Origin of the sequence: Rothia sp. P5764 (genome assembly GCF_048512965.1) — a bacterium.
Lineage (GTDB): Bacteria > Actinomycetota > Actinomycetes > Actinomycetales > Micrococcaceae > Rothia.
The window spans coordinates 115,344-172,292 of record NZ_JBLXXQ010000003.1 but is presented as its reverse complement, the minus strand read 5'-3'; the positions used below and the strand labels follow the sequence as shown (position 1 = coordinate 172,292).

Annotated in this window: 52 protein-coding genes, 3 tRNA genes and 1 pseudogene (2 of these 56 running past the window's edge); 17 read left to right on the top strand and 39 right to left on the bottom strand. The window is 56.1% G+C overall.

Annotated elements, in window-relative coordinates:
- From metG to ACN08Y_RS06160, 6 genes are all read right to left on the bottom strand, one after another.
- Positions 1-439: the start of a methionine--tRNA ligase gene (gene metG, locus ACN08Y_RS06185; RefSeq protein WP_419112188.1), read on the bottom strand. The gene continues 1,103 nt to the left of window position 1, outside the view; the window shows 439 of its 1,542 coding nt (coding positions 1-439); its start codon is at positions 437-439; its stop codon lies off the left edge, out of view.
- Positions 440-642: 203 nt separating this feature from the next.
- Positions 643-1,740 carry a hypothetical protein gene (locus tag ACN08Y_RS06180; RefSeq protein WP_419112132.1) on the bottom strand — a complete coding sequence of 366 codons (1,098 nt, stop codon included), beginning with the start codon at positions 1,738-1,740 and terminating at the stop codon, positions 643-645.
- 313 nt (positions 1,741-2,053) lie between these two features.
- Positions 2,054-3,649 (bottom strand): phosphoglycerate dehydrogenase, encoded by a 1,596-nt coding sequence (serA, locus tag ACN08Y_RS06175; protein ID WP_419112131.1) that lies wholly within the window; start codon positions 3,647-3,649, stop codon positions 2,054-2,056.
- A 286-nt stretch (positions 3,650-3,935) separates the two neighbouring features.
- Positions 3,936-4,964: a ketol-acid reductoisomerase gene (gene ilvC, locus ACN08Y_RS06170; protein ID WP_419100595.1), complete on the bottom strand. Its 1,029-nt coding sequence runs from the start codon at positions 4,962-4,964 to the stop codon at positions 3,936-3,938.
- A gap of 142 nt (positions 4,965-5,106) precedes the next feature.
- Positions 5,107-5,616 (bottom strand): acetolactate synthase small subunit, encoded by a 510-nt coding sequence (gene ilvN / locus ACN08Y_RS06165; RefSeq protein ID WP_419100596.1) that lies wholly within the window; start codon positions 5,614-5,616, stop codon positions 5,107-5,109.
- A complete protein-coding gene (locus ACN08Y_RS06160; protein ID WP_419112130.1) occupies positions 5,613-7,451 on the bottom strand; it encodes an acetolactate synthase large subunit in 1,839 nt (612 codons plus the stop codon). The genes ilvN and ACN08Y_RS06160 overlap by 4 nt, the downstream gene beginning before the upstream one ends.
- Positions 7,452-7,925: 474 nt before the next feature.
- Between ACN08Y_RS06160 and ACN08Y_RS06155 the strand changes: the two genes are divergently transcribed.
- Positions 7,926-8,381 carry a hypothetical protein gene (locus tag ACN08Y_RS06155; protein ID WP_419100598.1) on the top strand — a complete coding sequence of 152 codons (456 nt, stop codon included), beginning with the start codon at positions 7,926-7,928 and terminating at the stop codon, positions 8,379-8,381.
- A gap of 70 nt (positions 8,382-8,451) precedes the next feature.
- Here ACN08Y_RS06155 and ACN08Y_RS06150 read toward each other — a convergent pair.
- From ACN08Y_RS06150 to ACN08Y_RS06140, 3 genes are all read right to left on the bottom strand, one after another.
- Positions 8,452-8,524 (bottom strand) — tRNA-Lys (locus ACN08Y_RS06150).
- Between the two features lie 175 nt (positions 8,525-8,699).
- Positions 8,700-8,772 (bottom strand) — tRNA-Lys (locus ACN08Y_RS06145).
- A gap of 156 nt (positions 8,773-8,928) precedes the next feature.
- Positions 8,929-9,543, bottom strand: coding sequence for a MarR family winged helix-turn-helix transcriptional regulator (locus ACN08Y_RS06140; protein WP_419105462.1), 615 nt, complete (start codon positions 9,541-9,543; stop codon positions 8,929-8,931).
- Positions 9,544-9,756: 213 nt separating this feature from the next.
- Here ACN08Y_RS06140 and bcp point away from each other — a divergent pair, with 213 nt between their 5' ends.
- The 8 genes from bcp (at position 9,757) to ACN08Y_RS06100 (ending at position 17,860) form a co-directional block, all read left to right on the top strand.
- Positions 9,757-10,227 carry a thioredoxin-dependent thiol peroxidase gene (gene bcp / locus ACN08Y_RS06135; protein ID WP_419100600.1) on the top strand — a complete coding sequence of 157 codons (471 nt, stop codon included), beginning with the start codon at positions 9,757-9,759 and terminating at the stop codon, positions 10,225-10,227.
- 74 nt (positions 10,228-10,301) lie between these two features.
- A tRNA-Leu gene (locus ACN08Y_RS06130) sits at positions 10,302-10,383 on the top strand.
- A 155-nt stretch (positions 10,384-10,538) separates the two neighbouring features.
- A complete protein-coding gene (locus ACN08Y_RS06125) occupies positions 10,539-12,266 on the top strand; it encodes an ABC transporter substrate-binding protein (RefSeq protein WP_419112129.1) in 1,728 nt (575 codons plus the stop codon).
- Positions 12,267-12,391: 125 nt separating this feature from the next.
- On the top strand, positions 12,392-13,897 hold the full coding sequence (locus tag ACN08Y_RS06120; protein WP_419105463.1) for a malate:quinone oxidoreductase: 1,506 nt from the start codon (positions 12,392-12,394) through the stop codon (positions 13,895-13,897).
- A 144-nt stretch (positions 13,898-14,041) separates the two neighbouring features.
- Positions 14,042-15,139, top strand: a complete 1,098-nt coding sequence (locus ACN08Y_RS06115) for a YihY/virulence factor BrkB family protein (protein ID WP_419105459.1) — start codon at positions 14,042-14,044, stop codon at positions 15,137-15,139.
- A gap of 81 nt (positions 15,140-15,220) precedes the next feature.
- Entirely contained in the window at positions 15,221-16,021 is an 801-nt protein-coding gene (locus ACN08Y_RS06110; protein ID WP_419112128.1) for an alpha/beta fold hydrolase, read from the top strand.
- A gap of 88 nt (positions 16,022-16,109) precedes the next feature.
- Positions 16,110-17,201 carry an S-(hydroxymethyl)mycothiol dehydrogenase gene (locus tag ACN08Y_RS06105; RefSeq protein WP_419112127.1) on the top strand — a complete coding sequence of 364 codons (1,092 nt, stop codon included), beginning with the start codon at positions 16,110-16,112 and terminating at the stop codon, positions 17,199-17,201.
- Between the two features lie 11 nt (positions 17,202-17,212).
- On the top strand, positions 17,213-17,860 hold the full coding sequence (locus ACN08Y_RS06100) for an MBL fold metallo-hydrolase (protein WP_419105457.1): 648 nt from the start codon (positions 17,213-17,215) through the stop codon (positions 17,858-17,860).
- 82 nt (positions 17,861-17,942) lie between these two features.
- Here ACN08Y_RS06100 and ACN08Y_RS06095 read toward each other — a convergent pair whose 3' ends face one another.
- From ACN08Y_RS06095 to ACN08Y_RS06085, 3 genes are read right to left on the bottom strand one after another with little or no spacing between them, the layout of a single operon-like run.
- Entirely contained in the window at positions 17,943-19,340 is a 1,398-nt protein-coding gene (locus ACN08Y_RS06095) for an MFS transporter (RefSeq protein WP_419100606.1), read from the bottom strand.
- Entirely contained in the window at positions 19,337-22,474 is a 3,138-nt protein-coding gene (locus tag ACN08Y_RS06090) for an AAA family ATPase (RefSeq protein WP_419112126.1), read from the bottom strand. Before ACN08Y_RS06090 ends, ACN08Y_RS06095 begins: the two co-directional genes overlap by 4 nt.
- Entirely contained in the window at positions 22,471-23,616 is a 1,146-nt protein-coding gene (locus ACN08Y_RS06085; RefSeq protein ID WP_419105455.1) for an exonuclease SbcCD subunit D, read from the bottom strand. Before ACN08Y_RS06085 ends, ACN08Y_RS06090 begins: the two co-directional genes overlap by 4 nt.
- A gap of 50 nt (positions 23,617-23,666) precedes the next feature.
- On the opposite strand from ACN08Y_RS06085, the gene ACN08Y_RS06080 reads away from it, so the two are divergent.
- Entirely contained in the window at positions 23,667-24,800 is a 1,134-nt protein-coding gene (locus tag ACN08Y_RS06080; RefSeq protein ID WP_419112125.1) for an ADP-ribosylglycohydrolase family protein, read from the top strand.
- 11 nt (positions 24,801-24,811) lie between these two features.
- Here the strand turns inward: ACN08Y_RS06080 and ACN08Y_RS06075 are convergent, their stop codons facing one another.
- From ACN08Y_RS06075 to clpS, 7 genes are all read right to left on the bottom strand, one after another.
- Entirely contained in the window at positions 24,812-25,693 is an 882-nt protein-coding gene (locus tag ACN08Y_RS06075) for a phosphotransferase (RefSeq protein ID WP_419100610.1), read from the bottom strand.
- A gap of 23 nt (positions 25,694-25,716) precedes the next feature.
- Positions 25,717-26,349 (bottom strand): RdgB/HAM1 family non-canonical purine NTP pyrophosphatase, encoded by a 633-nt coding sequence (rdgB, locus tag ACN08Y_RS06070; RefSeq protein ID WP_419112124.1) that lies wholly within the window; start codon positions 26,347-26,349, stop codon positions 25,717-25,719.
- Positions 26,349-27,098: a ribonuclease PH gene (rph, locus tag ACN08Y_RS06065; RefSeq protein WP_419100612.1), complete on the bottom strand. Its 750-nt coding sequence runs from the start codon at positions 27,096-27,098 to the stop codon at positions 26,349-26,351. Before rph ends, rdgB begins: the two co-directional genes overlap by 1 nt.
- 52 nt (positions 27,099-27,150) lie before the next feature.
- A complete protein-coding gene (locus tag ACN08Y_RS06060; RefSeq protein ID WP_419100613.1) occupies positions 27,151-28,053 on the bottom strand; it encodes an MBL fold metallo-hydrolase in 903 nt (300 codons plus the stop codon).
- A 13-nt stretch (positions 28,054-28,066) separates the two neighbouring features.
- Positions 28,067-29,032, bottom strand: a complete 966-nt coding sequence (murI, locus tag ACN08Y_RS06055) for a glutamate racemase (RefSeq protein WP_419100614.1) — start codon at positions 29,030-29,032, stop codon at positions 28,067-28,069.
- Between the two features lie 132 nt (positions 29,033-29,164).
- The gene (locus ACN08Y_RS06050; protein WP_419100615.1) at positions 29,165-29,725 is read right to left on the bottom strand and encodes a DUF2017 domain-containing protein; all 561 of its coding nucleotides are present in this window, start codon (positions 29,723-29,725) and stop codon (positions 29,165-29,167) included.
- A 1-nt stretch (position 29,726) separates the two neighbouring features.
- On the bottom strand, positions 29,727-30,059 hold the full coding sequence (clpS, locus tag ACN08Y_RS06045) for an ATP-dependent Clp protease adapter ClpS (RefSeq protein WP_419100616.1): 333 nt from the start codon (positions 30,057-30,059) through the stop codon (positions 29,727-29,729).
- A gap of 216 nt (positions 30,060-30,275) precedes the next feature.
- Between clpS and ACN08Y_RS06040 the strand changes: the two genes are divergently transcribed.
- From ACN08Y_RS06040 to ACN08Y_RS06030, 3 genes are all read left to right on the top strand, one after another.
- On the top strand, positions 30,276-31,586 hold the full coding sequence (locus tag ACN08Y_RS06040; RefSeq protein WP_419100617.1) for a nicotinate phosphoribosyltransferase: 1,311 nt from the start codon (positions 30,276-30,278) through the stop codon (positions 31,584-31,586).
- A gap of 16 nt (positions 31,587-31,602) precedes the next feature.
- Positions 31,603-32,229, top strand: coding sequence for an isochorismatase family protein (locus tag ACN08Y_RS06035; RefSeq protein ID WP_419112123.1), 627 nt, complete (start codon positions 31,603-31,605; stop codon positions 32,227-32,229).
- 178 nt (positions 32,230-32,407) lie between these two features.
- Positions 32,408-32,818, top strand: coding sequence for a GNAT family N-acetyltransferase (locus ACN08Y_RS06030; RefSeq protein WP_419112122.1), 411 nt, complete (start codon positions 32,408-32,410; stop codon positions 32,816-32,818).
- Between the two features lie 560 nt (positions 32,819-33,378).
- On the opposite strand, the gene ACN08Y_RS06025 is transcribed toward ACN08Y_RS06030, so the two are convergent.
- Both ACN08Y_RS06025 and ACN08Y_RS06020 read right to left on the bottom strand, forming a co-directional pair.
- Positions 33,379-35,001, bottom strand: coding sequence for a restriction endonuclease subunit S (locus ACN08Y_RS06025; RefSeq protein WP_419112121.1), 1,623 nt, complete (start codon positions 34,999-35,001; stop codon positions 33,379-33,381).
- On the bottom strand, positions 34,995-36,914 hold the full coding sequence (locus tag ACN08Y_RS06020) for an HsdM family class I SAM-dependent methyltransferase (protein ID WP_419112120.1): 1,920 nt from the start codon (positions 36,912-36,914) through the stop codon (positions 34,995-34,997). The genes ACN08Y_RS06025 and ACN08Y_RS06020 overlap by 7 nt, the downstream gene beginning before the upstream one ends.
- Positions 36,915-37,484: 570 nt before the next feature.
- Here ACN08Y_RS06020 and ACN08Y_RS06015 point away from each other — a divergent pair.
- Both ACN08Y_RS06015 and ACN08Y_RS06010 read left to right on the top strand, forming a co-directional pair.
- Positions 37,485-37,568 (top strand): annotated as a pseudogene (locus ACN08Y_RS06015) (hypothetical protein); the annotation flags it as partial.
- A 520-nt stretch (positions 37,569-38,088) separates the two neighbouring features.
- Positions 38,089-38,298: a DUF6900 domain-containing protein gene (locus tag ACN08Y_RS06010; RefSeq protein ID WP_419112119.1), complete on the top strand. Its 210-nt coding sequence runs from the start codon at positions 38,089-38,091 to the stop codon at positions 38,296-38,298.
- Between the two features lie 458 nt (positions 38,299-38,756).
- On the opposite strand, the gene ACN08Y_RS06005 is transcribed toward ACN08Y_RS06010, so the two are convergent.
- The 5 genes from ACN08Y_RS06005 to ACN08Y_RS05985 form a co-directional block, all read right to left on the bottom strand.
- Positions 38,757-40,541, bottom strand: coding sequence for a DEAD/DEAH box helicase (locus ACN08Y_RS06005; protein ID WP_419112118.1), 1,785 nt, complete (start codon positions 40,539-40,541; stop codon positions 38,757-38,759).
- A gap of 185 nt (positions 40,542-40,726) precedes the next feature.
- Entirely contained in the window at positions 40,727-41,014 is a 288-nt protein-coding gene (locus ACN08Y_RS06000) for a DUF3039 domain-containing protein (protein WP_419100620.1), read from the bottom strand.
- 84 nt (positions 41,015-41,098) lie between these two features.
- On the bottom strand, positions 41,099-42,712 hold the full coding sequence (locus tag ACN08Y_RS05995; RefSeq protein WP_419112117.1) for a hypothetical protein: 1,614 nt from the start codon (positions 42,710-42,712) through the stop codon (positions 41,099-41,101).
- Complete coding sequence (locus ACN08Y_RS05990) at positions 42,688-43,581, bottom strand: ABC transporter ATP-binding protein (protein WP_419112116.1); 894 nt, start codon at positions 43,579-43,581, stop codon at positions 42,688-42,690. Before ACN08Y_RS05990 ends, ACN08Y_RS05995 begins: the two co-directional genes overlap by 25 nt.
- 139 nt (positions 43,582-43,720) lie before the next feature.
- On the bottom strand, positions 43,721-44,650 hold the full coding sequence (locus ACN08Y_RS05985) for a tetratricopeptide repeat protein (protein WP_419112115.1): 930 nt from the start codon (positions 44,648-44,650) through the stop codon (positions 43,721-43,723).
- 156 nt (positions 44,651-44,806) lie between these two features.
- On the opposite strand from ACN08Y_RS05985, the gene ACN08Y_RS05980 reads away from it, so the two are divergent.
- Positions 44,807-46,114 (top strand): AI-2E family transporter, encoded by a 1,308-nt coding sequence (locus ACN08Y_RS05980; RefSeq protein WP_419112114.1) that lies wholly within the window; start codon positions 44,807-44,809, stop codon positions 46,112-46,114.
- An 80-nt stretch (positions 46,115-46,194) separates the two neighbouring features.
- Here the strand turns inward: ACN08Y_RS05980 and ACN08Y_RS05975 are convergent, their stop codons facing one another.
- Positions 46,195-46,536 carry an ATP/GTP-binding protein gene (locus tag ACN08Y_RS05975; protein ID WP_419112113.1) on the bottom strand — a complete coding sequence of 114 codons (342 nt, stop codon included), beginning with the start codon at positions 46,534-46,536 and terminating at the stop codon, positions 46,195-46,197.
- 67 nt (positions 46,537-46,603) lie between these two features.
- On the opposite strand from ACN08Y_RS05975, the gene nucS reads away from it, so the two are divergent.
- Complete coding sequence (nucS, locus tag ACN08Y_RS05970; protein WP_419112112.1) at positions 46,604-47,320, top strand: endonuclease NucS; 717 nt, start codon at positions 46,604-46,606, stop codon at positions 47,318-47,320.
- Positions 47,321-47,465: 145 nt separating this feature from the next.
- Here the strand turns inward: nucS and ACN08Y_RS05965 are convergent, their stop codons facing one another.
- The 12 genes from ACN08Y_RS05965 to ACN08Y_RS05910 form a co-directional block, all read right to left on the bottom strand.
- Complete coding sequence (locus tag ACN08Y_RS05965) at positions 47,466-47,723, bottom strand: F0F1 ATP synthase subunit epsilon (protein WP_419100627.1); 258 nt, start codon at positions 47,721-47,723, stop codon at positions 47,466-47,468.
- Between the two features lie 2 nt (positions 47,724-47,725).
- Positions 47,726-49,189, bottom strand: a complete 1,464-nt coding sequence (atpD, locus tag ACN08Y_RS05960) for a F0F1 ATP synthase subunit beta (RefSeq protein WP_419100628.1) — start codon at positions 49,187-49,189, stop codon at positions 47,726-47,728.
- Positions 49,190-49,234: 45 nt separating this feature from the next.
- Positions 49,235-50,155, bottom strand: coding sequence for a F0F1 ATP synthase subunit gamma (locus ACN08Y_RS05955; protein WP_419100629.1), 921 nt, complete (start codon positions 50,153-50,155; stop codon positions 49,235-49,237).
- A 77-nt stretch (positions 50,156-50,232) separates the two neighbouring features.
- Complete coding sequence (gene atpA, locus ACN08Y_RS05950; RefSeq protein WP_419104567.1) at positions 50,233-51,858, bottom strand: F0F1 ATP synthase subunit alpha; 1,626 nt, start codon at positions 51,856-51,858, stop codon at positions 50,233-50,235.
- A gap of 158 nt (positions 51,859-52,016) precedes the next feature.
- On the bottom strand, positions 52,017-52,829 hold the full coding sequence (locus ACN08Y_RS05945) for a F0F1 ATP synthase subunit delta (protein ID WP_419104568.1): 813 nt from the start codon (positions 52,827-52,829) through the stop codon (positions 52,017-52,019).
- A complete protein-coding gene (locus ACN08Y_RS05940; protein ID WP_419104569.1) occupies positions 52,829-53,374 on the bottom strand; it encodes a F0F1 ATP synthase subunit B in 546 nt (181 codons plus the stop codon). The genes ACN08Y_RS05945 and ACN08Y_RS05940 overlap by 1 nt, the downstream gene beginning before the upstream one ends.
- 51 nt (positions 53,375-53,425) lie before the next feature.
- Positions 53,426-53,635, bottom strand: coding sequence for an ATP synthase F0 subunit C (gene atpE / locus ACN08Y_RS05935; protein ID WP_419104570.1), 210 nt, complete (start codon positions 53,633-53,635; stop codon positions 53,426-53,428).
- A 135-nt stretch (positions 53,636-53,770) separates the two neighbouring features.
- Positions 53,771-54,574, bottom strand: coding sequence for a F0F1 ATP synthase subunit A (atpB, locus tag ACN08Y_RS05930; RefSeq protein ID WP_419112111.1), 804 nt, complete (start codon positions 54,572-54,574; stop codon positions 53,771-53,773).
- A gap of 100 nt (positions 54,575-54,674) precedes the next feature.
- A complete protein-coding gene (locus ACN08Y_RS05925) occupies positions 54,675-54,929 on the bottom strand; it encodes a hypothetical protein (RefSeq protein ID WP_419100634.1) in 255 nt (84 codons plus the stop codon).
- 24 nt (positions 54,930-54,953) lie between these two features.
- Complete coding sequence (locus ACN08Y_RS05920) at positions 54,954-55,319, bottom strand: hypothetical protein (protein WP_419112110.1); 366 nt, start codon at positions 55,317-55,319, stop codon at positions 54,954-54,956.
- 46 nt (positions 55,320-55,365) lie between these two features.
- Positions 55,366-56,394, bottom strand: a complete 1,029-nt coding sequence (locus tag ACN08Y_RS05915; protein ID WP_419112109.1) for an MraY family glycosyltransferase — start codon at positions 56,392-56,394, stop codon at positions 55,366-55,368.
- On the bottom strand, positions 56,395-56,949 hold the final stretch of the coding sequence (locus tag ACN08Y_RS05910; protein WP_419112108.1) for a polysaccharide biosynthesis protein. 1,308 nt of this gene lie beyond the right edge of the window; only the last 555 of its 1,863 coding nucleotides appear in the window; the start codon falls outside the window, past its right edge — the gene reads right to left on this strand; it ends in the stop codon at positions 56,395-56,397. It lies immediately after the preceding gene.

Genomic DNA, 56,949 nt, shown 5'->3' with positions numbered 1-56,949 from the left:
GCACACCGTCACGCAGTTCGGTTTCTTCTTCGGTGTAGTAGGCCTCATCGCGGACCGAGTACCAGCCTGCATACTTATCCAGGTAAATATCGCCCTTCTCTTCCATCTTCTTCCAGATGGCTTGAGATGCGGCGTAGTGGTCGGGGTCGGTGGTGCGAATAAAACGGTCAAAGTCGGCTCCCACGAGCTCAGCCATTGCGCGGAATCGGGCTGAGTTTTCGTCGGCTAGTTCCTGGGGGCTCTTCCCCTGCTTCTGTGCAGTGGTTTGCATCTTTTGGCCGTGTTCGTCGGTACCGGTCATGAAGCGCACATCAAAACCGTCTAGTTTCTTGAAACGGGCCATGGCATCAGCGGCAATGACCTCATAGGCATGGCCGATATGAGGGGCGCCGTTGGGGTAAGAAATTGCGGTGGTGATGTAGTAGGGGGTAGCAGTCATAGTCATGATTTTACAGGGTGGGGAACAAACCGGCGACCTGCCCACTCCACTTCTTCGTCGTAAGAACTGTCTGTTCGGCACTAGATAGGGCATGAGCCCTGCCCACCAACTGGCTGATGCGGGGTTCAGAGCTGGTAGGCAGGGGGTAGCTAAGCTACTTCTGTAGCCGAACCCGGGAGGTGTTCACCCCCAGTGCCATGGGTCTAAAGCCCGCCGCGCCAGTCCTTGGGAGCGAACTGGAGGTGTTGGAAGGGGAAATCATGCAGGTTTTCGGGTGCCTGGCCGTACTTTTTCTGCACCTGGGTGTACCAGCGTGAATTGCCCTGGTTTGCTTGGGGCTGGCTGGTGTCGTACTCGTAGTTGGCCGCCATGCACCAAATGTTACGGTCACTGCCATAGCCGCCGTATTTCTGCACGGCTTGAGCGATCATGAGGGTTAGTGGGCGCAACCCCAGGGTATTGAGGTTAACTGCGGGGTTGATGCGGAACCACTGCCCCTCATAGGGTGCCAGAGCATGGGTCAGGTTACCGTCCCCCTGGCGTGCAGGCCAGGAGAAACCGCTACGCGCATTAGGCAGGGTGAAAGAGACTGCGTGGTTGATAGAGCCGGCAAGAACCTCGTCAATACCGATCTGGGTGAGTTCGCTGGCCATCCCGACCACCGAACTTGTGCCTCCGGTCAGTTGCAGGCTGTGCTTAGAACCGGGGAGCTTGTGAGCATCTTTAATATAGCCGCCGGAGCTGTAATGCCACTGACCGGCATGGCTCCCACTGGTTGTTTTCTTGACCTGGTAGAGGGAGCGCCAGATACCGGTTCCCCGATCGTAAATAGCGATAGAGCGGTCCCCACCACCGGGAATCTGGAAGTTCTTAGGGACGGGCAGGCGTACAGCCCTTTCAGCCCCCATCAGCCTCTTATACTCATCACTCTGGTATCTAACCCGGTTATCGAGGCTGTAGAACCATTCGTAGTGCTGGGCGGGGTCTTTGCTATTGACCGTATGAATGGGGATATTGTAGGCGAAGACATTACCGCTCAGAGGTAGCTTGCCTCTAAACCGGTCACTCACATACCTGCTGTGCAGATTCTTGAGGTAGTTGGCCATCTGTGCAGAGTTGGAGAGCACCGGCATCTGCGAGACATTCCGCTGGGCAACCGTTCCTCGCGCCAGGTAGGAGGCGGGGCTAAGTGGTGAGGTTACGGCTGCTGATGCCTGTTCCACGGGTAGGGCCATAGCCGCTATACTTCCAAGGAACAGGGGTGCCAGAGCCCGGCGGCTAATGGGGTGTGCAGAAGACATTGAACATCCTTTATCTCGGGGGTCTGTGGGGGGCTAGAACCGCTGGGAACTGCCAGGATATTTACCCCGCAGTGCGCCCCTTATTTCAGAGGCTGTAAGCCCCAGCGGTTGCTAGCGACCGGCTTTAACCTACCAGTATTGCGCATCACTTTCACCCTCTTAATATTATTCTGATATGGAAAAACATTTATCTTAAGCCCACAAGAACCGCTCATGAGCCCACTGGTCATTCCCCCATCAGCCCACAAAAAAGGTGCCTCCCCTCCCCCAATCGGGAGATAGAAGGCACCCCATGCCGAGGCTAACTCAGAGCTTAGTCAGCCAAGTTGATAATTGCGGCGCGTGAAGCATTCACGACCCGCTTGATGGATTCCAAGACCTCATAGGTCAGTGCTGAGTCAAGGGCCAGAACACATAGGGCCTGCGCGTCCTTCTCGTGGCGAGAAACCTGCATACCGGCGATATTGATGGAGGCTGTACCCAGCAAAGTACCGATAGCGGCAATGACGCCGGGGCGGTCCTCATACTCCAGAACCAGCATGTGGTCAGTAATGGCGATTTCTACATCGTAGCCGTTGACGTTGGTCAGCTTCTCAATGAGCTTGGGGCCGGTCACGGTACCTGCCACCGATACAACCTCACCGTTTGCCAGGGCGCCGGTCAGAATGGTTTCGTTGCGGAAGTAATCGGTTTCGGTGGTGGTCACCAGCTCCACCGCAAGGCCGCGTTGCTCAGCCAGAATCGGGGCGTTAACGTAGGACACCTTATCGGAGACAACATCGGTGAAGACCCCCTTGAGGGCTGAGAGCTTGAGTGAGGTGACGTCCTTAGTGGCGATTTCACCTGCGATTTTGACTTCAACGCGGGTCAAGGCTTCGTCGCCGCCAATGGCGGTCAAAATCCGGCCAACCTTTTCGGCCAGGGGCACGCCGGGGCGCACGTCCTTGTCGATGGCCCCACCGGCAACGTTCACCGCATCGGGCACCAGATCCCCTTCAAGGGCCAGTCGTACCGACTTAGCCACCGAGATACCTGCTTTCTCCTGGGCTTCAAAGGTTGAGGCACCTAGGTGAGGGGTTGCCACAACATTCGACAAACCAACAAAGGGAACCTTCTTAGCCGGCTCCTTGACGAACACATCAATGGCGGCGCCGGCAATCTCACCGCTGCGCAGTGCGGCATCGAGATCAGCTTCGTCAATCAGCCCGCCGCGGGCCACGTTAATGACGTAAGCGCTCTTCTTCATCCTCTTGAAGCTCTTGGCATTAATCATGCCCAGGGTCTCTGGGGTACGGGGCATATGGATAGTGATGAAGTCTGCCCGCTCAATCAGTTCATCCAGCTCCACCAGCTCAACGCCAAGTGACGCGGCACGCGCGGTCGTAACAAAGGGGTCGTAGGCAATAAGCTCGGTGCCAAAGGCACGCAGACGCTCAGCCACCAGGCCACCGATGCGGCCCAGACCAATGATGCCTACGGTCTTTTCGTAGAGCTCGACCCCGGAGAACTGGGAGCGTTTCCACTCCCCTGCCTTCATCGAAGAGTCGGCGGCCGCAATGTTGCGGGCTAGCCCCAGAATATGACCTAGGGTCAGTTCGGCAGCAGAAATAACATTGGATGTAGGTGCGTTGACAACCATAACACCGGCCTTGGTGGCGGCCTTGATATCGACGTTATCTAGGCCTATACCGGCTCGAGCAATCACCTTGAGCTTCTTGGCAGCTCCAATAGCTTCGGCATTGACATGGGTGGCAGAGCGGACGAGAATAGCGTCCACATCGGTGATAGCCTTCAGGAGCTGTTGGCGGTCTGCCCCGTCGCAGGTGCGGATCTCAAAATCGGGGCCCAAGGCTTCGACAGTGGCAGGTGATAGTTCTTCGGCAATCAGTACAACTGGTTTTGCAGTCACGGTTTTCCTTGGTTCAGGTAATGAGGGTGTTCTCTCGTATGGGCAGAGGCGCTTCGGACCCTAAGGACGCCTCATCAAAGATTGGGGGTTGCCCCCCGGTGCAGGGCTCTGAGAGGGGCCGGAGTAGGTGCATCCTGTAGTTCACCTTAAGGGCTACAGGGGGCACTCCGTCTGACCGCTGTAAGGGTCATAGAACAACCAAAGCCGACCACCTAACGGTTTGGCAGGTAGTCGGCTTCAGCTCAGAGAGTGTCGGCGCTCAAGCAGTGAACGGTCTTCATGCGCCTTAGCGAGCTACAGAACCATCAACGTAGTCGGCATCCACGCTGTTGGTCCATGCAAAGAGCTTACGCAGTTCGCGGCCGGTGGTTTCGATGGGGTGCGCTTCGCCCTTAGCTCGAAGTTCCTTGAACTCGGGGCCGCCTGCGGCCTGGTCTTCCATGAAGCGCTTGGCGAAAGCACCACTTTGGATATCGGCCAGAACAGCTTTCATGTTTTCCTTGACCTCGGGGGTGATAACGCGAGGGCCGGAAACGTAGTCGCCGTACTCAGCGGTGTCAGAGATGGACCAGCGCTGCTTAGCAATGCCACCTTCAATCATCAGGTCAACAATCAGCTTGAGCTCGTGCAGAACCTCAAAGTATGCAATTTCAGGCTGGTAGCCAGCCTCGGTCAGGGTCTCAAAGCCGTACTGGATGAGCTGTGAAGCGCCACCGCAGAGAACAGCCTGCTCACCAAAGAGGTCTGACTCGGCTTCTTCCTTAAAGGTAGTCTCAATGACACCGGCGCGGGTTGCGCCCAGGCCCTTGGCGTAAGCCAGAGCCAGGTCCAGTGCCTTACCTGAGGCATCCTTTTCAACGGCTACCAGGGCAGGAACCGCGCGGCCAGCTTCAAATTCGCGGCGAACGGTGTGGCCAGGACCCTTGGGGGCGACCATGGCAACATCTACGCCGGCGGGAGCTTCGATGTAGCCAAAGACAATGTTGAAGCCGTGGGCGAAGAAGAGAGCGTCACCTTCGTTGAGGTTGGGAGCGATATCCTTCTTGAACACTTCTGCCTGGACCTGGTCCGGGGTCAGAATCATGATGACATCTGCTTCGGCTGCTGCTTCTGCAACGGTAAGTACGCGCAGGCCTTCTGCTTCGGCCTTGGCACGGGATTTTGAGCCTTCTGCAAGACCAACGCGGACGTCTACGCCTGAGTCGCGCAGGTTCAGGGCGTGAGCGTGGCCCTGTGAGCCGTAGCCGATGATCGCTACGGAGCGCTCTGCGATATTGGCCAGGTCTGCATCGTCGTTGTAATAGATCTTTGCCATGTGTTTCGATCTCCTTGATCGGTAGAGGGGTAGCTGGCGCTACCCGATCTGTGGGGTTTGAAAACCTCTAACCTACATAGCGGCGCTTGCCGTGGGTAGACAGGGGCTTTACATTGTGAAAGTAAGTGAGCTAGATCCGGTTCTAGCTTCGGAGGGCTTTTTCGTTCATGGAACGAGAGCCACGGGAGAGGCCGATGGTTCCTGCGCGAACAATTTCCCGCACACCAAAGGGTTCAAGCACTTCAAGAAGAGCGTTGATTTTGTTGGCTGATCCGGTTGCCTCAATGACCACCGATTCGGGGGAGACATCGACGATGCTAGCCCGGAAGAGGTCAGCGGCCTGGGTCACCTGAATACGGGCTGCAACATCGGCGCGCACCTTAATGAGGATGTGGTCACGTTGAGCTGAGTTGTCAGCAGGAAGTTCAACAACCTTAAGGACATGGATGAGCTTATTGAGCTGTTTGGTGACCTGTTCTAGGAGCAAATCGCTTGCGTCCACTACAACCGTTATCCTTGAGATTCCAGGGACCTCGGTAGGGCCCACAGCCAGGGAATCGATATTAAACATACGACGCGCGAAGAGGCCAGATACGCGGGCCAGCACACCGGGCTTATCTTCTACGAGAACAGAGAGGGTGTGGCGACTCATAGCATCTCCTCATCATCCCAGGTCGGTGAGATGTCTTTAGCAACTTGGATTAAATCGTTGGATACACCGGCTGGAACCATTGGCCAGACCAGGGCATCGGGGCTGACGTTAAAGTCCACCACAACGGGCCGGTCGTTGATAGCCAGGGCCTGGGCGATGGTCGCCTCAACGTCTTCATCACGTTCACAGCGCAAACCGGCACAACCGTAGGCTTCCGCGAGTTTGACAAAGTCCGGGACCCGTTCGGTACCGATGCCGGTCTTAAGGTGGGTATTGGAGTAGCGGCCATCGTAGAAGAGGTTCTGCCACTGGCGCACCATGCCCAAGGACGAGTTATTGATAATTGCGACCTTGATGGGGATCTTGTTTTGGACGCAGGTTGCCAGCTCTTGGTTGGTCATCTGAAAGCAGCCATCGCCGTCAATGGCCCAGACAATCGACTCGGGGAAGGCGACCTTGACACCCATAGCGGCGGGTACGGAGAAGCCCATGGTACCCAGGCCCGCTGAGTTGATAAAGTGGCGGGGCTTTTCGTTGGTGATGAACTGAGCTGACCACATCTGGTGCTGGCCAACCCCGGTGACGTAGTAGGCATCGGGGCCGGTCATTTCGCTAATCTTCTGGATAACGTACTGGGGTGCGCCCAAGCCGTCATTGGTCTTGGTGTAGCCCAGGGGGTAAGTTTGCTTGAAATTATTAACCAGTGTCCACCAGTCCGTGAGGTCTGGCAGGGCGCTGGAGAACTCACCGGCCAGAATCTCATTGAGTTCGGGAAGGACCTGGCGCAAATCACCCACGATGGGCACATCTGCAACCCTGATCTTGGAGATTTCAGCCGGATCAACATCAACGTGGATGACCTTAGCTTCCGGGGCGAACTCCGAGACAACACCGGTAACACGGTCGTCGAAACGAGCACCGAGGGTAATCAGCAGGTCGGACTTTTGCATGGCTGTTACCGCTGGTACGGTTCCGTGCATACCGGGCATACCCAGGTTCTGGGGGTCGGAGTCAGGGTAGGCACCACGAGCAGTCAGCGTGGTGACAACTGGTGCCCCGGTCAGCTTGGCCAGCTTCATGAGTTCTTCCGATGCACCGGCGCGTACAACACCGCCTCCCACATATAGGACCGGACGCTGGGATTCGGTGATGAGCTTGGCTGCTTCACGGATCTGCTTGGAGTGGCCGCGGGTAACGATGCTGTAGCCGCGTGCCTCATGGGTAACAGGAGGCCAGGAAAAGTCCATCATACCCTGTTGGGCGTCCTTGGTAATATCGATCAGGACGGGGCCGGGGCGACCGGTGGAGGCAATGTGGAAAGCTGTTGCGATGCACCGCGGAATTTCCTGAGGGTCCCGCACCATAAAGGAGTGCTTGGTAATCGGCATGGTCATGCCCACGATGTCTGCTTCTTGGAAGGCATCGGTACCGATAACGGCCGAAGATACCTGACCGGTAATGCAAACAAGCGGTACAGAGTCCATATTGGCATCGGCAATAGCGGTCAGCAGGTTGGTTGCACCGGGGCCGGACGTAGCGATTGCCACACCGACCTTGCCGCTTGCAATAGCGTAGCCTTCCGCTGCATGCCCAGCCCCCTGCTCATGACGCACCAGAATATGATTGAGCTGCTCGGAGTCGTAGAGGGGGTCATAGGTGGGAAGGATGGCTCCACCGGGCAGGCCGAAGATATCGGTGACGCCCAGCGCTTCGAGCGAACGGACGATAGCCTGGGAGCCTGTCATACGTTCAAGGGGTGAGGGTTCTGAGGGTGCGGATGCAGCCCTCAGATTCTTTGCGAGATCTGCCGGGTTGATGGGTTGTCCCGTCGTCATGGGTGATCCTAGTGGTGGTCCGAAGATAGTCTTGTGTGCGAGCGGTGGGGTACGCCCTGTGGGCCAGGTGCTACCGGGTCACGGTTTTACCTAGAAAAAAACCCTCCGCTTGGTTGAGCGAAGGGTGCGCACGCCATCAGACACAGAGCATCTTATGCTGCGCACTCCGCTAGGAGTCGCACCACAAGAATAATCTGTGATTGCTGGTGTGATGTCATACTCTTTATTCTTGGCTTTTCCCGGCCAGCAGGTCAAACCGGTCTTAGAATATGACACTATATTTCGTTACTGGGTTCACTGCGCGTAAAAAATCTCGGCTGGTCACAGGTCTATGGTGAGCAGCGCAAGCCTGCCCTCGTCAGCGGGCGAACACCCATTGGGTCCCCCTGCGGATGCCGCTGTCATCTTGTGTCATTTAATATCCCCACAGGCTTAACTGCCCCGAGCCACAGCCCTGCACCGTAGACTGGGGGCATGACTGCCTCACATCAGCTCACCAGCAATGAGATCGCCAAGGCCCTTCACACGGTCTTCGATAGCCAGATCATCAATTACGGTGCCTATAACCTTGTGTTTGCAACAGGTTCAGCTATTTACCGTAACTCCGATGTGGCTTCACTCCAGGAGGACGAGCAGCGTTACTTCCTGGTCGGTTACCGGGACACCCCCAGGGAGGCGATTATCGCTCCCCTCGACCTACCTCAGATTCGTAGCTTGGGCACCCCCACCTCGATTGATAACACAAATGCGGCTCGCACCTTTGCCGTCACAGACCTCAATTTTGGGCTAGAGGCAACCAACGGAACCTCTTTTTCTCTTACCTTTGACCCCAAGCACTTTGTTGAAACGAGTCAGGGATCGGGGGTCTTGGACCAGGCCCTTGATATTGAAGATTTCAAACGGGTCATCATTGACGCATGGGCCCTGTAGTCACCTGTCAATGCATAGGCACGCACAAGAGAGGCCTGACCGGTAAACCGGTCAGGCCTCTCTTCTTCTGTGCGCCCCCTGGGACTCGAACCCAGAACCCATTGATTAAGAGTCAATTGCTCTGCCAATTGAGCTAGAGGCGCATATTCATTTGTTTGACCAGGTTTCCCTGGCAACAGATAAATACTATACACACCCCATGGGGACTGCACAAACCCATAAGGGTGTTTGTGAGAACCTTCATAAATACCATCAAAAGCTCTCAAACACGCACAAGAGAGGCCTGACCGGTAAACCGGCCAGGCCTCTCTTCTTCTGTGCGCCCCCTGGGACTCGAACCCAGAACCCATTGATTAAGAGTCAATTGCTCTGCCAATTGAGCTAGAGGCGCATATTCATTTGTTTGACCAGGTTTCCCTGGCAACAGATAAATACTATACACACCCCATGGGGACTGCACAAACCCATAAGGGTGTTTGTGAGAACCTTCATAAAAACTAGTTTTAACCTGCTATCAAACCGGCCACTTCAGGGCGCCAGTGCAGTGCTATGAATGACCTTGAACAATCGTCTCGGGGGTAATGACATCCATAACCGCTGTGATAGTGCGTTCCTGCGCTACCGCCTCGACATTGGTCTCAGGGGGCAAACCCTCACCGCCGCTGCCCTGAACCAGGGAATGGGTCAGGGCGCCAATCTGCGCGGACTGCTCTTCGGCCAAGCCCGCTAAGACCTCGCCACCACCGTGATGCTCGCTGAGGCTCTCAATGATATGTACCAACATTTCACGAAATTTAGGGTTCGACAGCTCACCGGCTGAACCCAGCATACGGTCAATGTTTTCCGCTTCAGCCAGGACCCGCCGCCCCTCCTCGGTAATACCTAAGAGGTAGCTCCGGCGGTCGATCGTGTTACGTGTACGAAAGACGTGCCCGTGGGCTTCGAGCCGGGCCAAGGTCTTTCCCATAGTCTGCGCCTGAACGCCGACCAGGGAGGCAACCTTAACCTGGGATATCATGCCTTCCCGTGCAATCACATCGAGAGCCGTGACACCGGCATGAGTAAGACCTAATGATTTAAGCTGAGCATTCCAGCTATATTCCAGCATGCGTGCAGCTGTTGAGAGGAGTCTATTAATAGACCAATTACGAATTTCTGGCATGCCAACAGTATAGACACGTTTAGCTGATGCTAAACCGGGCGCATTACAAGCGTTTCAAGTTAACGAGGAGCTCTAGCCAGCCTCTCAAGGCCGCGACCTTCCAACCTATTTAGGGCACCGACCTACTTGGTAAGCTGGTTTTCGACCCACATATTCTTCACGGGATATCATTACGATTTCCCCATTGTTTTCACTATCTGAAAGGCAGATACCATGGCACGTCTCGAGCCAGGAGCTACCGCCCCTGATTTTACGCTCCCCGCCGCCGGTGGCTCAACAGTCTCGCTAGCAGACTTCACCGGTCGCAAAGTAATCCTCTACTTCTACCCCAAGGCTTCTACTCCCGGTTGCACCACCCAGGCCTGCGACTTCCGAGACAGCCTTGAGTCGCTGAGCGCACATGGCTACCAGGTTCTGGGGGTATCTCCCGACGGTATCGCTGCACTCGATAAATTCACCGCCACCCAGGACCTACCCTTCCCCCTGCTCTCCGACGAGAACCACGCCGTTGCCGAAGCCTACGGCGCTTGGGGAGAGAAAAAGAACTACGGGAAAACCTATGTAGGCCTCATTCGCTCAACCCTCGTTATTGATGAAGCCGGCAAAGTCGCTCTTGCCCAGTACAACGTCCGGGCCAAGGGGCATGTTGCAAAGCTCCGCCGCGATCTGGGAATTGATAGCTAGCTCACCCACCATCAATTAGGAAAAAGCTCACCTGGTGCTGTATGATTTTCTGTGTTGTGCTTACAGCACCACCTGCGCGAGTGGTGAAATTGGCAGACACGCAGGATTTAGGTTCCTGTGCCTTACGGCGTGAGGGTTCAAGTCCCTCCTCGCGCACTCTATATCAATAACCCGTTTCGCCCGGTTCATTCCCGGTTGAGCGGGTTTTTTGATTATGTTCCCCCCAAAGGGAGTCAACAGTAACCCCTCAGCCCCAAGACCCGATAGCGGCCCTGGGCGGGGCCCAGCCATGTCATCAAGAGGTAATAGCAATGGCAGCAGAGACAGTAACTCGCCGGGAGGCTCTAGGCATTGGCGCTGCGCTCAGCGCTGGTTTTGCACTCAGTGCCTGCTCTACCTCAGCACCCCGCCAACCCGTCGCCACACCGAGGGGCGCAACAGCTTCTAGCGGTAGCGGTAAAGTATTCCGTTTTGCACAGGCTGCGCAGATACAGTCCTTAGACCCTACCGCTACTACCCGCATTGAAAGCCACCGCATCAGCGCCCAGATTCTTGATCCCTTGGTAGGGGCAGACGTCAACACGGGCGAGCCTGTCCCCGGCTTGGCTTCGCAATGGGATATCAGCGACGACGGGCTCACCTACACTTTCACCTTAGACAAGGATCTAATTTTTAGTGATGGTAGCCCCCTAAATGCACAGAGTATCTCCCAGAACTTTGACCGGTGGAAGACTCTGGCCGCAGCTCCCTTGACGCAGCTCAACCAGGCCTACGCCCACCTCTTAGCAGAAACCCCCCGCGCCAGTGGGCGACCAGCCCCAGCTCTGGTCAGTGCCTGGTCGGCTGAAACTGACACCCGTTTTACAGTTACCCTCTCACGTCACTCCGCTAGTTTCCTCAAAGCCCTCACTCAGCCCGCATGTGGGATTATGAAGCCTGACCAGTTTGCCAACAATACGGCAGCGGTTGAATCGCCCATCGGTAGCGGCGCTTTCACTCTTAAAAGCTGGGATGGAGCCACGGCTGTTCTCGAACGCTCTGAGAACTACAGAGGGACAGCACCCGAGATTGACCGCCTGGAATTTGTGACTATTCCCGGTGCCGAGAAACGCTATTACAACCTTGTTGAAGGCCGGATTGACGCCTACGACCAGGTAGCCCTCAAAGACTATGTCCCTCTGGCCCTTGATGGGTACGCGGTGCAATCTCGTGACCCCTATGCCGTTGCTTATATCGGCATCAATCTAGCCCACCCAGCTTTCGATGACCTCAGAGTGCGTCAGGCTCTAGCCTGCGCTATTGACCGGGCCGCCCTCATTAGCTCCTACTACCCCCAGGGAACCAAGGCAGCCTCCGATTTTATCCCCGCACTTTTTCAGATGAAGAACCCCGAAGCCGGGGAGGTCTATAACTACTCAGCGACGAAGGCAAAAGAGTTACTGCGAACCTCAACCTACGCTAACCAGAGCATCGACTTCTACTACCCTGTCAATGTTTCGCTGGCCTCATTACCCTCACCAGAGGGCATTTACTCTCTTATTGCAACCAACCTCATCAGTGCGGGCTTCAACCTTGTGCCCAAACCCTACCAGTGGACCGACCAAGGAAGTGACGATATCCCTGCCAAACACCCCAATTACGGGCTAGAACTGGCAGGTTTTATCGGCGCCTACCGCGACCCCACTGCTTTCCTGGGGCAGGTTCTTGCGCCCGCATCAAGAGCACCAGCTGAGATCAGCATGAACCCAGGGGGATCGACTTCTACCCCAAGTACAGGGGAACCAGCTACCGACGACCCTTCCAAAGCCGCATCAAGCTACACCAGCATCATGCAAGCCATTGACCAGGCAGACAGCATCACCGACATCTCTGCCTGGCGCGATGCCTACCGCAAACTCAACGCGCAGGTCTCTGAGCTCCTGCCCGCTATCCCCCTGGCCTACCCGGTATCCGGTGTCACTCAGGGCGAACGGGTCACAAGCTACACCGTCACTGCTACCTGCCTCGATGTGTTCTCAACGGTGGATGTAGAGAATTGACACCAGCCATAGAGATTAGGGCGCAACCCCGTCACAGTGTTAGGTAGGTCGCCCTATCTGTACTAGGCTAATAAGGAACCTGGGGTGAAACCCCACACACAAGGCGCCCCAGCTCGGCGCCAAGTCTGAGTACAGCGACGGAGTGTCAAACAGTGGCTAATGAAGTACAAACCGACGTCCTTTTAGTCGGCGGCGGTATCATGAGCGCAACCCTGGGTGTCCTACTCAAAGAAGTAGAACCCAGCTGGAACATCACCCTGTTAGAGCGCCTTGATGAGGCTGGACAGGAATCGTCAAACCCCTGGAACAACGCAGGCACCGGCCACTCGGCCCTCTGCGAGCTCAACTACGCACCGGCAGGGCCGGACGGTACCGTTGACCCAGCAAAAGCTCTGGGCATCAACGAACAGTTCCAGATTTCCCGCCAGCTGTGGGCATCGCTGGTTGAAGAAGGAAAACTCAAGGACGCTTCCTTCATCAACCCCGTACCCCACATGTCTCTGGTCTTCGGTCAGGAACATTCCAACTACCTGGCCAAGCGCTTTGAAGCCTTCGAAGGGCAGAAGCTCTTCGAGCGCATGCAGTTCTCCACCGATATCGACAAGATTCGTGAGTGGGCTCCCCTGGCCGTTGAGGGCCGCGACCCCAGCCAGCCCCTTGCCGCCACCTGGTCACCGGAGGGCACCGATGTCGATTTCGGCAACCTCACCCAGCAGATGCTCGACTACCTGGTAGACCAGGGTGTATCGGTACAGTACGGCCAGCAGGTCACCGATCTCAACCAGCAAAGCGACAGTAGCTGGGTGGTCACAGCCAAGAACCTCAAGGAAAAGGGGCAGCAAGAAACCATCCGTGCACGCTTCGTTTTCCTGGGTGCCGGCGGTGGTGCCCTCAGCCTCCTCCAAAAATCTGGCATTAAAGAGGGCAAGGGCTTCGGCGGTTTCCCCGTCTCGGGCCTTTTCATGCGCAACACCAGCCAGGAAACCGCCCTGCGCCACAATGCTAAGGTATACGGCCAGGCATCAGTGGGCGCTCCTCCCATGTCTGTTCCCCACCTTGATACCCGCTATGTCAAGGGCAAGCGATCCCTGCTCTTTGGGCCCTACGCGGGTTTCAAAACCAACTTCCTCAAGCACGGTTCCCTGCTTGACCTGCCGCTCTCGCTCCGCCCCGATAACCTTGTCCCCATGGTGCGGGCCGGGCTGGATAACATGGACCTCACCAAGTACCTGATCGGTGAGCTGCTTAAGAATCGTGCTAAGCACCTTGAGTCTCTGCGCGAATACTACCCCACCGCAGTCGATGACGAGTGGGAGCTCATCACCGCCGGTCAGCGCGTTCAGGTTATCAAGAAAGACCCCAAGAAGGGCGGCGTCCTACAGTTCGGTACCGAGCTCATTGCATCAGGCGACGGCAGCCTAGCGGCTCTACTCGGCGCTTCACCGGGGGCCTCCACAGCCGCACCTATCATGCTGAACCTGCTAGCCCGTTGCTTCCCCCAGCAGCTTAGCCAATGGGAGCCACGCATTCGAGAGCTAGTCCCCGGCTACGGTGTCAAGCTCAACGACAACCACCAGCTAGCCGATGAGCTCTTTGCCTACACCTCTAAGGTTTTGGGTATAGACAACTAGTATGGCAGGCTGACTCTAAGGCCCCGGGCTCAAAAGCCCGGGGCACAACTCTTTCTACCTGAAGCAAGCAGCATTTTGCCGCTCACAAGCCCCTGATAGGATATCTACTGATTAACATCTCAAGTCATCGAAGGAAACTTATCTATGGGCCGTGCAGCCACGACCGTCAAACGCTCACGCACAGAACCAACCCACCAAGCAAGGCCCAAGCCCTCTAAGCTCACCGAAGTCAGTGGGTCCAGCTGGAAATACATCTTTAAAAGGGCTCTCAGCGAGTTTAGCCACGACGGGTGCACCGATCTAGCGGCGGCCCTGACCTATTTCACGGTGCTCTCTATATTCCCAGCCTTGCTGGCCATCGTTTCCTTGCTGGGTGTCTTTGGGCAGGGGGAACAAACGGCAAAGACCATTTTGGGCTTCTTGCAAGATTATGCTCCTCAGGAAATGCTCACGATTCTTGAGGACCCCATCACCCAGCTGACCAGCTCCAGTGCAGCCGGTCTGGCCCTGGTCACCGGTATTGTCGGTGCGCTGTGGACCGCTTCAGGCTATACCGGGGCATTTGGCCGTGCTATGAATAAAATCTATGGAGTTCTTGAGGGTCGCCCTATCTGGAAGCTACGACCTATTAACCTCATGGTTACGACCGTTTTAGTGCTCATCGTAGTATCCATGATGTTGGTCTTCCTCTCATCTGGGGACGTTTTGTTGATGATCCAATCCGCAGTTCCCGACTTTGAGTTGGGCGGATTCATCGGAATCTGGATGTGGCTACGTTACCCAATCATGCTGGCCCTAGCAGTTGTCCTGATCAGCCTGCTCTACTTTGCTACTCCTAACGTCAGGCAGCCCAAATTAACCTTCCTGACCCCTGGCGCTGTTTTCGCCCTGGTCTTTATGGCATTGGCCGGTACCGGCTTTAGCTTCTATGTTTCAAATTTTGGCAAATATAATGCCACCTACGGTCTGATCGGTGGCGTTATCGTCATGCTCCTATTCATATGGATCATGAACAATGTGCTCTTACTCGGTGCTCAGATTGATGCAGAGATCCAACGTAGCCGTGAGCTTCAAGCAGGCATCAAGGCAGAAGATAACCTGCGCTTACCACCCAGAGACGACACTATGGCTATCAAGATTCAGCAGAAGCAGGAAGAATTGATTGAGGAAGGCCGAAAAATCCGTCTCTCCCATAGCGGGGTCGATTTTGAGAAGATGGCCCAAGAAAAAGAGAAGGAGTAAAGCCCACCTGCAAGGTTGCCCCGGCGCTGTCAGTCAGTGACCGGGGTTTTCTTCACCCTATATGCACCGTACGATGAGCCTATGACCACCGCCACCACCGACCAGCTACCTTTAGTTGTTGATTCTATCCCACCTACGCCGCAGGACAGCGGGCAACCACCCCGACCCTTGGAGGGGGCCCATGTGCTTCTGGTTCACGGGTTCGCCTCTACACCGATGGTTAACTGGCACCATACCCGTTGGGTCAGCCAGCTTCAGGCCCAGGGTGCTACAGTCCACACGGTGACTCTGCCCTACCACCGGCTCCCAGAATCAGCTGAGGAAACATCTGGTGCTGTCAGCTACCAACTACCAGCCACACAGCGACTGCTTAGAGCAATAGCTGAATCGCTGGCCAGTTACCTGGCTACTCTCAGCGGTGAGGTGAACCTGGTAGGTTATTCCATCGGTGCCCGTATCTGCTGGACTCTCGCTTCGCTCTACCCCGATGCCGTTAGCTCCCTGGTTGCAGGGGCCATGCCGCTTACCAACCATCTGCCGCTCATTAACCGGGCACTACGCACCGGTGGCAGGCTCCCAGATGGTTTTGCCGATATCCTGGCAGGTTCGCCAGTGCCAGAAGCCCAGCTTCAGGCCTTCGCGGCTCTACCCATAGAAAGCTTTTCCTCCAGCCCGCTGCCTGCATGCCCCGTTCTCTTTTTCCGGGGTACTCAAGACACCGTAGCCCGTGATTCATTCAAAGCCTACAAGCTCCTTGCCCCAGATCAAGCTGTCTGGTTAGAGTACCCCAGGCGCGACCATATCAATATTCTGACCAGTGGTAAGCTCAGAGCCACCGCCATAGAGTTCATGGTTCGTCACAGGCCGACACCAGCTAGCTAGGTGAGCCAACACACGGTAGCGTAGAAACCGCGAGCGCCCCACAAACCGGGTTAGCTCCACGACTTATCTTCTGATGAAAAGGAACAAGATGCAGCAGGTTAAAGCCCTTATCTCCCGTGCCAAGAACCAGCCGGTTGAAGTGGTGACCATCAACGTGCCCGATCCCCTTGCCGGTGAGGCCCTGGTCAGGGTTCTCACCTGCGGTGTCTGCCAGACTGACCACCACTATGTTCAGGGTGGGGTAGGTGATGATTACCCCTATCTGTTGGGCCATGAGTCAGCGGGTATTGTTGAGGCTGTAGGTGAGGGCGTCACCAATGTGGCTCCCGGCGACCTGGTAATCCTGAACTGGCGTGCTGTGTGCGGTGAATGCCGCGCCTGCCAAAAAGGTAAGCCCCAGTATTGTTTCGCAACCCATAATGCCACCCAGAAGATGAGTCTGGAGGATGGGACCGAGCTGACCCCGGCGCTGGGCATCGGTTCTTTTGCCGAGAAGACCTTGGTTGCCGCCGGTCAGTGCACCAAGATTACTGAGGACCTGACTGAGGACCAGTACGCCGCTATTGGCCTGCTGGGTTGCGGTGTTACCGCCGGTTTGGGTGCCGTGCTCAATACAGGTGAGCTGGAACGTGGTGAAACCGTGGCCGTTATCGGGTGCGGTGGTGTGGGTACTGCAGCTCTTGCCGGTGCCAAGCTGGGCGGTGCCACCACCATCATTGCTGTTGATATTGATGAGCAGAAACTGGCTCGTGCCAAGGAACACGGTGCTACCCACACCGTGAACTCATCGGAGCAGGACCCGGTAGAGGCTATCCGCCAGCTAACCGGCGGTTTTGGTGCCGATCTGGTGGTTGACGCTGTAGGTATTGAGACAACTTTCAAGCAGGCTTTTGAAGCCCGTGATTTAGCAGGCCGGGTTGTTCTGGTGGGTGTCCCTGCACCGGGCACCACCTGGGAGGCACCCCTGGATGAGGTCTTTGGTCGCGGTGGTTCCATTAAGAGCGCCTGGTATGGAGACACCCTGCCCTCTCGTGATTTTCCGCTCTTTGTGCGCCACTACCTACTGGGCAACCTGAACCTTGACGGTTTTGTTTCTGAACGCATCAGCTTGGAGCAGGTCAATGAGGCTTTTGAAACCATGAAGACCGGACAGGTGCTCCGCTCGGTAGTTGAACTCTAAGGAGGGTAAAAATGACTGAAGGTATTGAACGGCTAGTAACCTCTGGGACTTTCTCGCTCGACGGAGGTAGCTGGGAGGTTGATAACAATGTCTGGCTGGTCGGTAACGATAAGTCCCTGATTCTGATTGACCCGGCCCATGACGTGGATGCTATCTCTACCCGCCTAGCGGGACGGCGGGTTGAAAAGATTCTGCTGACCCACGCCCACGATGATCATATCCGCTCTGCCCGTGAAGCCGCTGACCGGTTCGGTGCCCCGGTCTATCTAAACCCCGCTGATCGCCCGCTCTGGGAGATGGTCTACCCCTCCTGGGACTTTGATGCTGAGCTAGCTGACGGTGACCGGATTACTATCGGGGACACTGAGCTGACAGTTCTAGCAACCCCTGGGCACTCCCCCGGGTCCGTTTGCTTCTACGCGCCTACCCTCAGCTGGGAAAACAGCGAGGGAGTGGTATTCTCGGGGGACACCCTCTTTCAGGGGGGTCCCGGTGCGACTGGGCGTTCCTTTTCCAGCTTTGAGACCATCATCGAGTCCATCAAGGAAAAGCTCCTCACCCTGCCTGAGTCCACAGCGGTTCTGACCGGGCACGGTGACTCCACCGGTATCGGCCTAGAAGCCCCTGAGCTCGATACCTGGATGAAGCGAGGCCACTAGACCAGGCTAACCCGCTCATTCACTACGGGCTGGGCCGGTACTGCCAAAAAGAAGTAGCGGCCCAGCCTGTTCTCAAGCTCCTTTAAGGCAGCAGAGCCAGGTGCTCTTCGTAGGAGCGTCTCCACAGGAAACCGTACAGGTGGCCCAAGCAGAAGAAGGTAGCCGCAGCCACCAGCGGGATAATGAGCGAGACCTGGTAGCTGTAGCTTCCGCTGAGGTCAGCCGCCCACACAAAACCAAGAGCAATGCCGCCTAAAGAACTCGCCTGGAGCGTAGACAGTGCCAAATCCAGATTTTTTCGGGCAGAGAGACTGGCCGCAACCGAGTCCATGGTTACCAGGCACATACCGTAGGCCATACCCATGAAGATGAGGGGTGGAATCATGCCGGATGTTGACCCCGGCAAGGAAAGTATCATTGCGGTCATCATCAAGAAAATGCCGCTAATCAGCCAGGCCACCCAGCCGAACATGGGGAGCCGCTCAAACAGTACGAAGAGTGCCGCGCCGACAGCGCAGAGCCCAAGAAGGGCAATGAGGAAGCCCGCTGCACCTAGCTGGTCCGTGCTCATCGTAAAAGAAACGATGGAGGCCTGGGTCGCGCCCAAAGAAATACCCAAGCAAATCGTACCCAGCTGGGGAATCCAAAGTAGTGACCTGCTGACACCGCGTAGCGGCTTACGCCGTTCGGTCGCGCTGGTGTCACGGGTTTCCACCGGCAGGTTCTCGGGCCGCCAGAGCAACATGATGAGCCCCAGAACATCAATCAGGATCACCGCAAAAAGGGTGGATTGAGCGGTAAAAAGTACGGTAGTCATGCCCGCAATTGCCGCACCGGCGGGAATAGCGGTGACATCGAGCATGGTTTCCAAGGAGATCGAGGCATTGAGTTTGCGCCGATCCTTGGTGCTCAGATACTCAGCGCTCCAGTAGCTTCGCATCATGGCTCCCAGGGGAACAGTGGTTACACCCACCACTGCGCAGGCCACCAGAAAGCGGGTAATCGATCCGTTACTTGTGCCCGAAAACCGGAGCGACTCAGTCGTCAACCACATCAGGGCCACCATGTTCAAAGCGGTTACGGCGAAGAAGATGCGACGCTGGCCCCACCGTTCAGAGATGGAACGGTAGACCGGTATCATCAGGGCAGAACTCAGGCCCACAGTACCTGCCGCGTATCCGCCTAGGGTGGCCTCACCGTTCTGCACCGCCAGCATCATCATAATTGCCAGCATGACCATAGCCGCAGGCAGACGCATCAGCAAAGAGAAAACTAGGAAACGCCACCCGTGGGCTAGCAAAATACCCTGGAACCTGCTCCTGGCATAGCGGGCCGACACGACAAGCCTGCGGGCCCCCTCAGCAATCGTGATGGGGATACTAGCGGTGGTCGCAGGAACCTGAGATTGCGCACCACGGTATCGCGGTGCCGCTGTCCTGTAGGTAAAGGTTTTTTTGGTTTTACGTTGGGGCTGGCTCATACTGCTCCTGTTTCTTTCACCAGGCTAGAACCCTGGGGGGAAGTCTGCAAGAGGATGTGCCTGTTAATCCGGTTTTTCATCTCAGCAACGTGGGAGATGAGCCCGATGACCCGTCCACGTTCTCTGAGTGAGTCGATGGTGGACATGACCTCTTCTAGGGTTTCATCGTCCAGAGAGCCGAAGCCTTCGTCAATAAAGAGGGTGTCAATTTCGATGCCACCGTTGGCCTGCTGGACCACATCAGCCAGTCCCAGAGCTAGGGCCAGGGATGCCATAAAGCTTTCTCCCCCGGACAGGCTGGCCGGTTGGCGGTGGGCATTGTGCCAGGAGTCAAAGACCAACAAGCCCAGACCTGATTTTCCGCGTCCCTGAGCACGGTCGCTGTGTTCTAGCCGGTAGCGCCCGTGGGTCATCTTTTCCAGGTGTTCACTGGCGGCCTGAGCGACCTCGGAAAGCTGATAGGCAAGCACATAGGTGGTCAGCGTCATCCGCAGGTGGTTATCGCTCCCGGGGGTGGCATTGGCCGTAGCCGCGAGTTCCTGCCGCAGGTGGGCGGTCTCGATCAGTTCCTGGCTGCGAGTCAGTGCGGCCGTGAGCTCTTGCTGTACCTGGATGATCTCATCCTCTGCCCCCCAAATGCGGGTGGAGTGGGCGATGAGCTCATCCTTTTCGCGGCTGAGGGTTTCTAGGCGGGAGGTAAGAACCGCAAGGTCTTGCGGATCGGGCGCGGTTTCGCCCCGGCTAGCGCGTTCAGCAATGCTCAGCAGGGCTGGGCTCTCAAGACGGGCACGGGTAGCAAGCACCCGTTCCTGGTAGTGACGGATCTCTTGCTCAAGCTTCTGGGCTTGTGCTGGTGCAAGATGCGCAGCTCGCACTTGGGCTAGATCACTCCAGCCTGACTGGCTTAGGGCTTGGGCTGTTTCAGCCTGAGCAAGCCGGTGAACCTCAGCCTGCCTGCTCTGTTCCAGGAGGGAGTTACCGAGCTGGGTCAGGCAGGTATTGAGGCTGGTTAGAGCATGGGCGCGGTCAGCAAAGCTCATCTTCTGGGTCTGAGGTTTCAGCCCGGCTTCAAGTTCGGCCAGTGTTCGGGCTCGTTCTTGGATTGTGGCCTTGTGCTCAGCAACCAGGCGCTGCGCTGCCACCAGCTGGGCCCTCAGCTTTTCTTCGTGGGTCTTGCCCTCTTGGAGTAGCTGGTCTAACTCATCGCGACGTGTTTGGGCTTTCTGGGCTCGGGTCAGGGCGTCCTGAGCTTGAGCTATGAGGTTTTGGGCGGTTTCGGGTTCAGGTGCGCCTGACCGGGTGAGCTGGTCCAGAGATTCCCGGGCAGCTGAAAGCTCGCCCAGGGCTCGAGAAGCCTCGGTTTCGGCGGCAGTTCTCTGGGCACGAGCCTTCTGCAGGGCTTCTTCGCTAACCGCTGCACCTGCTTCTAGTCCGGTAGCCGGTGCAGGGTGTTGGCGTGAACCGCAGACTGAACATGGCTGACCGGCAACCAGAGCTTCGGCTAGAATCAGCGCTGCATTCTCAAAACGGCGGCGGTGAAGTTCATCGGCCTGGTGGTCTGCCCGCACCCGTTTCGATTCAGTCTCAGTAGCTGCTTGCTCTGCCTGCTCAACCCGTTGACGCGCACGAACCAATGCCCTTGCCTCTTGTTGCGCCTCTTGGGCACCGGCGTAGTCCATGCCTGCTTTTTCGAGCTCAACCGGTGTATTTTCAAGGCCTTTGTACTCTTCTTCAAGGTCTTGAATCTTCTTGCGGTGGGCGGTCAGGTCCTGCTCTGCCTCACACACTTTGCTTTCCAGCGGAGCACCTTGAGCTTGGGCCTGTTTCTGCTCGGCCGCCAGGTCTATCAGCCTCTGCTCATCGCGGTCCAGTGCTTGAAGATCCTTGGCATATTCAGCCAGGTCATGGCTTATTTGCTCGTAATGCTCTACGTCCTGCTGGTCCTTGAGAAGGTCCAATACCTTCTCCACGGTCGCAAGCTCACGCGCCCTTTGGTCAAGATTTCCCTGTAATTTTGAGGCTAATTCCTGCCCCCGGAAACTTAGCGCGGTGACGCGCTGCCGGGTGCTTTCACAGGATGCTAGCGCTCTTTCCTCCGCAGTGAGGAAAGGCAATACAAGGGTCGCCTTGCGGTGGGATTCCAGCAGACTACTCTGCTGGGTAACAGTTTCTCTGGCACTTTCTAGCTTGTCTAGGACCAGGGTCAGCTGGCTATATTCCTGCCAGTGCTGGTTGAGCTGAATCATCTGGGCGCGCTGGTCATTTAACCTGGTGAGTTCTTCAGCTACTTGACCTGTGCGTTCTAGGAGCTGGCTATGCAGCTGACCCAGCTCAGCAGCAAGTTCTTCAAGGTAACCCGGTGCGCTTGCCGGGTTATCTGCAGAAAGTGTGGTGCTCTCACTATCGGAGTCTGCCAGCAGGCCTTCAAGACCCAGCAGGGCATAACTTTCCTCCAAGCGAGCGCCGTGCTCAGCCCGTTGACCGCGGCCAACCAGTACCTCAAGTTCATGGCTAGCTTGCTCCGCACGGTGACCAGCTTCCTTAGCCTGCTCCGTCAAAAGGTTCTGGATAGCCTCAAATTCATAGGTCCCGAAGAGCTTCTTGAGGAGCTGTTCACGCTCACCGGACGACGCCAGCAAAAACCGCTGAAACTGGCCCTGAGGTAGAAGCATGACCTGATTGAACTGCTGGGCGTTCAAACCCAGTACCGAAAGCATAAAGTCGCCGGCGTCCTTATGGCGGGTAATAGTGGGGTCGCTCTCCCATTCGCCGGTGGCCGCGTCGTATTTTTCAATCAGGGTCTTTGCCTGCTCGGTAATGGTTCCCTCACCACGTTTTTTGGGTCGCTCATAGGCAGGGTTGCGTTCGATACGGTAGCGGGTGCCCCCGATAGTACATTCCAGGGTCACGCGCGGCTGTACCGCAGGCTCAGCGAAACGAGATTTAAGGTCGGTGCGCCCTGAGGACGTAGTGCCGTAGAGAGCAAAGCAGATGGCATCGAGAATGGATGACTTGCCCGAGCCTGTAGGGCCGTTGAGCAGGAAGATGCCTTCGCGGTTGAGGTCATCAAAATCAATGGCCACGGTGCCGGGGAAGGGGCCGTAGGCTTTGAGCTCTAAGCGGTGGATTCTCATTCTGCCCCTCCTTGAATTCGTGCTGTTTCCATGACTTCAGCCAGGTAGGCGCTCTCGTCATCTGTCAGTTGCCGCCCGCGCACGTGCTCGTAGAAAGAACCGCAAATCTCTTGGGGGCTGTGCTTGCTTTGAGCCGCCCGGTAGCTGTGTTTTTGGCGCGCCTGTACTCCTTGAGGGTCAAAGTAGAGTTCCTGCACATGCTCATAGTGCGCTTTGAGCTCTTCCAAGGCTTGAGCTGGACGTTCGGGGTCGGTCAGGGTGATGCTGACAAATGCCTGACCGTACTCAACGATATTCTGGGGAGAAAGCACCTCTTCGAGAGTTCCCCGTAAGGTTTTGAGTACCAGTTTGGTCTTCCACTGGTAGTCGGTGACGCTCAGGTGACCACCCGGCTCAATATCAAGAATCCAGGCGCCTTTGCGGTGGTTCTGTTCGCTAAAGGAATAAGCCAAGAGCGACCCAGAATAGCGCACGGTATCGGTTACTTTCTGCTTCCCGTGCAAATGCCCCAGAGCAGTATAGGTGGCTGATGAGAAGAGGCGGGCAGGTACCTGTTCCACACCACCTACCGAGATATCCCGTTCAGATTCAGAAGGTTCAGCCCCACCAGCAAAACAGTGGGCCAAGACAATGCTGGCATCTACGTGGCGGGGTGCCCTGTCCTGCTCGATACGGCGCATAGCCTCAGCGAGAACGCCGGCGTGGGTAGGCTCGGTGCCCCAGCGAGCGGCGATGGGGCGCGGTTCCAGATAGGGAACCCCGTAGAAAGCTACCGACACTCCCCCGGCTTCAATGAGGGTGGGGGTTCCCACCTGAGTTTGTGAGGTCACCAGGTGCACTCCTGCGGCACTCAGTAGCGAAGAGCCAAAACCCAACCGGATGGCTGAATCATGGTTGCCACTAATAGCAAGAACCCGGGTACCAGCTTGAGTAAGGCGCGTGAGGGTGCGGTCAAAAAGCTCTACAGTTTCGGTGCGAGGCTGAGCCTGATCATAGACATCTCCGCTAATGAGAACCACATCCAGTGCTTGTTCCTGAACCAGCTCTACCAGCTCATCCATGAGCTGTTCGGTTACGGTGTGCAGGGAGGTACCGTGGAAGCTACGGCCCAGATGCCAGTCGGAGGTGTGCAAAATTCGCATGCTCCCTAGTCTAATGGGCCTACAGTCAGCCCCGCTTTAGAATAGAGAGCATGACTTCAGTTTTTCCTGCCCCTGATGCGCTCTCACCTGCTTACCGCGCGGCCCTACGGGGTTCACTGTTTGGCACCGCACTGGGTGATGCACTGGGCTACCGCGTAGAAACCCTCAGTCGCACCGAGATGCTTGAGCGGTGGTCAGTAGCAGGCGAAACCGACTTATTAGAAGCTCTGGCAGGCGGTGACCTGGCGGTGTCCGATGATACCCAGCTCACCCTGGCTACCCTGGACGGATTAACCGAAGTATTGGAATGGAACAATGAGGGTCAGGCCGCCGATGAGCTGGCCTGTATCTGGCTGTCCTACCTGCGCTGGTACACCGGCACCGGTCACACCGCCCCCGAAGCCGCACCCTATTCCCTCCCCCGCCCCCTGAATTCTCAGGCAATCATGCGCCAGAAGCGGGGGCCGGGTAAGGCCACTCTGAATGCTTTAGCAACCGGGCAGATGCAGTTCATTTCCAAGAATGTAAACCCTGACGCCCTGGGTACCGGTGCGCTCATGCGCTCTGCTCCCTTTGGCTATCTGCCAGTTGCTGATGATGCTACGGTCATCAAACTTGCCGTCCAGGCCGCCGCCCTCACGCACGGGCACACAGAAGCCCTGGTTTCAGCAGCCGCCTACGCTCTGATGATCCGCTACCTTTTAGGTGCACACGAGCTTGCTGTGCCGGTGGATTCTCCGGTACGTCTTGCCCTCAAGGAGGTTAAAAACTGGCTAGGGACTGTTGAAAAAAGTAGCCTACTTCCCGGTGATGCCACGCTCACCCGTGCGGCATTTGGCCGGGCGCTTGAACTGGCGGACCGGCAGTCCCCGGCTCATGAAGCCCGCAAAAGTTTTGGTGCCCTGGTTCTGGCAACCGACTGCCTAGGCTACGGTCTCTACCTGCTCCTTGCTACAGAAAGTCTGGTTTCCCAGGGCATGAAGCCAAGCCAGGCCCTGCTCCAAACGCTAGCCGATGCTGTAGCTGTTGACGGGGATTCAGACTCTATCGCGGCCTTGGTTGGTTCCCTTGTCGGTGCCCGGTGGAGTGACGCCGTCCTACCGGCAAAACTGCTGGAAGGGCTCGATGCACGGGCCGCTCTCGAGCTCGTGGAGAAAGCCTGGTTCACCCAGTTGGGTATCTAAACCACTGGGTTTTATCCGTCGAAAATTTCGGCGCGGTGGTCCAGATACCATTCATCTGCCCGCTCTAGGGCGAGCCGCTGGATAGCGCCCCCCATACCGTTCTTCATGCTGTAGGCCAGCGACTGAAGGGGCAGGAGCTGGGCAACAGTGCGTGCCCGCTCTAACTGGGTAGCGTCCAGGGCCCTGGTCAGAGAATCCCAACCGTAGTAGTTACCCAAGGCTGCGTAATCAATCGCGGGATCCCCCACCGACGCATGATCCCAGTCGATGACGCCCACCAGCTTATCGCCTTTCCACAGGATATTGTGGCCAGCTAGATCGCTGTGAACCAGTACTGGCCTTACCGGGTCCAGGGCGACGACCCGGTCAATGGCCCTGTGCGCGATTTTTTGGGCAGTCGTCAAGAGCCGAGGAACTACCTGCTGGCGCAGGAGTTCTTCCCAGTTTTCTCTCCCGCCCCAGTGCTCATGCACCATATCCAAGTAGGGGCCATAGCCCGAAAAATCTACCGAATGGATAGCCTTGAGCATGGTTGCCAGTTGTTTGGGAGGGGCCGCTCCCTGCTGGCGAGGCTCGCCCTTAATCCAGGTCAAACCCACCGCTGTAAAACCATTGCGGGTAATCACCCGGGTAATGGGGCGGGGCACCGCAAAAGGGAGGGTCTTAGGCAGGCGACGTAAAATCTCCGTACGCCGAGCTACCAGGTAGCCGGTCTGTTGAGTCTTAGCTACACGCACGCTCAGCTCAGAGCCCATGTTCACGATGATATGAGCTGACCCGGTTGTTCGTATATCCCAACGGTCAGAGGGGACGACAACACCGGCCTGCTCCATCACCGCGTAGACAACGGGGAGGGCCTTCATTTGTTCAAGCTGCGTAAGGTGCGCTGCCATAAGAGTCTTTACCTAGGTGCCTGTTAGTCTGCCAGCACTGCTTGCAGATGAGGGATGAGCTTAGTCAGAGCTTGAGCGCGGTGGCTTATGGCGTTCTTGACATGGGGCGGGACCTCAGCGCATGACTTGCCGCTGTATTCACCGGTAAATCCCTGGGCGGCCATAATGGGATCGTAGCCAAACCCGGCCTCTCCGCGCGGTTCACGGAGCAGGGTTCCGACCAGCTCGCCGTGTTCAACGGCCTGCCGCCCGTCCGGGGTAGCCAGTGATGCCGCGCAGACAAAGCGGGCGGTCCGATGTTCATCGGAAATATCCGAAAGCTGGGCAAGCAGTAGGTCCAGGTTAGCCCGGTCATCACCGTGCTTGCCTGCCCAGCGGGCACTGAAGATACCGGGTGCCCCACCCAGGACGTCCACGGCAAGCCCGGAGTCATCTGCGATAGCGATAAGACCGGTAGCCTCAGCTACCGCGCGAGCCTTGAGCAGTGAATTCTCGGCAAAAGTTACCCCGTCCTCCACCACATCGGGGGCGCCGGCCCTACCGGCATCAATCACTTGGGTTTCAACGTCCAGTCCGTCAATAGCTCCGCGCAGCAGTTCACGGAACTCGCGCAGCTTACCCTGATTATGGGTGGCAAGAACAATTTTGGCGGGCATTAGTCCTCCAGGGCCTGACGCTGGATCAGGGCTAGCTGGGCTGTACCGTGCAAGGCAAGATCCAGCAGATCATTGAGTTCATCGCGGTCAAAGGGAGCGCCCTCGGCTGTACCCTGAACCTCCACGAACTTACCCTCACCGGTCACCACGACGTTCATATCTGTTTCGGCGCGGACGTCCTCTTCGTAGGGAAGGTCCAGCATGGGGACACCGTCAATGATGCCCACAGAAATTGCCGATACAGACCCGGTCAGAGGGCGAGCCTTAGCGGGGATAACACCCTCTTTCTGGGCCCAGGTAATGGCATCGGCCAGAGCAATATAGGCACCGGTGATGGCGGCAGTTCGGGTGCCACCGTCAGCCTGAAGAACATCACAGTCCAGAACAATAGTGTTCTCGCCCAGAGCCTCGGTATCTATCACGGCGCGCAGAGAGCGACCGATCAGACGGGAAATCTCGTGGGTACGGCCACCAATCTTGCCTTTAACGGACTCACGGGAGTTACGGGTATTGGTGGCACGCGGGAGCATGGCATATTCGGCGGTGACCCAACCAGTTCCCTGGCCTTTGAGCCAACGGGGAACGCCCTCGGTGAGCGAGGCGGTGCAGAGCACCCGGGTATTACCGAACTCGATGAGAGCTGAGCCTTCTGCGTTCTTAGCCCAGCCCCGGGTCACGGTGATGGGTCGGAGTTCATCGGGGGTGCGTCCGTCGCCACGGACGGGTGAGGATTCCATAGTATCTGTCATGCTTTCAGCCTATCTTCTTCGCTTGAACCCGTAGAAATCGTGGGCAAACTTTTTAGCCGTGTCCCTGCCAGCTTTGCGCACGCATACCTTGCCCGGCAACGTAGCGCTCAATCACTTGGAGGGTAGTGGTCTGGGGGTCGGACTCGTAGTCTTCCGGTGCCCGGCGGGGGTTAACCCGGTAGGTAGCTGAAGCCTCGGCCACCGAAATAGGACCAGAGAAGACCTCACTGGCTTCTGCAAAGGCGACAGCGGGGTCGTTCCAGATGGGTAGGTGGGTTAGGAGCAGGTTACGCACACCGGCTTCTTGGGCAGCCAGCCCTGCCCTGCGGCCCGTCAGGTGAATACCGCGCAAGGCGTCGTCACGCCCCTCCTGGTAGGCCGCTTCGCAGAGGAAAAGGTCAGCATCGCGGGCTGCCTCAATTAAGCCGTCACAGGAATCGGTGTCACCGGAGTAGGTCAGAATCGTTTTCCCTTCACCTGTCTCACAGACGATACGGAGCGCATAGGGTTCTTTAACGGGGTGCACGACCGCATAGGGGGTGACGGTGAATGGCCCAATTTTTACCTCAGCGTGGTTGCTCCACTCGTTGAACTCAAACTCGGTGTGCATCCCCGGTTCTAGTGGTAGCCCGTGGGTATTGACCAGGTACTGGTGAATATCGCTGGGGCCGTAGAGGGGAATAGGGCCTCTGCCCCAGCCGTTGGGGTTCCATTTGACGGCAACGTGCAGGCCCGACAGGTCAATGCAGTGATCGGGGTGCAGGTGCGAAATCAGAATCGCATCTATGTCTTCAAGGTTCATGTGGGTCTGAAGAGTCCCCAGGGCACCATTGCCCATATCGATGATAATCCGCCAGGTCTTACCTAGATCATCGATAGTCGAAACCATGTAGCAGCTAGCTGCCGCATTCGGCCCTGGAAAGGAACCGGCACAACCGATCACTGTGAGTCGCATGGTGTCTTCTTCCTTAGCGTTTGGGGGTGGAGCGGTCTGCCTCGATGGTGACTCGTGGCTTAATCAACTCCGGTGGGATAAGGGCAAGCGAGCCTGTGGGAAACTGCTCTGCTACCGAGTTGGTGTGACGGACGCGAGCGACCTCGGGGCCCAAGAATCGGCGGGCGAGGTGCTCAAATGTTTCGCTGTGACCGGTTGCCAAGAATTCGTGGCTTGCCGGTAGATCAGCGGGGCGTTCAAGGCCGGCTCTCAGTAGCGCCTTGTAAACATCTTTAGCGGATTCCTCCGATGATGAGACCAGGGTTACATCATCACCCATGATGTAGGAAATAACGCCGGTCAGGAGCGGGTAGTGGGTGCAACCCAGCACCAGGGTATCAACCCCGGCTTCTTTGAGGGGGGCAAGGTAGGACTCGGCTGTTTGGAGAAGCTCAGGGCCGGAGGTAATGCCCCGCTCAACAAACTCCACAAAGCGGGGGCAGGCCACCGAATAAATCTCCAGGTCGCTCATCACTGAGAAGGTGTCCTCGTAGGCGCGTGAGGTGACCGTGGCTTCTGTGGCGATGACACCGATTTTACGCTTGCGGGTTGCGGCCACCGCACGGCGGGCGGCAGGCTGGATAACCTCAACCACCTGAATACCGTACTTGCGGGTATAGCGTTCGCGGGCATCACGCAGAACTGCCGCTGAGGCTGTATTGCAGGCAATAACCAAAAGTTTCACACCGGAATCTACCAGCTCGTCCATAATCCGCAGGGCGTGCGCACGCACCTCAGCTATGCTCAGGGGGCCGTAGGGGCCGTGGGCGGTATCACCCACATAAATAATCGATTCGTGCGGTAGCTGGTCCATGATGGCACGGGCAACCGTCAGCCCACCCACACCCGAGTCAAACACGCCAATGGGGGCGCTGGCGGCTGGCTCTGCCAGCACCTGGCTGCCCCAGGGGGTGACTATTTTTGGGTTTGAATCGTTCATGACAGACCTGACATTAGCTACTCGATGGTTAATTCAGTAAGGTGTAGAACTCACCTGCCGGTTTTTGAGTGGACAATCACGCTCTAACACGACTTTTTGGTGTCATAAATAGACACTCTGGACCGGTAAAAATCAATCTTCTTCCAGCCCTATCAGGAGTGCCTGCATGAGGCTTTCCTGAAGCCAGGTTGCAAAGTTATAGAGCAGAGCCATATAGTCCTCGGTTGTTTCTACCCGGTCCCAGTCGGTCTGCTCCCCCACCCGTTCGGCATCTGCTGCGCTGATAATGCCCAGCCTGGAACCCAGGGTCAGGCGAACGTCGTTCAGGGCTGCGGCCCAGGCCTTGGCGTGTTCTGTATCCAGGTGAACTGTGCCTGCCTGGATATCCATAGCGGCCAGTTTTAGGTGCGAGATTTTAGCCTGTCGGAGGGAGAGATCGGTGAAACGCCGGTACTCATCGGCTACCTCAGGATCATCACTGGCGACAGGCAGCATGCGGGCGACAGCGGGATCGGCAGGCACATCAGCTTTTTCCGAAATTCCTACCAGAGCTGCCAGGGGGTCAGTGTTGGGGTCTTCCTCAGGTTCCAGGGCAAGCGCTACATCTTCAAAAAGGCGGGTAAGCACCTGGACCTCTTCGGGAGTAAAGCGTGCAGTCAGGCCACGCGGTGTCCTGCTAAAAGGCTCTGCCATCTTATAGACCTGCCTGTTCTAGCGTTGCCCACAGCCCCCAGGTATGCAGGGCTGCTGTGTGGCGTTCGGCTTCTTCTTGGGAACCACTAAAGACTGCGGCCTTACCTTCGGTGTGTACACGGAGCATCAGCTCCTGGGCCTTTTCGGTACTGTAGCCAAACTGAGTGCGGAAAACATAGGTGACAAAGCTCATGAGGTTAACTGGGTCATCCCAGACCAGCACCGTCCAAGGAAGCTGGGGTCGGTCATTCGTTTCGCTCTCTAAGCTACGTTCAAGGTCGGCTAAAGTATCCACCGCTGTATTCAGGGTGATAGCTGTTTCAGCCGATAACATATCCTTCTTCTCCTTGTGAAAATCTTTGAGTCGGTAGCGCCTTGAACAAGCTTACGCCACTGGGCCCTTAGCAGACTTATAGGTCACATACACCTTATCTATCATACGGCTAAGGAGCCACAACTGCCACGCGCCGGCTAGAGCAAGCTAGAGGTCACAGTTTTATCTTCTGAGAGGGCTGTCTTTTTAGGCCGCACAGGGGCTAGAGTGGTAGCCGTGACTCAGAAAACTTCATTGTTAACAGACCACTACGAGCTAACCATGGTTCAGGCGGCTCTTGCCTCCGGTGCCGCCCATAGGCGGACCGTCTTTGAGGTCTTTACCCGCAGGCTCTCCGGTGGCCGCCGCTACGGTGTCCTTGCCGGCACTGGCAGGCTCCTTGAGGGTCTTGAAAATTTCCGTTTCGACCAGAACGAACTTGAGTTCCTTGCCTCCCGCAAGGTGATCAACCAGCAGACCTTGGACTACCTGGCTGACTTCCGCTTTAGCGGTCATATTCGTGGGTACGCCGAAGGGGAAATCTTCTTTCCCCACTCCCCCGTGCTCCAGGTTGAAGCTTCCTTTGCCGAGGCCTGCCTTTTAGAGACCTATATTCTCTCGGTTCTCAACTTCGATTCAGCCGTTGCAACTGCGGCCTCCCGTATGACGGTAGCCGCCGGTAAGCGCCCCTGCCTTGAGATGGGTTCACGCAGGGCTCATGAGCAAGCCGCTGTATCTGCCGCACGGGCTGCGGTAATTGCAGGCTTTATCGGCACCTCTAACCTAGAGGCTGGCCGCCGCTATGGCCTGCACACGGTGGGCACGAGCGCCCACGCTTTTACCCTGCTCCATGACAGCGAGCGCCAGGCTTTTGAAGCCCAGCTTGCTTCGCTCGGGGTAGATACAACACTGCTAGTAGATACCTACGATGTTGAAGCCGCTGTTCGCCTGGCTTGCGAGCTGGCCGGCCCAGAACTCGGTGCCGTTCGCCTGGATTCCGGTGACCTGGTTGCCCAGGCCGCTTTCGTCCGTCAGCTTCTCGATAGCCTCGGTAACACCTCCACTAAGATTACTGTGACCAGCGATCTTGATGAGTACGCTATCGCCTCTCTGGCAGCAGCCCCGGTTAATTCCTACGGTGTGGGCACCAAGCTGGTGACCGGCTCAGGTGTTCCAACCTCTTCCATGGTTTACAAGGTGGTTTTGCGCGAGAACGCCCAGGGCGTAATGGAGCCGGTCGCTAAGGCATCCTCTGGTAAGGCATCTGTGGGTGGCAAAAAGAGCGCGGTGCGCCGCCTAAATAAACGTGGTATTGCTACCGCTGAGGTCATAGGCCTCGATGTGAGCGCACCTGCCGATGCCAACGACCGCCAGCTTATGGTTGATTTTGTGGTCGACGGTGAGCTTCAGCCCGGCTTTACCGGTGCCGAAGGCGTGCGCCGTGCCGCTGAACGTCACGCCCGGTCCCTGTCCGAGCTGCCCGTCACTGCAACCCGTCTGTCCCCCGGTGACCCGGTAATCCCCACCGAGTTTGTGCCCGCTGTTTAGCCCACCTGAGGAAACTATGTCTAAAGCTTTGATTATTGTTGATGTCCAGAATGACTTTTGCCCAGGCGGTGCGCTAGCTACCGAACGCGGCGCTGAGGTTGCGGCTCTGATCAGCGAGTTCGTAGAAAACTACCACGACCGTTACCAGGCCATTGTGGCAGCTCAGGACTGGCATATCGACCCGGGCACGCACTTTTCGGATAACCCAGATTATCAGGATTCTTGGCCCCCGCACTGTCGCGCAGAGTCTAAGGGCGCTGAGCTTCACCCCGAGCTTGATACCGACTACATCGAGGCTTACTTCCGCAAGGGTGCCTATGCCCCTGCCTACTCAGCCTTTGAGGGCCTTCTGGCTCCCGAGTACACGGTCATGCCCGGTGAGCGTGAAGCCGGCGCTCCGGTTGAAGATGCCGGTGAGCAGACTCCTCTGGATGCTTGGCTGAGCGAGCGGGAGATTACCGATATTGATGTCGTAGGCATCGCCACTGATTTCTGTGTTAAGGCAACTGCGATGGACGCTATTGATGCGGGCTACGAGACACGCGTGCTGCTTGATCTCACGGCCCCTGTGTCTGAGGATTCGCTTGATGACACCGTGGCCGAGCTAGAAGATGCCGGTGTGACAGTTATCCAGGTTCTCTAGTCTCAGCTGGTGCAGGTAAGGGGCCGGGGCGCTGATTCATTTCAGTGCCCCGGCCTCTTTTACAAGAGCCCCGGTCCTTGTTTGGTTTTAGCGCTTTCTGGCACAATGGGGCTATGACTGTTTCCTCTGTGATATTGCCTAGTTTTTATTTCTACTTACCAATACACGAGGATTTGCAATGTTTACAGTTAGTCAAGAGCCTATAGCGCCGAAAGAAGTCCTAGCTCTTCTAAGGACCGTCCCAGAATGGTTCGGGCGCCCAGAAAGTAACAGAGAATACATCAAGGCAACCCAAAATCTACCCTGCTGGGTAGCTCGCATTAATCAGCAGGTTGTAGGTGTTGCCGCAATTCAGAAACACTCCGTTGATTCATGGGAAATCCATTTGATGGTAGTTGAGCGCGGGTTCCACCGAATGGGCATTGGTCGGGCTCTCATAAAAGAAATTGAAGAGCAAGCCCAAATGTCCAAAGTATCTCTTTCTCAAGCTGATATTGCGCTCGTTGATAACGTTTGGTTTCGTCTAGTTTCCCGCGTTATGGTGCGGTTTTGCGGGTTGGGCTGTTGTGTTTCGTGGTGTCTCGTTTAGGGGTTTTGGGGACCGTCGGACCCTAAAGGGATCCCAAAAGTGTTGGCGGAGTGTACATATGCACAGTTTTGGGTCGGGTATGTGTTTGTGGCTGTGTCTATCTACATTCCACCCAGAAGGGAAAAGAAGGCCCACTGCTGGGTGCACGGTGGCTGGGGTGTGTGGTCAGGCGCTCAAGGGCTTCTTGCGAGGTGTGGAAGCCGCCGCGGTCTAGGTTGCTCGATGAGCTCATCAATCACGTTGCCTGCCACCGTATCGGGAATAATCAGCCGACCATCCTCGTCTAGGAGGAATTCGCCGATACGATAGTTACACGTCGGGTACTTCAAATAGATTGCAGGCCGCCCAGAATCCACACCAACCTCACCAGCCAGGTGTTTACGATTACTGTCTCTAACATCAAACGGGATAATCATGTCCATCGTCTCGCCCCCTCCAAACGGGTCCATACTGCGACCATGGCACCCAGCAAAGGAGCGCTGGGGTGGTCTAACCCGCGTGTTCGGGCTGTACCAATACACGCTTACAAACCGCGATTAATCCAGCGGAACCGCCGAATATCAGGCAGGGAAAACTTCACTAAGCATGTGCGGACGAAGCATCCGTAAAATCGTTAACGTTTCCTGCGCGCACATATACCGAACCATGAAATCCCAATCAGGTTCTTCAGAATTAAGACTGGGAAGCGTAAGTTGTTCCTTGGCAAGCCTAGGAAGTTTTCGCTTGTAACCGAAGGTATATTTCCCTCGCACTCTATCGGCAATTGTAGTCACGAATTGACCGGTGTAGCGATTCAAGAAAGAAGAGTAACCACAAACTACGTTGATTGTAGCGACGAACGAGTGCTCTTTGTAAACGGAATACCCCATTGAGCCTTCACCATCGCAAATGAAGGCTATACATTTCCCATCTTGAAGCGGTAATGAACTTGGGGAAACGAAGTCGATGACTGCATTATTGCGGTTAGTGGCACCGAGGTAGGGGATTCCTCGTTGCGAATGATCGGTTGAGAGAGCTGAGCGATTGGATACCGCACCTTTTTTGAGAGAAAAAAGTTCGAATATGGAGAAATTGGACCATTTCCTATTCTCTAGCTCCCCCCCCCGTAGGGTTGTGGTGGACATAAGATCGTTATAGCGGTTTTGCAATAGTTCGGTGGCGTAGGTCAGTGTGTCGTTCTCTAGACGGGCAATTGTCTGCTCCATGAAGACAGTATTTAGGGTTCCGTCGGCCTTCGTGGGTAGCATGATGCGCTGGGCTGCGAGCCTAGTGGAGTTGGCGGTGTATGAATAGGAATAGCGTTCCTTGTTTGCCTCTAGGCAGCGGGCGATAAATCTCAGGACTCCCGGGCTCATTTTTTGGCGAGGGGTAAGAATGTTAACTTTGGTACCGGTGTAGAACGAGGTTGTTTGAACAAATGGTTTGGCGGTCTCGTTGCCGATGGTGATGGCAGGGACTGTCTCCCACAAGAACTTCAGGTCGTGGTTGTCAGTGAACCCATCGACCCCGTTAGAGGTCTCCTTGCGAGTCACATAAGGTGTAGTACCAGAGTCTTTGTCAATCTTGTTGCCATCAAGATTTTTCCCGATGGTGACCTCGAAAAGGTCACTGAGGACTACCTCCCCCCAATCAGAATCTGGAACAGCGCCAAGCATCAGCAAATTGTCGGCAAGTCGCTTCTGGAAGTATGGAAGCACCCGTTCTAAAACCTGCTGCTCTTGTTGGCGCATGAACGCCGACATGAACTCCCAATCGGGAGTGCCAACAGCAGTAGCTGGAAGAAGGATTTTCTCGCGGCGAATACGGGAATCATTTATTTCCCGGTTAAAGCTGTACTTTTCTTCTAAACGTGAGACAAGTGTGGCGAGAAAAAAGTTTGCAAATCTGTCAATCTCTGGGTTCTTTAGGGAAGTTACATGATCGCTCGCCACAAAATCATATGGATGAAAAAAGGCTGAGCCTACAGAACCACTGTTCGCAACAGTTAAACAATTAGAGTAACGTCGCACTGATTCTTTATTGCCCACAAAACCATCTACACCGTTCCCCTGTGCCGTCGCTGAAACATACGGTGTCTTACCTTGAATGTGGTCATCTTTCTTTAGACGTTTTCCGCGTCCAATATTTGGGAAAATTTCAGTGTAAGAGAATTCTTTCCATTCGCGGTCGCTGAGGCTCAGCATGGCACAACCTCCTCTGCAGGCTCGGACGTTGGTTCAAAAAGGTAGCCTCGCCCGTGAGTGAGCATGTCGAATTCGAAGGTTAGATAGTCAGCGATCGTTTGTTGAAAATCTGCTTCGGTGGGAATTTCATCGTTGAAGTAGTAAAAGGAGTGCAGCCATTCGTCCTCAGGGAGAACAGTGGTTTCAACCATGAACTTGCTGGCGGCTTCCTGTCTGCCGTTGTAGCAGTCCAGGAGTCGCTGCTTTTTATCCTTTGCTGATTCAGTTTCCACCAGACCAATGTGCTTTCGCACGATAAAACCGTCATCTTCGAAGTTGAAGAATTTGGCTTTAGCGTGCGGTTGGTGGGGTGTGTGAGCACGGAATACAGCGATGCAGGGGTTTGTGCCCACCCGGTAGAAGGTGTTCTTGTTGAGGGTGATGACCGAGGTTAAGGTGTGTTTGGCGAGGATTCGTTTCTTGGAGGTCTTGTCTTCCTTGCTCTTACCAATCATGGTTGATTGCGGGACGATCACTGCTACGCGCCCGCCTGGTGCCATCGAGTCCAAGAGGTGTTCAATGAACGAAATTTCCCGCAGATTCGAGGTGGCGTCTGATTTGCCTTGGCTGTAGGGCGGGTTCATGAATCCAACGCTTGGCGCTATGCCGGCCTGAATTTCTTCCGAGGTACGCGAGAAGAAATCGTCGCATTCGAGGTTGGAGCGCCCGTCTCCGCGCAAAATCATGTTCGTCGTAGCTACCGTGAACATGTCTTCACGCAGCTCGATGCCGTGAAGCTGTTCTTCCTTGATTATCGCTCGTTCAGTATCGTCTTTGGCTTCTTTGAGCATGCGATGCATGGCTGCGATCAAGAATGACGAGGTCCCAGTACAGGGGTCAAAAACTGTGTCCGTTGGTTTTAGATTCACGAGGTCACAGAAGAGTTCGCAGATGTGGGATGGGGTTAGCACAACACCTAGCGATTGGCCGTCACCACCTGAGAAGCTCATGAACTCGGAGTAGAAACGACCCAGAATGTCCTCTTTGACGTTAGCGCGCAGCGCGTGGAGGATTTTTTGTTCTAGGAACTGTCCAAAATGCTTCAGGGGCGTCATCCCCAGGTCGTCACGCACACGGTTCAAGGATTGACGGTTTTTGATAATGGTGAACTGGTCAAGAATCATTGCTTTCTTGACCTCTGGCTTGACCCTGATACGTTTGAGATGTGTCTGGACCGCGTTCCATACCAGCTCGCCATCTGTTTGAGTTGTGTCGCCTCGCAGATGCTCGAGTTTGAAACTGGAGTCTTGTAAAGCGATTAGCAGGGCTGAAACTACGAGCGGCTTTTCTGTTTCACCCAGTTGTGCGTAATCGCGTAGAGCCTCGTGTAGCTCAGAGGCCAACTTGATGATTTCTTCAAGTTCAAGTTCCTCATCAGGGCGAATGCCGTTGACTTGTTCTTGGTAGTAGGCCTCAATGTTGTCGGTGTTGAAGTTGATGAAAGTTTCGATTGGCTCGAGAAGCTTGACTTGGTTGCCGTCGCAGAAAGCAGGTTGGATGATGTGGTGTTTGGAATCTCCAGACACGCCGATGGCGAAGATTTTCTTAAAGCTACTGTTCTTTGCGATGTGCTGGGCGTAATGGACAGCACCGTTTACTGCGTAGTCAGTTAAAGATTTTGTGTCCATTAAGAGCTGGCCATCAGGCCCTTGACTGATGTGATGGTCAGTATCGCGTTTGTCTTCTATGACCAACAAGAAGTCGCCTTGAAGGGCGAGGAATTCAGGACTACCAATCTTGCCGGTACCTCGTTTCGAGGCGGTCTTTAACGCCTTGTCGACATCTTTGATGCCACTGACTTCCGCTGAGTGGTTGATATCCGCATCACTAAGGAGTTTGGATACGAACAGGTCCGTGTTCTTCTCACGAGCCATACAAGCCTCCTACAACTAGAACGGTTTCATCTGCCGTCCTCAGTCGGTAGGCAGTACGCACTTTCTATGCGCCACAGGTGCCCGTGCCGCAAACAAAAACTACACCTATTTTACTTTGAAATTCAGGAGGAAATGGAAGCAACACCCGATTTCGGCGCCACCATCCTACACAGGAAACACCAAGCACGCCCCAAACCTCAAAGGGGGTAGACGAAACACCGCCCCCTTCGCCCTTTGCAATCGGTGAGGTGGTAGAACGCCACCCCACAGGTGGGGTAACGAAATGGACCCCCCAACCCATCCAAAGGGGGTAACAAAACGGGACCCCCTTCATACGCGCGGCCCGGGTGGCTAAACCTGTGGTCTTGAGGGATTATATAGATAAATCCCAAAGGGTGACGCAAGTAAGGAGGCAATGGAAATGAAAGTTAGAGCAGAGCAAAACGATGGTGGTGGTCCAGGTGGTTTGGTTGGGCGCAGGGTCCGTCTAGATGAAACTAGCGAGCCGTACACCACACTCGAGCCTGGGCACACGGGTCAAGGGGCGTTCACTGATGACCGGGCACACTCCACATCATTTGGGACAACGGTTCCACGTTGGGTCTCGTGCCAGGACAAGAGCGCTACACAATCCTCGAACACACCACCGATTAAGAGCTAGCGGGTGGGTAGAGTGAAAAGGGGGTAGCGTTTCACGACTCCAAACTAGAGATGTAAAGCGCTACTTTCCCCACCATTTACAAGGCGAAACGACTGCATAAGTGTGGAAGTTCAAGCCTTAACGGTTACACCTGGAACATGCCATGGAGCAAGGAGGCCCGCCCGGTGAGCGAATGCGCCCTCAAACTACTCGCCGCCTCGGATGAGTACTTCCCGAACAACGGCAGCGCAATCGCCTGGGCCATGAACAACTAAAGCCTACCCACATCCCTAAACAAGGGCCTGTTCGGCGCACTGGGTTAGAGATACACACCGCTAGTTTTCCCCGTGTTTTCAAGGGGAAACGAGTGGATAAATGTAAAAGTCAGAGCGTAAATGGTTACACAAGCAAAACCACGGGGACGCAAGCCCCGCAAGCAACGAAAGGGTAACCATAATTAACGAGTACGAAGCCAAAGTCAGCCGCAGCCTCATCGACGCGCTAGGAGGCTACAACGGGTAGGGTAAGGGACTCATGAACCTGATCGGCGGCATCATCGAAACCAACACCCCTACCCTGCAAGCCCACCTAGACGAGATCGCCCGCATCCGCTTGAGTCAACACACCCTCGGCCCTGAAGGCAGCGATGCCCTAGACTTCCTCGAAGTATCCAAATGGGGACTACGGGATCTGATGACCGTGGCCTATCTGATGGGACGAGCCGACCAACTCCAAGGACACTAACACCTGCCAGCCACCCCAGAGCACACGCTCTCTGGGGGGCATTGCTCTTTTTAGCCGGGGTGTAAATGTTTTCTCCCCACCCCAAAACCGGGCGAAACTGGACTAAATTCCCCCAACCGCCACTCGCTGTTTTCCCTGCTATTATGCGGTTTTCTCCACTAGTATCCAGCGGGACGGACCCCAAGCGGACCTCAGAGCGGACTCCAAACCTAAAAAAACCGCGTCAGACTGTGGGGAAGCAAGTCAAGGTGTTCTCCTTTACAGGTTAAAACTCTGGGGGAATCTCACCCTGACCCTTTTTACCAAAGAACCAGGCTCTTTTACCTGGCTCAAGGTTTTATCCCCCTGGAAGAAACGGGTATCTGGGGAGATGACACGCCCTGCCTGATTATGGTCAAGCCCCTCCCTCCTTGTAACCAGTAACCATAACTACGGTTCGTATGGCCCCGCACGGGATTCTAGTGCCTGCCCACGAACCAGTCCTGGAGCTTATCCAGGCGCGCTTGGAGCTGCTCGGCTGAGGCTTGGGCAACAGCAGGGCCTCCGCAGATACGACGGAGCTCGTTGTGGATAGACCCGTGCGGCTTACCTGTCCGAGCAGCCCAGGCGGCAACGTTCTTAGCCAGCTTGCTGCGGAGCTCTTTGAGCTGGCGGTGATCCACCACCTGCGGCACGGCCGTCGCCGGGCGGCGCGAGGCGTGGTCTTTCTGCCGTGCCCTCAGCAGGGTACCTACCTGCTCAGCATCCAGCAGGCCGGGGATCCCCAAAAAATCCTGTTCCTCATCTGAACCCACTTCAAGACCGCCCGAGGCGAACTCGGCACCATCAAAAAGGACACCGTGGAAGGAGGCCTGGGAACCGATAGCTTCGAACTTGCCACGGGTCAAATGCTCGCTGGCCCCTTCTTCACGGTTAGCTTCTTCAATCAGGTGATCGTCCAGCCCCTGATTGAGCGGGTCAAGGTTTTCCTGCTGAGCGTTCTTGCGGTCCAGGGCATGGTCGCGCTCGGTTTCCATCTCGTTAGCCAGCATCATGAGCTGAGGAACAGACGGCAGGAAGACAGAAGCAGTTTCCCCGCGCTTTCGCGAGCGCACAAAACGCCCAATAGCCTGAGCAAAGAAGAGAGGCGTTGAGGTGGAAGTTGCGTAAACACCCACCGCCAGGCGGGGAACGTCCACGCCTTCGGAGACCATGCGCACAGCAACCATCCAGCGAGCAAGCCCCTGGGAAAATTCCTCAATGTTGTTGGAGGCTTCTTTGTCATCGGAAAGAATAAGGGCGGGCTTTTCACCGGTAATACGTTGAAGCTGGGCGGCGTAGGCGCGGGCGTCGGCGTGATCGGTAGCAATCACTAGGCCACCAGCATCGGGTACGGTACGGCGTACCTCGGTCAGGCGCTTATCGGCGGCAGCAAGTACGGTGGGAATCCACTCGCCCTCAGGGTTAAGGGCGGTGCGCCAGGCCTGGGCGGTGACGTCTTTGGTGAAGCCCTCCCCCAGGTTGGCCGCCATTTCTTCACCGGCGCTAGTGCGCCAGCGCATCTGACCTGAGTAGGCCATAAAGATGACGGGGCGCACAACATGGTCTTTGAGGGCGGGGCCGTAGCCGTAGGAGTAGTCAGACTTGGAACGGCGGATGCCTTCTGCGTCCTCTTCGTACTGCACAAAGGGAATGGGTGAGGTATCGGAGCGGAAGGGGGTACCGGTCAGAGCCAGGCGGCGGGTAGCAGGCTCGAAGGCTTCGCGCAGGCCGTCGCCCCACGAGAGAGAATCACCGGCGTGGTGGATTTCGTCCATAATCACCAGGGTTCGGCCGTTTTCGGTACGCGCCCGGTGGAGCATAGGTTTATTGGCTACCTGGGCGTAGGTCAGGGCAACACCCTGGTAGCCCCTGCCCACGCTACCGTCTGCATTTTTGAAGTTAGGGTCAATGGAGATACCTACACGGGCGGCGGCATCGGCCCACTGGCGTTTAAGGTGATCGGTAGGCGCGACCACGGTCATGCGGTTGATGGTTCCCCGGTTGAAAAGTTCTTTGGCAACGGTCAGGGCAAAGGTGGTCTTACCTGCACCGGGAGTAGCCACAGCCATGAAGTCGCGGGGATTCTGGGTGAAGTACTTGGTCATAGCTTCGGCCTGCCAGGCGCGGAGCTTGGGAGCAGTGCCCCAGGCGGCGCGGTCCGGGTAGGCTGGGGGTAGGGCGCTGCTGCCTTCTCCAAAGAGTGTTGGCTGGCTATCGTCCATGTATTTTCCCTTCCCTCACAACAGATATGAGCCACGGTGGGCACCACAAAAGTTTAGCCCCATTCGGTGAGGAATGGGGCTATCAACGAGCACCTGCACCTGTGAGAGCGACCTCTCCCCCTGTTCTGTATTCGGGGTAGGGTGCTGGTCTCACGCGACAGAACGGGCGAACGCGAATGGCTTGATTACTGGTCGTCCCCGCCAGGGGCCAGGCCCTCGTAGATCTCTTTGCATTCGGGACAGACCGGGAACTTCTCGGGGTCTCGGCCAGGAGTCCACTTCTTGCCGCAGAGAGCACGGACAGGGTTTCCGGTGAGGGCAGACTCCATAATCTTTTCCTTGCGCACGTAGTGGGCAAAGCGCTCGTGGTCACCGGGTTCTACGTTCTGAACTTCCTCACGCTCAAGGAGCGCAGTACCGCCTGAGTGGGCGGTTTCGGGGAAGGGATCTTCAATTCCGGGAATAGATGACACGGGTGCGTCCTTTCGTAGTGGCCCAGGCGGGCTATCTCTAGTTAGTCTACCAAGCCAGGCAGGTTCTCCGGCGAGCACAATAGGCTAGCTGAACTGGGTAACCCGGTAGAGCATATCTGCGCTGTGGCGCTCAAAGCGCTGGGAGCCCAGGCGGATTCCCAGAGTGAAACCGCCCACTGCCATCACCAGCATGACACCAGCGCCCAGCCAAGCCCAGAGCATATTGCCGTTGATTGCTGAGGCCGCCATACCGGCCAGGCCGGGGGCAGCAAGGAACATGGGAATCATCATGGTGAGACCGCGCACAAATGCTTTGGCCATGCCGTCGGGTTGCTTGGCCGTTTTCCAGGGGCTTGAGCCCGGTGGCGGCACAGGTAGGGAAAACACCGTATCAGCATAGGACGCGAGTCCCATGCCCAAGAAGAAAACCGAGTAGGCGGTCACCAGCATGGGTACCGTATAAGCGCCCGCTCCTGCAATCAGGCCAAAGAGCAGGGTGCCCATCAGAATCATCGGTGCGTAAATCAGTATCATGGCGTAGGCCCGCCCCAGCCGGTCATCAATGCCGCGCACAGCCGTGGTGGTGTGTAAGGAGAAAGCGGTGCTTTCATAGGACACCAGATAGGCATATATGTAACCAGCGAAAGCAGGGATGAAGGCGCTACAGAAAAAGACTCCCATAATGGGTGTTGAAACGTCCTCCCCCGTATCCGTTGTAACACTCAAATTACCCATGAAAGTAAAGATCAGGTAAAAAAGCGGTAGGCTCATAACATTGACGGTGCACCGGGGGTCTTTGAACATCATCTGCACAATGCGGGCAGCAATTGTGCCCCGAACGGTCGCCGGGAAGCGGTCAAGAATGCCCAGGTGTCCGGTGCCCAGGTTGCGGGCTTCCTTACGCCCGGTGACTTCCCCAACGTTAGCCATGGTGCGGGCAGTCAGCAGGTACCAGAACCACCAGATGATAGCCAGGTAGAGAAGGCTAAGAGCCAACAGGGCTCCAGCCAGCCCGTAGCTACCGGAGGCAACATGAACCGGAATGAGCCAGGGAGTCAGCAAAGGCAACCACTGTAGCACCTCGATGTATTCGGGGAGGCGGTCTGCCACCTGCGCTATCCCACCGGCAGCACCCACGATGATAGGCCCCATGAGCATCACCACCATAAAGGACGCAATCGTCAGCAGGTTACTGATACCCCTACGAGCCCGCAAAGGGATAGAAGCAAGCGTCACGACCCGGGAACCGGCAATCGCCAGTGCAAGACCCAGGATAGCGGCTACCGGGTAGGTCAAGAGACCCGGAATCGAGAAGAACAGCGAGGTAGCGCTCGCCAGAGCGATGAGGAGAGTCAGGATTCCGGGGGCACCCACGAGAGCCCCGATAGCCTGGCCCAGCATCAGGTCCTTAACCCGAATGGGGTATGGTGCCAGCCGCTCAGGATCCAAGGTGGCATCGGCAGCGGAGGCAAAGAGGGGAACAAGGAACCAGGCTAGGGTCAGAATTCCGCCTACCAGCGCCAGAAAAACCTGAGCACCGCTGGCATTATCAATAAAGAACCCGCCCGCTCCTAGGCAGACCACTAGGCCCAGCCCATAGAGCATGGCAAAAGAGAACCCCACGATAGCCCAGGCGTTACCCCTGGTAAAATATGCGATAAAGTGCGCAAGCTTTAGTCGGACGAGGACTGCAACCATGACAGGCCCTCCCTCACCATTCGACCGCCGACCAGTGAAACAAATCGGTCTTCCAGGCTCATACCGGCCCGGACCTGCTCCACGGTACCCGAAGCCAGGATTCGCCCCTCATTCATAACCGCCACATGGTCGCACAGTCTCTGAACCAAGTCCATGACGTGAGAGGAAATAATGACGGTGCCCCCACCGGCAACATACCCCTTCAAGATATCTTGAATGTTGGAGGCGGAGACAGGGTCAACCGCTTCAAAAGGTTCATCAAGCACCAGCAAGGAGGGCGCATGAATCATTGCACAGGCCAGGGCAATTTTTTTGGTCATACCGGCGGAGTAATCAGCAACCTGCTTCCCGGCGGCATTAACCAGGTCAAGGGCTAGGAGCAAATCGCGGGTTCGTTCAGCAACCGTCACTTTGTCAAGCCCGTGCAGGCGACCCGCATAGGTAAGCAGTTGCTCTCCGGTGAGCTTATCAAAGAGGCGCACGCCATCGGGCAGAACCCCCACCTTACGCTTAGCCTCCAGCGGACTAGCCCACATATCTGTACCGCCCACCAGCACCTGACCGTCGGTGGGTTTAAGCATGCCTGTGGCCATTGACAGGCTTGTTGTTTTACCGGCACCGTTACGCCCTACCAGACCGTAGAAGGACCCGCGAGGAATGGTTAGGTTAATACCGTTAACGGCAGGGTGCTGGTCAAAAACCTTGACCAGGTTAAGCAGTTGTAGGGCGGGTGTATCTAGGCTCTCGGGAGCAATCTCAGCTTCCACCGGAGTTGCCGGGGAAACCTGATCACTGGGTGCCGCCGGGTGAAGGGGCGTGACTTCTTGGGGGTTTGCCTGGTGCGGCCAGGTCTTCTCATCGTGTTCCATATAACTATGGTAGGTGACCTAGCTACCTCTGAGCTCCCCCAGCAGGCTGATATCCATTGTATGACGAGGCCTCCTGGGAAAGATCTAAGCTCTAGCGCTGAGAATTCCCAGGAGGCCCCTCATAAAGATATGCTCCTGACTAGAACATAGCCATCATCAGTGCCGCCCGTGCTTTCTTGACCCTGGGATCAGCTGAACCGACTACCTCAAAGAGCTCTAGCAGGCGTTCCCGTACCCGTGTTTTGTCATCAGGGCCAACTGCTTTAAAAAGAGTGATTAGGCGCTTGAATGCATCCTCAATATGGCCACCAGCAATATCTAGGTCAGCCACATTGAGCTGAGCCTGAATATCAGTGGCATCTGCGGCGGCTCTGGCTCGTTCATCGGCCAGAGTCAGAGATGAAACTCGGTGGAGTAGGTGAACCTGGGCCAAGCCAATTTTCGCATCGGTATCGCCTGGGTTCTCATTCAATGCCTGGGTGTAGGCGGCTTCAGCACCAGCGTAATCCCCGCAGTCAAGAGCGTCCAGGGCTTTTTGGTGCAGGGGCGGCAGGGGCTTTTCCTGTTCGCTGAGAACCGGCTCAAAGCCACCGGCCAGACCCTGCTGGGTTGCTAGCTGGACTACCTGCCCCAGCACCTCGGTCAGAGCCTGGGGTTCAACAGGCCCATTAAAGAGCGGGGCGGGACGGCCAGCTAGTACCGCAACAGCGGCTGGTACACCCTGAATCTGGAAGGCCTGACCAATCTCGGGAGTCTTGGTAATATCCACTGCCGCCAGGAGCAGGTTCCCTCCGGCGGAGTTGACCAGTGCCTCAACCTGCTCGAGCATTTGCACAGAAGCAGGGGAATGGGGTGCCCACAGGGCAAAAATAACGGCACCCCGGTTGGACTCCTGAACCAGCTGCTGGAACTGGGCTACATCGGTGACGTCAAAACGCCAACTGGGCTCACTTGCCTGGGCCGTTTGCTCCCCCGGCTGAGCGCTAGCCTGAGCAGTAACACTTAGATCCGGAGCATTGCGCACCGAAGCCGGTAGGTTCTCAGGCTGGAAACCCGATGATGCGGTCATGGTTTTCTCCTTAGGGAGTAGCAGGTTCTTTTCTCTCCAGTCTATGCTGTCAAAAACAGGCCACCGCCGCCAAGAGAGCCTCTACTTTCTAGCCCAGGGCAGAAATCACGATAAGGTAGTAGACAACTATCCCTTTTTGATGACCAGGCCAGGAATATGCCACTACCATTTTTGTCCTCCCGAGCTTCTCGTGCCAGAAGCTCAGAACCTGCTCAAGCCGCATCGGGTGACGATGCTCAAAACAGTAGTAGCTCCAAGTTCACGATGCCAGCGCTACCGGCCATACCCGGCGCTCGGCCCCGGCATAGGCTGCAGCTACCGGCTGAGCCTACCGAGACAGCCAACACAGTCAAGGAACCCGATCAGCAGGTCTCATATTTGCCTTCTAAGCAATCGCAGGTCCCCGAGCACGGCCGCCATCTCACCAACCCCATCTACTTCGGTTTCATGCTGGCAGTTGGAATTACTCTAGCTCTTATCTGCATCTACTTTGTCTTGAATGTAGGTGCCCTAGCAGGCTGGATCACCGGTGCTGTTTTTATTGGGCTAGGCCTTGACCCTGCCGTCCGCAAACTTGAGCAGAGGGGTCTGCCCAGAGGGGCAGGTGTAGGTGTAGTGTTCCTGGCCTTTGCCTCTATAGTGGGTGCCCTGACCTTCTGGATCATCCCCATGGTAGCTCGCCAGGCCGTCTCCTTTATCACGGGTTTCCCCAACCAGCTTGAAGCCTTTCTCAATTCAGATTTGTTTACTTCTCTGGATGAAAAGTTTCAGATCCGCTCAGCAGTTGACGGAGAAGTTGAAAAGGTTTTTACCCAGCTAACCTCCGATACCTCGGTGGTCAGCAACTTTATGAACTCTCTGCTCAACGCGGGATCCACCCTAGCGGAGACCACCACAGGCATTATTATCGTTCTCTTCCTCTCTATCTACGTCTTAGCTTCGCTGCCAACCATCAAGGCCTGGTTTATTCGTCTGGCTCCTGCCTCACGTCGAGAACGCGTTGGATACTTGACCGAAAAGATTTCTGACTCCGTGGGCCACTATGTTATGGGCCAGGCTCTAGTAGCTATCTGTAACGCAACGGTGGCTGCCCTTATTATGCTGATTGTCGGTGTTCCCTTTGCCCAGCTCCTGATGCTCTTAGTTCTGGTTTTGGCCTTTATCCCCCTAATCGGTGGGGTCAGCGCAGCGGTCCTAGTGTCGCTGATTTCACTGACCGATAGCTGGCAGACTGCCCTCTTCTTCTTGGTCCCCTACCTGATTTATCTCCAGATCGAAGCCTACTTCATTTCGCCGCGCATCATGAAAAAAGCGGTGGCTGTGCCCGGCGCTGTTGCTATTATTGCGGTAGTTGCGGGCGGTTCGATTTGGGGCGTACTGGGAGCAATAATTGCTATCCCAGTTGCCGCCTCTATCTTGATCCTGGTCAATGAGGTCCTTGTGCCTCGACAAGATCGTCTATAAATACCTGATCGATGAGGTTTAAGGGGCCGGGGTAGGTAATCATTACCTACCCCGGCCCGCTCTATGTACAAAGCTCTTTGCTACCAGAAGCGGCGGGTCTGCCAGCAATGCTGGTGCCAGTGCCGGCGTTCCTCGATAGCGCGTTGAGAACCGAACATGTGATCTTCCTGCCACACCACCAGGTGCGCTACACCCGGCCTAATCGAGGTCATACATTCAGGGCAGGTGTAGGTTTTCTGAGCATTCATGGGGGGAATATACTGCACGAACCAGTCACCATCACCTGCCCGTTCCACTCGCGGTGATGGGTCTAGTAGACGAGAAATATCGCGCCCAGGCTTGCTCTGCTTTTGCCATTTGCTAGGGGCAGAGCCGGAATTAGAATGAGGGCGACGTTTCTTGGATGGGGATCTACGAGGCATGGGTTTATTCTGTCACGTCCTTGAGCTAAGCCCCAACTGCTTCTTGCTCAGCTGTTAGAGTGGTACGGTGCGTTTAGTTATAGCTGATTGTTCTGTTGATTATGTGGGCCGTCTGAAGGCCCACCTACCCCGTGCGACCCGTCTGCTCATGATTAAGAATGACGGCTCGGTACTTATCCACTCCGATGGCGGCTCCTACAAACCGCTCAACTGGATGAGCCCGCCCTGCCGTCTGCATATTGCACCCCGCGAGGAGTTTGAAGGAACCACCGCAGGCGAAGATCTTGACTCCGATGTCAGCGAGCTGTGGACCGTGCAAGCCGCCAAATCCGATGACCGACTGGTCATCCGTGTCTTTGAGAAGCAGGGCGAGCTGAGCCAGGACTTAGGCATAGATCCCGGTCTTATTAAGGACGGTGTTGAGGCAGATCTTCAGCGTTTACTGGCTGAACAGATTGAGCTTTTGGGCAGTGGCTACCGCCTGGTTCGCCGTGAATACCCCACCGCTATCGGCCCGGTCGATATTCTGGCCAAAGATGCCTCGGGTATCTCGGTGGCTGTTGAACTTAAGCGTGTAGGTGATATTGACGGCGTTGAACAGCTCACCCGCTACCTTGAGCTCCTGAACCGCGATCCCCTCCTGGCTCCCGTTCAGGGCGTTTTTGCCGCCCAGCGTATCAAACCCCAGGCACGCACACTAGCAGAGGATCGTGGCATCCGTTGTCTAGCCCTAGATTACGATGCTATGCGCGGTGTTGACGATAGTGACTCCCGGCTCTTCTAAAGAACCTAGAGATAAGGGGGGCGGCACCCATGGGGTGCCGCCCCCCCTTTTTCTTATTCCCCCGGTAGCAAAGTCACAGTGTGAGGCAAAAACGGTCGCCTCCCCCAGATGGGGAAGGCGACCGTATCTGCTGAGCAGGAACAGACTAAATCTGTGCGTGCTTCGCGGCGATGGTGACTCGATCGTTTGACACGGTCAAGAAACCTTCGTTCAGGCGGGTTGTCTTCTTTTCGCCGGTGATGTCTTCAATCAGAAGCTCACCATCGTCGGCCAGAAGCGCCATGGTCGGGATATGACCGGGCATAATGCCCAAATCCCCGTTCACGGTGCGAGCCCGAACGTACTTTGCTTCGCCGACCCACACGATGTGTTCGCGGGAAACAACTTCAACTTTCAGTGCCATGATTACTTGGCTCCAGACTGTGCCTTGATTTCCTCGTAACGACGCATGACATCGTCCATGCCACCGATGTTGTAGAAGGCCTGCTCGGGGATATGGTCAACATCGCCACGGCAAATCATCTGGAATGACTCAATGGTGTCCTTCAGGGGCACGGTTGAGCCTTCAACGCCGGTGAATTGCTTAGCGGTGTAGGTGTTCTGCGACAGGAACTGCTCGATACGGCGAGCACGGGAGACAACAATCTTCTGTTCCTCAGAGAGTTCATCGACACCAAGGATGGCGATGATGTCCTGAAGTTCCTTGTTTTCCTGCAGAATCGCCTTGACCTGAATCGCGGTGTCGTAGTGCTCCTGACCGATGTACTGGGGATCCAGGATTCGGGATGTGGAGGACAGCGGATCAATCGCGGGGTACAGACCACGAGAAGCAATTTCACGAGACAGCTCGGTGGTTGCGTCGAGGTGTGCGAAGGTGGTTGCAGGCGCCGGGTCGGTGTAGTCATCCGCAGGAACGTAAATTGCCTGCATGGAGGTGATGGAGTGACCACGGGTTGAGGTAATACGCTCCTGGAGCAGACCCATTTCGTCGGCCAGGTTGGGCTGGTAGCCCACAGCTGAAGGCATACGGCCAAGCAGGGTTGAAACCTCAGAACCAGCCTGAGTAAAGCGGAAGATGTTGTCGATGAAGAGCAGCACGTCCTGGTTCTGGACATCGCGGAAGTACTCCGCCATGGTCAGGCCGGTCAGCGCAACACGCAGACGGGTTCCCGGCGGTTCGTCCATCTGGCCGAATACAAGGGCGGTGTCCTTAAGAACGCCTGCCTCTTCCATTTCAACCCAGAGGTCGTTACCCTCACGGGTACGCTCGCCCACACCGGTGAATACGGAGGTACCACCGAAGTTACGAGCAACGCGGGTAATCATTTCCTGAATCAGAACGGTCTTACCAACGCCTGCACCGCCGAAGAGGCCAATCTTGCCACCGCGAATGTAGGGGGTTAGAAGGTCAATTGACTTGATGCCGGTTTCCAGCATCTCGGTTGAACCTTCAAGGTCGGCGAAGCCGGGAGCTGCACGGTGGATAGGCCAGTAGGTATCGGCCTTGATTTCATCGTTGGAGACATCCAGAGCATCACCCAGGACGTTGAAGATGTGGCCCTTGACGCCGTCGCCAACGGGGACGGAGATGGGGGCACCTGTATCAACAACAGCCTGACCACGGACCAGGCCGTCGGTCTGCTGCAGGGAGATGGCGCGTACCAATGAGTCGCCCAGGTGCTGAGCGGTCTCAAAGGTGATCTTGCGGGTGGTGCCGTTGAGGGTGAGCTCAGCGGTCAGCGCATTGTAAATTTCGGGTACCTGGCCGGCAGGGAACTCAACGTCGACGACAGGGCCGATAACGCGAGCAATACGACCGGTTGCGCCCTGAGCCGGCGCGGTAGCCGATTCGTTCAGAGTGGCAGTCATTGTTCTCACTTACCTATGTAGAGAGTGGAAAAGTTTGTGGTGGGTTTATGAGGCGAGTGCGTCGGCGCCGCCAACAATTTCGCTGAGCTCCTGAGTAATTTCAGCCTGGCGAGCATTGTTCATCAGGCGGGTGTACTTCTTGATGAGCTCATCAGCGTTATCGCCTGCGGACTTCATCGCGCGCTGGCGAGATGCGAGTTCGGAGGCGGCGGCTTCAAGCAGGCACGCATAGATGCGGGAGGCAACATAGCGCGGGAGCAGTTCATCAAGCACTTCCTGGGGGTTGGGCTCAAATTCGAAGACCGAGTTCTGCTGGAACTGGTCATCTTCAAGACGTTCACCGGGGATGATGTCCTCACCGAGTGCCCGTGCAGCTGCCACCTCAATGGGGAGCAGGCGCAAGACGCGAGTCTCCTGAGTCACCATGGAAACGAACTCTGTATAGACGATGTGGAGATCATCGACTTCGCCGTTTTCGTAGGCGGCCAGTACAGCGTCACGAGCGGCAATTGCCATCTCGATGTTGGGGTTATCGGTGTTACCCTCCCATGCCTGTTCGTAATCACGTTCGCGGAAGTCAAAGTAGGACTTTGCCTTGCGACCGATCAGGTAGAGCTTGACATCGCGTCCCTCACCGCGGAGCTTCTCAATAAGACCCTCGGTTTTCTTGAGGACGGATGAGGAGTATGAACCCGCAAGGCCACGATCACTGGTTAGAACCAGAACTGCAGAGCGACCAACCCTATGCTTAGAGCTGGGATTGAGCAGGGGATGCTCAATGGGGTGCTGGGTCGCAATAGCAGTTACTGCCTTAGTCAGCGCATTTGCGTAGGGGCTTGCAGCCTCTGCGCTACGACGTGCCTTGTTAATGCGTGAGGTTGCGATCATCTCCATCGCCTTGAAGATCTTCTTCATAGACGATGTTGAAGTAATCTTTTGGCGGTAAACCCTAATCTGGGCTCCCATAGAGATTCCTTTCACTCCTAGTGGTGAGGGCCCCTCCCCCAAAAGGTGAGGGGCCAATCACGGAACTAGGAAAATCGCTAACCGATAGTTTCCTGTGATACTTCGCTGTCTGACAGAGGCTTGTGCTCTTCATGGCCGGCCTCAACCAGGTGGCTGGTGCCCTCTGAGCGGAAGCCCTTCTTGAAGTCAAGGATAGCGGCCTCAAGTGCTGCTACGGTGTCCTCTTCCAGCTTGCCCGATGATGCAATGTTCTGCAGTACCGAGGTTGAGCGGCGTAGGTGGTCCAGGAACTCTGCCTCAAAACGTAGGACGTCTGAAACTTCCAGATCATCCAGGTGACCGTTGGTGCCGGCCCAGATTGAAACAACCTGGTCCTCAACAGCGTAGGGAGTGTACTGGGGCTGGCGCAGAAGCTCGGTCAGGCGAGCACCGCGGGTCAGCTGAGCCTTAGAAGCATCGTCAAGGTCCGAGGCGAACATGGCAAATGCTTCCATTGCGCGGTACTGAGCCAGATCAAGCTTGAGGGTACCGGAGACCTTCTTCATTGCCTTGGTCTGAGCTGCACCACCGACGCGAGAAACAGAGATACCTACATCAACTGCGGGGCGCTGGTTAGCGTTGAAGAGGTCTGACTGCAGGAAGATCTGGCCGTCGGTGATGGAGATGACGTTGGTGGGGATGAAGGCTGAAACGTCGTTTGCCTTGGTCTCAATAATCGGGAAACCGGTCATTGAGCCTGCACCCAGCTCGTCTGAGAGCTTTGCACAGCGCTCAAGCAGGCGGGAGTGGAGGTAGAAGACGTCACCGGGGTAGGCTTCGCGGCCCGGAGGACGGCGCAGAAGCAGTGACACTGCACGGTAGGCTTCTGCCTGCTTTGAGAGGTCATCAAAAATGATGAGGACGTGCTTGCCACCGTACATCCAGTGCTGGCCGATAGCCGAACCGGTGTAGGGTGCAAGATACTTGAAGCCCGCAGCATCAGATGCAGGTGAAGCAACGATGGTGGTGTACTCCAGTGCGCCCTTCTGCTTGAGGGTTTCACGGACAGCTGCAATGGTGGAGGCCTTCTGGCCGATTGCTACATAAACGCAACGAACCTGCTTGGTGGGGTCGCCGCTTGCCCAGTTGTCCTTCTGGTTCAGAATGGTGTCAACCGCAATTGCAGTCTTGCCGGTCTGGCGGTCACCAATGATGAGCTGACGCTGGCCACGGCCGATCGGGATCATGGCATCAATTGCCTTGAGACCGGTCTGGAGGGGTTCGTGAACTGACTTACGCTGGGTGACGCCGGGGGCCTGAAGCTCGAGGGCGCGGCGACCTTCGGGTACGATCTCGCCCAGGTCATCGATGGGGTTACCCAGGGGGTCAACTACACGGCCCAGGTAGGCATCGCCTACAGGTACCGAGAGAACCTCGCCGGTGCGGTGGACTTCCTGGCCTTCTTCAATGCCGGTAAAGTCACCGAGGACGATGACACCAATGTCACGGGTGTCGAGGTTCTGTGCCAGGCCAAGGGTGCCGTCTTCAAAGCGAAGCAGCTCGTTAGCCATTACTGAGGGAAGGCCCTCAACGCGTGCGATGCCGTCGGATGCTGATGCAACTCGACCCACCTCTACGCGTTCTGCGTTGCCGGGTTCGTAAGACGCTGCGAATTCGTTCAGCGCGTTACGGACATCATCGGCGTTGATGGTCAAATCGGCCATCTTATGTCCCTGCTCTCCTAGATTGTTGGTAGGCCCGCCACCAGTGCTGACAGGCTCACCGAAACTTGTATGACGTGCCGGGGCGATATGCTCTGAGCTGGCCCGAATCGTCTGTGTATCTTCTAAATCACCGTCGAGGTCTCGACTGATGTCAACGATTATGCGAATGCTCTGCTGAGATCTGCCAGGCGGGTAGATAGAGTGCCATCGATGACCTCGTCCCCCACCTGTACTCTGAGCCCACCCAAAAGTGTGGAATCTACGGTGATATCGAGCTTGAGCTCTTTACCGTAGGTCTTGTTCAGGGAGCTCTGGAGTTTAGCAGTTTGCTCTGCAGTCAAGGGTCGTGCTGTAACAACCCGCGCAATCCACTTGTTCTGACGCTTGACGATGATTTCAACGAACTCGTTAGCCAAGCGTGCGGCAGTGGTGCCACGGGCTACGGTGCCAACTCGTTCGAGCAGAAGCCTGCCTTCTTCGGAGGACACCTTGCCACCGAGAGAAACGGCCAGCTTCTTGAGTGCTTCTTTGCTAGCCCGGGTGTCGGCCAGAGCAGCCTGTGCCTTAGCTGAAGCATCAACAGTGTTGATGAAGGTCAGCAGTTCGTTGACAGTCTGCTCCAGAGCGTCGATACCGCCGCGTTTCTCAGCAGACAGTGCTACTGCGGAAACAGCGGTTTTCTCGAGTGCATCTGCCAGATCTCGTTCGGCGCTCCAGCGGGCTTCTGCTGCCGCAGTCACGATTGCCAGAGCGTTATCGGAAATCTTACCGCCCAGCACTGAGCGGGCGATGCCTGCTCGCTGGGCCGCCTGACGGGAGGGGTCAGTGAGGCCTCGGCGGAACCCACCGTTGGTATCAATGACATCGACGATAGCAAAGAGTTCTGCTGCGAGGTCAGTCGGGTTCTGGCCAGCATGAGCTGCTAGCACCTGTTCCACCTTGTTCAGTGATTCAGTCGATACTGCTGACATTAGCGGGCCACACCTGCCTGCTGCTGAACTTCAAGGTCAGCAAGAAAACGATCGACGACACGTGAAGACCTCTCATCATCGCTGAGGGATTCGCCCACAATCTTGCCTGCCAGTGAGGTTGCCAGCACGCCAACTTCGGTGCGAAGTGAGGCTGCGGCAGCTGCACGTTCTGCTTCGATTGTCCTCTGAGCGTTCTCGGTGATGCGAGCAGCTTCTGCGGTAGCGCGCTCCTTGGCTTCAGCTACGATAGCCTCACCCTCGGCACGTGCTTCTTCACGAATTTTCTGTGCTTCCAGGCGAGCGCTTTCGAGCTGCTGGCCGTACTCTTCGCGTGCTGCTGCTGCCTCTGCCTGAGCCTTTTCGGCCTTGGCGAGACCACCCTCGATTGCTTCCTTACGGTCCTGGTAAATCTTTTCGAATGCCGGGACAACGTACTTGGTAACGATGAAGAGGAGGATCAGGAACCCGATGGCGGTAATGGCGATTTCCCAGACGTTAGGAATCAGAGGGCTAGCACCCTCTTCTGCAGCCATTAGGTAGGTCATAGGGGATTTTCCTGTTCTATAGTTTGGTCAAATTTTCGGCGGGGCCAAAAATTACTTGATGAGCGCAAGAACAAAGCCGAGAACTGCTAGAGCTTCAACCAAGGCGAAGCCCAGGAAGAGCATGGGCTGCAGGGTTTTCTGCGATTCAGGCTGGCGAGCCACGGAGGTCATGTAGGCCGCGAAGACCAGACCAACGCCGATGCCGCCACCGATTGCTGAAAGACCGTAGCCAACTGAGGTGAGTGAACCGGTAAGTTCCATTATGTTTGTTTCCTTTCACAGTGCCCCTACCCCTTAGGGCGTGTGTTGTCAGGGGCAGAGTATTTATTTGTGTAGACTCCCCGCGCGAGCGGGTTGCTTTTCTCGTCCGGCAGGTTGCCCTGCCGGAGAAAACCTTTAGTGGCCTTCGGAGACTGAACCCTGCAGGTAAACCGCAAGGAGCAGGGTGAAGACGTAAGCCTGGATGCACTGAATCATGAGTTCCAGGAAGTAGAGGAAGAGCCCCAGAGCACCGGAGCCAACTGAAGCAATCGCAGCGAAGCCGCCTGCTTCAACGATAAGGTACTGAGTCAGTGAGGCCGCAACCATGATTGCCAGGTGGCCACCGAACATGGTAGCGAAAAGACGCAGGGCGTGAGTTGCGGGCCGGATGAGCATGTTGGACATGAACTCAATGGGAATGAGGATGACGTAAACCAGCGGGGGAACACCAGCAGGCATGGTCATGTCTTTGAAGAACTTGCCCAGACCCTTGCGCTTGATGCCGACACCAACCCAGGTGATGTAGGCGATAGCAGCCAGCGCATAGGCGCTACCAACGTGTGACATGGTGGGAAGCTGAAAGACAGGAATGGAGCCGTAGAGGTTGTTGACCAGAATGAAGAAGAAAGCTGTGAATAGTAGGGGCACGAAAGGCTTGTAGTGGTGAGCGCCAATCAGCTCCTTGCCCAGACTGTTGCGCACCAGACCGTAGCCCATTTCACCGACAAACTGGGTCCGGGAGGGAACCATAGCGCGCTTGCGAGCGGCAAACATGAAGAAGCCAGCGACGATGACAACTGATAGCAGAATCAGAATTGTGTGCTTGCCGAATTCAAAGTCACCAATCTGGAAAAGGGCAGGCAGGTGCATGTCTTCGATGGTGGGCGGCACGTAGCCCTGCTGCTCTCCTGCTGCGACAACTAGCCCGTTTGAAATCAAGGCAAGTCCTTTCTTGCTTCGTGTTGGCCGCTTGTTATAAAGCAACCTCAGAGGTTTTAAGAATTAAAAATGTGTATGGGCCCGCTCCGAGGAGCCGGTTTTATTTGCTCTGTTGCATATGGATGAATACCAGATAGATACCACCAAAGGCACCGATAGCCGCGCCTGCCCAGACAATCCAGGAGGTACCCAGCAAGTGGTCCAGACCATAGCCTACCAAACTCCAGATACCAATACCTATCATGACATAGAGAAGCGTCATGACAGCCCCAGCGGTACCGCCGCCTGCTACAAGCTCACCAGCTGATCGCAATTGCTTATTCTGCTGGTACCATTTCTCATCGGCATTAGCCACCTATGCACGCTCCTTTGCTTAGCATTATCCTACCGAATCGAAGTAGAGGATTCTCTGTTTCGTGATAATTTTCGTTTCCAGGGCTAGCTGGACAAGCAGTCCAGTAACAGCTCCGGCCAGTAACCATCCGTTTCTAAAACCGTCCGGAATAGGTAGGAAAATTAGCAGGCCGGTGAAAACCAAAATTTTGAACGGATAGGAAGCCGCCAAGGCAACCGCAGCCGTCTTCATTGATTTCTTTTCCGTCAGGAGTGCAATAAGAATCCCGATAAAAAAGCTCAGGTAGACCAGCCCCAGACCGACAAGGAAAGCGCCTGCTGCCGGGTAACCTGCAATGACTACACCCACTATGCTACCGACAAGGGCCAAGATCGCCAAAGCCAGAGTCACGCAGGTCAGCATCCTGCGCCAAGGCATCTCATTGACCTTCAGGGGCTTACCTACCATTGGGCTGACCGACCTTTCTCAAGATAGCCGGCAGGGTAAGGTAGAGAGTCAGGACAAGAGCGACAAGCAGGGCCGCCCCCACAGCGTTCTGCGTTTCAAAGGGTAAGGCAATAACCGTGATAGTCGTCACCAAAACCGTTGCCAGGGTCACCACCCCGGCGCTGGCCAGGTGACTCAGGCCCAGATCCGTCAGCTTCTGGTAAGTGTGGGTCCGGTGGGGTTTGTACCACTGCTCCCCCTTGATAACACGACGCAACAAAGTAGTGCCGGTGTCAGCGAGGTAGACCAAAAGCGGTGCAAGGATGTATTCCACATAAACACCGGAGAGGAAAGCACCGACAGCCATTGAAGCAATGGCACCGCCCAAAAAGTAAGAGCCGGCATCCCCCAGAAAAACATTTTTGCCGGTACGCACATTCCAGGGCAGAAAAGCTAGATAGGCCGCCGCTACAGCAAGTCCCCCCGCAAGTAGCCAGGGCATATTATTGACCCAGCCCGCAAAAGCATAGGCACCGCCCACAGTAAGACCATGCAGGCCGGAAATGCCATTGATGCCGTCCATAAAATTCACCACATTGATGTAGGCGGCAATAGCAAAAACACCCAGCGGAATCCAAAACACGGATGTCCCCAGCATGATGGTCATACCTACGGTAACCACAAGACCAATGAGGAGCTGGATAGCTGCCCGGATCGCAATCGGCACACCGCTGTAATCTTCTAACCAGCCCAGTGCACCCGAAGCCAGCATTCCAAAGAGGACCAAGAGGGCAATCGATCGGTCTGTGGGAATCTGCCCATCAACAAGAACAGCGATATAGCCCAAAACTGCGGCAAGTGCCGTTGCCAAGCCCATGCCCCTAAAGACCGGGGAAGTGTGCGAAGAGCGGGCGGTGGGTATATCCACCAGGTTCCAGCGGTGCAGAAAGGGGCGAACCACAAAGGGGAGGAGCAGGCCAGCGCAACCGGCAAGAAGAGCCACAACGGTAGCCAGGCCAATCATTGATGAGGTTTCCATTTAGGCCGCCTGCCCGGGGCGTTCAACCCGATCGTAGCCGCGATGCTCACGATAGTTAGCCAGCCAGCGGCCATAGTCCAAATCGTTCGGGTCCATATCCGGTGCCTGGGCCCGCATAATATTCTCGTTTTCTTGGCTCCGCTGTACCTGTTCACCCAGACCAAAGAGGACCTCGTCGCGCTTTTCGCCAGCCCGCAAGCCGATGACATCAATAGCAACATCAAAGCGTTCGTAGAGACTTCGCATGTGTTCAGCCACCTTCATGATTTTGACCGGCTGACCCATATCGAGAACTAGCACTTCCCCGCTCTTACCAATGGCGCCGGCCAGCATGACCAGCAGGCAGGCGTCGGGAATTAGCATGAAGAAGCGGGTCGCATTGCGGTCGGTGACCGTCAGCGGACCGCCATCTAGAATCTGCTTGGTGAAGAGCGGTTTGATAGAACCCCGTGAACCGAATACGTTACCGAAGCGTACTGAGACGTAGGTTTTTCCGGTCTGCTTACCGTACCAACTCGTCAGCATTTCTGCGCTGCGCTTGGATTGCCCCAGTGC

What these genes read in the sequence shown, in the direction of transcription:
- ACN08Y_RS06180 (WP_419112132.1), bottom strand. Translation starts at nt 1,740, where the DNA reads ATGTCTTCTGCACACCCCATTAGCCGCCGGGCTCTGGCACCCCTGTTC.
- ilvC (WP_419100595.1), bottom strand. Translation starts at nt 4,964, where the DNA reads ATGGCAAAGATCTATTACAACGACGATGCAGACCTGGCCAATATCGCA.
- ilvN (WP_419100596.1), bottom strand. Translation starts at nt 5,616, where the DNA reads ATGAGTCGCCACACCCTCTCTGTTCTCGTAGAAGATAAGCCCGGTGTG.
- ACN08Y_RS06160 (WP_419112130.1), bottom strand. Translation starts at nt 7,451, where the DNA reads ATGACGACGGGACAACCCATCAACCCGGCAGATCTCGCAAAGAATCTG.
- ACN08Y_RS06155 (WP_419100598.1), top strand. Translation starts at nt 7,926, where the DNA reads ATGACTGCCTCACATCAGCTCACCAGCAATGAGATCGCCAAGGCCCTT.
- ACN08Y_RS06140 (WP_419105462.1), bottom strand. Translation starts at nt 9,543, where the DNA reads ATGCCAGAAATTCGTAATTGGTCTATTAATAGACTCCTCTCAACAGCT.
- bcp (WP_419100600.1), top strand. Translation starts at nt 9,757, where the DNA reads ATGGCACGTCTCGAGCCAGGAGCTACCGCCCCTGATTTTACGCTCCCC.
- ACN08Y_RS06125 (WP_419112129.1), top strand. Translation starts at nt 10,539, where the DNA reads ATGGCAGCAGAGACAGTAACTCGCCGGGAGGCTCTAGGCATTGGCGCT.
- ACN08Y_RS06115 (WP_419105459.1), top strand. Translation starts at nt 14,042, where the DNA reads ATGGGCCGTGCAGCCACGACCGTCAAACGCTCACGCACAGAACCAACC.
- ACN08Y_RS06110 (WP_419112128.1), top strand. Translation starts at nt 15,221, where the DNA reads ATGACCACCGCCACCACCGACCAGCTACCTTTAGTTGTTGATTCTATC.
- ACN08Y_RS06105 (WP_419112127.1), top strand. Translation starts at nt 16,110, where the DNA reads ATGCAGCAGGTTAAAGCCCTTATCTCCCGTGCCAAGAACCAGCCGGTT.
- ACN08Y_RS06100 (WP_419105457.1), top strand. Translation starts at nt 17,213, where the DNA reads ATGACTGAAGGTATTGAACGGCTAGTAACCTCTGGGACTTTCTCGCTC.
- ACN08Y_RS06095 (WP_419100606.1), bottom strand. Translation starts at nt 19,340, where the DNA reads ATGAGCCAGCCCCAACGTAAAACCAAAAAAACCTTTACCTACAGGACA.
- ACN08Y_RS06090 (WP_419112126.1), bottom strand. Translation starts at nt 22,474, where the DNA reads ATGAGAATCCACCGCTTAGAGCTCAAAGCCTACGGCCCCTTCCCCGGC.
- ACN08Y_RS06085 (WP_419105455.1), bottom strand. Translation starts at nt 23,616, where the DNA reads ATGCGAATTTTGCACACCTCCGACTGGCATCTGGGCCGTAGCTTCCAC.
- ACN08Y_RS06080 (WP_419112125.1), top strand. Translation starts at nt 23,667, where the DNA reads ATGACTTCAGTTTTTCCTGCCCCTGATGCGCTCTCACCTGCTTACCGC.
- ACN08Y_RS06075 (WP_419100610.1), bottom strand. Translation starts at nt 25,693, where the DNA reads ATGGCAGCGCACCTTACGCAGCTTGAACAAATGAAGGCCCTCCCCGTT.
- rdgB (WP_419112124.1), bottom strand. Translation starts at nt 26,349, where the DNA reads ATGCCCGCCAAAATTGTTCTTGCCACCCATAATCAGGGTAAGCTGCGC.
- rph (WP_419100612.1), bottom strand. Translation starts at nt 27,098, where the DNA reads ATGACAGATACTATGGAATCCTCACCCGTCCGTGGCGACGGACGCACC.
- ACN08Y_RS06060 (WP_419100613.1), bottom strand. Translation starts at nt 28,053, where the DNA reads ATGCGACTCACAGTGATCGGTTGTGCCGGTTCCTTTCCAGGGCCGAAT.
- murI (WP_419100614.1), bottom strand. Translation starts at nt 29,032, where the DNA reads ATGAACGATTCAAACCCAAAAATAGTCACCCCCTGGGGCAGCCAGGTG.
- ACN08Y_RS06050 (WP_419100615.1), bottom strand. Translation starts at nt 29,725, where the DNA reads ATGGCAGAGCCTTTTAGCAGGACACCGCGTGGCCTGACTGCACGCTTT.
- clpS (WP_419100616.1), bottom strand. Translation starts at nt 30,059, where the DNA reads ATGTTATCGGCTGAAACAGCTATCACCCTGAATACAGCGGTGGATACT.
- ACN08Y_RS06035 (WP_419112123.1), top strand. Translation starts at nt 31,603, where the DNA reads ATGTCTAAAGCTTTGATTATTGTTGATGTCCAGAATGACTTTTGCCCA.
- ACN08Y_RS06030 (WP_419112122.1), top strand. Translation starts at nt 32,408, where the DNA reads ATGTTTACAGTTAGTCAAGAGCCTATAGCGCCGAAAGAAGTCCTAGCT.
- ACN08Y_RS06025 (WP_419112121.1), bottom strand. Translation starts at nt 35,001, where the DNA reads ATGCTGAGCCTCAGCGACCGCGAATGGAAAGAATTCTCTTACACTGAA.
- ACN08Y_RS06020 (WP_419112120.1), bottom strand. Translation starts at nt 36,914, where the DNA reads ATGGCTCGTGAGAAGAACACGGACCTGTTCGTATCCAAACTCCTTAGT.
- ACN08Y_RS06010 (WP_419112119.1), top strand. Translation starts at nt 38,089, where the DNA reads ATGAACCTGATCGGCGGCATCATCGAAACCAACACCCCTACCCTGCAA.
- ACN08Y_RS06005 (WP_419112118.1), bottom strand. Translation starts at nt 40,541, where the DNA reads ATGGACGATAGCCAGCCAACACTCTTTGGAGAAGGCAGCAGCGCCCTA.
- ACN08Y_RS05995 (WP_419112117.1), bottom strand. Translation starts at nt 42,712, where the DNA reads ATGGTTGCAGTCCTCGTCCGACTAAAGCTTGCGCACTTTATCGCATAT.
- ACN08Y_RS05990 (WP_419112116.1), bottom strand. Translation starts at nt 43,581, where the DNA reads ATGGAACACGATGAGAAGACCTGGCCGCACCAGGCAAACCCCCAAGAA.
- ACN08Y_RS05985 (WP_419112115.1), bottom strand. Translation starts at nt 44,650, where the DNA reads ATGACCGCATCATCGGGTTTCCAGCCTGAGAACCTACCGGCTTCGGTG.
- ACN08Y_RS05980 (WP_419112114.1), top strand. Translation starts at nt 44,807, where the DNA reads ATGCCACTACCATTTTTGTCCTCCCGAGCTTCTCGTGCCAGAAGCTCA.
- ACN08Y_RS05975 (WP_419112113.1), bottom strand. Translation starts at nt 46,536, where the DNA reads ATGCCTCGTAGATCCCCATCCAAGAAACGTCGCCCTCATTCTAATTCC.
- ACN08Y_RS05965 (WP_419100627.1), bottom strand. Translation starts at nt 47,723, where the DNA reads ATGGCACTGAAAGTTGAAGTTGTTTCCCGCGAACACATCGTGTGGGTC.
- atpD (WP_419100628.1), bottom strand. Translation starts at nt 49,189, where the DNA reads ATGACTGCCACTCTGAACGAATCGGCTACCGCGCCGGCTCAGGGCGCA.
- ACN08Y_RS05955 (WP_419100629.1), bottom strand. Translation starts at nt 50,155, where the DNA reads ATGGGAGCCCAGATTAGGGTTTACCGCCAAAAGATTACTTCAACATCG.
- atpA (WP_419104567.1), bottom strand. Translation starts at nt 51,858, where the DNA reads ATGGCCGATTTGACCATCAACGCCGATGATGTCCGTAACGCGCTGAAC.
- ACN08Y_RS05945 (WP_419104568.1), bottom strand. Translation starts at nt 52,829, where the DNA reads ATGTCAGCAGTATCGACTGAATCACTGAACAAGGTGGAACAGGTGCTA.
- ACN08Y_RS05940 (WP_419104569.1), bottom strand. Translation starts at nt 53,374, where the DNA reads ATGACCTACCTAATGGCTGCAGAAGAGGGTGCTAGCCCTCTGATTCCT.
- atpE (WP_419104570.1), bottom strand. Translation starts at nt 53,635, where the DNA reads ATGGAACTTACCGGTTCACTCACCTCAGTTGGCTACGGTCTTTCAGCA.
- ACN08Y_RS05915 (WP_419112109.1), bottom strand. Translation starts at nt 56,394, where the DNA reads ATGGAAACCTCATCAATGATTGGCCTGGCTACCGTTGTGGCTCTTCTT.